Source organism: Nonomuraea sp. NPDC050783 (genome assembly GCF_040802095.1).
Lineage (GTDB): Bacteria > Actinomycetota > Actinomycetes > Streptosporangiales > Streptosporangiaceae > Nonomuraea.
The window spans coordinates 220,910-277,253 of the sequence record NZ_JBFAHK010000008.1 but is presented as its reverse complement, the minus strand read 5'-3'; the positions used below and the strand labels follow the sequence as shown (position 1 = coordinate 277,253).

Sequence of the window (56,344 nt, the reverse complement as noted above, 5' to 3'; positions counted from 1 at the left end):
GCGATGTTCCGCAGGTCGTCGCGGCTGTTCAAAGGCATGATGACGTCTCGCTCTGTGTCGTGGGGGCCGCCGCGCGAAGTCGCGACCTCATAAGTCTAGTTGATCCCTCTCGGTGGACAGGAGCGGTACCAGATGACGGCGGGCGTAGGCGCGGGCGTCCGCGGCGTCGCGCAGCGGGATCGCGCTGTCAGGAGTCAGGACGAACGACAGCGCGACGCGCACGTACGTCTCCGCCAACGCCTCCGCCTCCGCGCTCCCCGCGCCGCCCCCCGCTGGACCGGCCAGCCGCTCGGCCAGGTAGCGCCTGGCCACCGCCACGTAGGGCCCCGCCTCCACGGTGAGCTGCGGCAGGATCGTCTCGGGCTCGGTGGCCAGCAGCCGGGTGAGCAGCGGATGCGCCCGCACCAGCCGCAGCGTGAGCGCGAACCCCTCCACCACCCGCTCCGCCGTCGTCGGCAGCGGGGCCAGCTCCTGCTCGAACGCCCGCAGGAACCGGCGCAGCTCCCGCTGCAGGACCGCCTCGATCAGCTCGCCCTTCCTGGCGAAGCGCCGGTAGACGGTGACCCTGGACAGGCCCGCCCTCCTCGCCACGTCGTCCATGGTCAACCGGCGCAGGCCCTGCTCCAGCATCCCCTCGTAGGCGGCGTCGAGGACGCGCCGCAGGGAGTCGTCCCGCATGGATCAAGGGTAGGTGTGTGGGGACGTACACCACATGTATGGGTACCGGATCGCACCTACATACCGGGTTGCACATTTGTGCGCATGGCAAGCGCAGCCCCGGTACCTAGATTGACGACATGACGTGGACAGAGCTGGTTACGGCGTCGGCGCCGACGAAGGGCGATGAGCCGGCGGTGAGCGACGTCAGGACCGGCGAGGTGCTGTCGTACGCCGCGTTCGTGCGGCGGGTGACGCGGGCCGCGGCGGGGCTGCGCCGCCACGGTCTCCAGTACGGCGACCAGGTGCTCGTCGACGTGCCGCTCGGGGCGTCCCTGCCGGTCGCCGTCCACTCCGTGGCCTGGGCGGGCGGCATCGCGGTGCTCGGCAGCACCGGCAAGGCGCGCATGATGATCACCCACGGTCATCCCGGCACGGCGGCCGCCGACGTCCAGCAGGTCTTCTCCTTCCACCCGGCGCCCGGCGCCCGGCCGTTCGGCGAGCTGCTGGGCGCCGGCACCGTGGAGTTCGGGCCGCTGGCCGGGCCGGCCGTCACGCTCGACGGCGTGCGCCTGTTCGACCACATCGAGCTGGCCGGCGACCTGCGGCGGCTGGCCGCGCGGCTGGTGATCGGCAAGGAGGACGTCGTCATCAACGCCGTCAGCGAGCCCTTCCGGGGGCTGCGGGTCATCGATTTAGCCATGATGGCCGGCGCCCACGTCGTGATCGCCCACGAGCCGAGCGTCATCGGCTGCCGCGTGCTGGCCCAGGAGCGCCGGGCCACGATGGTCGTCGCTCCGTACGATCTGGCCAAGCGGCTGCTCGGCGATCCCATCCTGCGAGTCGTCGACGAGAGGGCGGTCGTGAGTTCCCTCGGCTTGTAAAAGTGCGACACTGTGGGAGAGTGTGATCCTTCCGCGACGCAGGGTGACCACATGGCAGAGCCCCCCAGGCACAACCTTCCAGCAGAGCCCAACCGGTTCGTAGGCCGCGAGCGTGACCTCGACGACCTGCGCGGGTTGTTCGGCCGCACCCGGGTCGTGACCCTCTGCGGGGTCGGCGGCATCGGCAAGACCCGGCTGGCGCTGCAGGTCGCGGCCGGGCTGCTGCCCGCCTACCCCGACGGCGTCTGGCTGGTCGAGCTGGCCAGGCTCGGCCGGGGCGAGCTGATCGTCCCGGAGATCGCCCGCGTGCTGCGGGTGCGTGAGGAGGCCAACCGGTCGCTGCTCGACACCGTGACCGCCCGGCTGCGCGAGCTGTGCTGCCTGCTGCTGCTCGACAACTGCGAGCACCTCGTGGACGACTGTGCCGAGGTGGCCGCCGGGCTGGTGGCGGCCTGCCCGCGGCTGAGCGTCCTGGCCACCAGCCGCGAGCCGCTGCGCATCGCCAGCGAGCTGATCTGGCGGGTGCCACCGCTCGACCTCCCCGACCCCGACGCCCTCACGCCCGACCACGGATGGTCCGTTCCGTCCTACGGTGGCCCGGGCTCCGGCGAGCGCCCGTACGAGACCGGAGCGGCGGGTGAGGGGGGGATCCCGCTCGGCGCGGCGCCGTCCGGGGACGCGCCGCTTCACGAGACGTTGTTCGGCGGCGCGCCGCCCGGCGAGGCGCCGGCCGGAGGGGGGCCACCTGGCGGCGTGCCGCGCCACGAGCTGCCGCCGAGCGACATGCCACCAGGTGAGCCGCCCCCTGGCGGAGGGTCTTCCGGCGAGCCGTCCGGCGGGCCGTCCTCGGACGAGATGCCGTTCGGGGAGGTGCCGCCCGGCGGGGTGGCGTTCGAAGGGGTGCCGCTTCACGAGACGCCGTACCGGGACCTGCCGCTCAGGGACCTGCCGCACCGGGACCTGCCGTACCGGGACGGGCCCTCCAGGGACGCGTCCTCCCGGGACGTGCCGCACCAGGACGCCCCGTACCGGGACGCGCCATACCGGGACGCGCCGTACCGGGACGCGTTGTCCGGGGAGGTGCCGTCCGGGGACGGGTCTCCGGGCGGGGTGCCGGGAATGTCCGGGGCGCCGGGGGTCTCCGGGCCGGAGGCGCCGGGCGAGGAGGCGCCGGGGCGCGTGCGTTGCGGGGTCGTCGAGGCCGAGTCGGTGCAGCTCTTCCTGGAGCGCGCCGTGGCGGCCGGCACCCGGCTGGGCGCCGACAGCCTGCCCGACGTGGTGCGCCTGTGCCGGGCGCTGGACGGGCTGCCGCTCGCCCTGGAGCTGGCCGCGGCCCGTACGAGCCTGCTCAGCCCCGGCCAGATCGCCGACCGCATCGACGACCGCTTCTCCCTGCTCACCACGGGCGGCCGCACCGCCCCCGCCCGCCAGCGCACGCTCCTCGCGGCCGTCGAGTGGAGCTACGACCTGCTGTCGCCGAAGGAGCAGGTGCTGCTACGGCGGCTGTCGGTGTTCGCCGGGGCCTTCGACCTCGACCTGGCCGAGCAGGTGTGCGCCGGCCGGCCCATCGCCGGCACGGAGATCGTCGACCTGCTCGGCGGCCTGGTCGACAAGTCGCTCGTGTTGTGCGACGAGGGCCGCACCCGCTACTGGCTGCTGGAGACCATCAGGCGGTACGCGCTGGAGCGGCTGCGGCAGACCGGCGAGCGCGAGGCCCTGCGCGAGCGGCACCTCGGCGTCATGTGCGCGTTGCAGCAGCGCCACTTCGCCACCGAGCTGGTCGCCCCCGGCCTGCCGTGGCCGGAGCGGCTGCGGGCGCTGGCCGCCAGCAAGAGCCTGCTCGACGACCAGCGGGCGGCGCTCGACTGGGCCGTCGAGTCCGGCAACGTCCCGCTGGGCCTGCGGCTGTGCACCATCAACACGGGCCTGCTGCCGCTGGGCGGCAACCCGGCGGAGATCGTCGGCTGGATCGAGCGGCTGCTGTCGCTCGACCTGTCGGCGGTGCCCGCGGAGCAGCTCGCGCACGCCAAGGCGTACCTCGCCTACGGGCTGGAGGCGCGCGACGAGCTGAGCCGGTCGCTGGAGGTGGCCGAGGAGAGCCTGGCGGGCATGGCGGCCGACAACGTGTTCCCGCGCTGCGTCATGCACAGCCTCATCGTCGTGGTGCTGCTGCGGATGGGCCGCGTCGACGAGGCGCTGCGGCACGCCGAGGAGGGCCTGGCCGTCGCCACGCGCTCGGGCGACGCCTGGAACCAGGCGGCGGGGCTGGCCGGGCTGTCGGCGGTGGCGCTGACCCGGGGCCGGCTGCGGGAGGCGCAGCGGCACGGCGAGGAGGCCCTGGCGCGGGCCTGCGAGCACGGCCACCGCTGGATCATGGCCCGCGCCGCCGCCCAGCTCGGCGCGGTCGCCGAGGCCCGCGGCGACCTGGTGACGGCCAAGGCCCGCTACGAGATGGCCGTCCCCTGGCTGCGCGAGCTGGGCAGCGACATCGACCTGGCCCGCTGCCTGGCGAGGATCGGCCGGGTGGCGGCGATGCTGCACGAGTTCGCCGTCGCGCGCGAGCGCCTGGCCGCCAGCCTCGCGCTGAGCCGCGACACCGGCCAGCGCCAGGGCGTGGCGCGCTGCCTGGTGGGGCTGTCGGTGCTGGCGGAGTGCGAGGGCGACCTGGAGGGCGCGGTGCTGGCGGCGGCCGCGGCGGCCGCGCTGCGCGAGTCCATCGGCCAGCACCACGCCACGACCCGCATCGAGGAGCTGCTGGGCCGGGCCCGCAACAAGCTCGGCGACGGCCGGGCCGCGGCGCTGTGGTCGCGCGGCCGGGCCATGAGCCTCGACGACGCCGTCCGCCACGTCCTGGAGGGGGAGCGGCAGTCCCGGCAGTCGCCGGTGCCGGCCGAGCCGGTGCGCCGTTCCCTGCTGACCGCCCGCGAGCAGGAGATCGCCGGTCTGCTCACCCGTGGCCTGTCCAACCGGGCCATCGCGGAGGAGCTGGTCATCAGCCCCGCCACAGTGGCCCGACATATCGCCAACATCATGGAGAAACTCGGCTATACCTCGCGTGCCCAGATCGCGGTGTGGGCGGCCGAGCAAGCCTCGGGCTCTTCTGCATAAGGATCTGCATATTCCGCCCCATGTACGCACGAGACGCCCTCCCTACGGTGGTCACCATGGATGAGCGCTACGTCATCGTGGACTCGGACACCGGTCTGAAGCTCACGGAGGAGCAGCTCGACGAGAGGTCAGCCGTCGCGATCGTCGAGCTGCGGCGGCGCGGCGTGCGGGTGGGTGACACCGTGCTCATCTGCCTGCCCGTCGGGCCCGACCTGCTGGTGGCGACCGACGCGGTGATCGCCGCCGGCGGCGTGGCCTGGCCGGTCCCGGCCGACCTCGGCGCCGACACGCTCAGGGAGCGCATCCAGGCCAGCCGGGCCCGCGTGCTGATCTCCGATTTACCGCAGGCGATCGAGGCGGCCGAGGAGTCACGGGTGCGCATCGTGATGGGCGTGGCCGACCTGAGCGCGCTGCACGTGCCCGGGGCCGATCCTGAGGCCCCGCCGGAGGGCGGGCCCGCGAACGACTGAGCCGGGCGCGGGCCGGATCCGGGGCACGCCTAGGCTCGTGTCCATGCCTTTCGCGCCCAACTACCCCGTCATGCTCAGGACCGAGGACGGGGTCCGCATCGACGCCGCCCACACGCCGTCCGCCCGCACCGACCTCGGGATCGTCGTGGCGCACGGCTTCACCGGCTCGTGGCGCGAGCGCACGGCCCGCCGCATCGTGCACGTGCTCAGCGGCTACGGCGGCGTGATCGCCTTCGACTTCCGCGGCCACGGCCGCTCGGGCGGCGAGACCACCGTGGGCGACCTGGAGATCCTGGACGTGGAGGCGGCCGTCCGGCACGCCCGCGCGATCGGCTACCGGAAGGTGGCGGTGGTCGGCTTCTCGATGGGCGCGGCGGTGGCGGTGCGCCACGCGGGCCTGCGCGGGGGCGTGGACGCCGTGGTGGCGGTGAGCGGCCCCGCCCGCTGGTACTACCGGGGCACCCGGCCGATGCGCCAGGTCCACTGGGCGATCGAGCGGCCCGTCGGGCGGCTCGCGGCGCGCGTGGCCAAGCGCACCAGGATCAGGAACGCCGAGTGGGACCCGGTCCCGATGCCGCCCCACGAGGCCGCCGCGCTCATCGCGCCCACCCCGCTGCTGATCGTCCACGGGGACGCCGACGCGTTCTTCCCCCTGGATCACGCCCACCAGCTCTACGCCGGCGCGCGCGAGCCCAAGGAGCTGTGGATCGAGCCCGGTTACGGCCACGCGGAGTCCGCCGCGACCCCCGATCTCGTCCGCCGGATCGGTAAGTGGATCTCCTCGAACTTTTCGTGAGTAATACACGTCGTACTGAGGCGTATGGAAGGAAACCGCCGGGAGAAAGTCCCTGGGGAAGGAAACCGTCTATGCGGTGGACGTGGGACATACTGCAGTAGCCAGGCGGTTGCCCAGCGTCGCGGGGGCGCGCTGGGTGGCCTTCGGCACGGCGAGGGCCCCGCACCCGCGTGCGGGGCCCTCGCGCCGGGGGCTCAGCCCAGGCGGGAGATGCTCTTGTACTCCAGGTAGCCGCTCAGGCCCTCCGGGCCCAGCTCGCGGCCGATGCCGCTGGCCTTGAACCCGCCGAAGGGCGTGTTGGCGCCCAGCATGTAGCAGTTGACGCCGTAGGTGCCGGTGCGGACCTGGCGGGCGATCTCCATGCCGCGCTCGGTGTCGGCGGTCCAGACGGTGCCGGCCAGGCCGTAGTCGCTGTCGTTGGCGATGCGGACGGCGTCGGCCTCGTCCTCGTACGGGATCACCGCCAGGACCGGCCCGAAGATCTCCTCGCGGGCGATGCGCATGTCGTTGCTGACGCCGGAGAAGACGGTGGGGGCGACGTACCAGCCGCGGTCGCGGGGCCGGTCGAGCCCGCCGACGACGACCTTGGCGCCCTCGTCCATGCCGATCCTGATGTAGCCCTCGACGCGCTCCTGCTGCCGCTTGGCGACCAGCGGGCCGATGCCGGTGGCGGGGTCGGCGGGGTCGCCGACGGGCTGGGAGGCGACCATGCCGGCGACGGCGTCCACGACCTCGTCGTAGCGGTTGCGGGAGGCCAGGATGCGGGTCTGCGCCACGCAGGCCTGGCCGTTGTTCATGAGCGAGGCCATGGACAGGAAGCCCATGCTGGAGGCGAGGTCGGCGTCGTCCAGGACGATGGCGGCGGACTTGCCGCCCAGCTCCAGGCTGACCCGCTTGAGCTGCTCGCCGCAGATGGCGGCGATGCGGCGGCCGGCGGCGGTCGAGCCGGTGAAGGCGACCTTGTCCACGCCGGGGTGGGAGACCAGGTGCTCGCCGGCCTCGCGCCCGGCGGGCACGATGTTGAGCACGCCGGCCGGCACGCCCGCCTCGGCGACCCACTCGGCCAGCAGGTACGCGTCCAGCGGCGTCTCGGGAGCCGGCTTGAGCACCACGGTGCAGCCGGCGAGCAGGGCGGGCGCCAGCTTCGTCATCGTGACGAACTGGGGCACGTTCCACGGCACGACGGCGGCCACGACGCCCACCGGCTCGCGCCGCACGACGACCGGGCCGAACAGGCCGGGCCGCTCCTCCTCCTGCTCGAACGTCCTGCCCAGCTCGGCGTAGTACTGGAGCATGCTGAGCGGCTGCGGCGCCTGCGCGAGGTTGGAGAAGGTGATGGGCGAGCCCATCTCCTCGGTGATGAGCTGGGCCATCTCGGCCTGCCGCTCGTTGTAGATGGCGGCCAGCCGGTCGATGACCGCGGCCCGCTCGGCGAAGGTCATGCGGGGCCACGGCCCGTGGTCGAACGCCTCGCGGGCGGCCGCCACCGCCCGGTCCATGTCGGCGGCGGTGCCGTCCGGCACGCGGCCCACGACCTCCTCGGTGTGCGGCGAGACGACGTCTATGGTCCCGGTGCCCGCGGGGGCCACCCATTCGCCCCCGATGAACAGCGTGTCGTGCTGGCGCATGTCGTGAGCCTCCTGCTTGACCGAATGCTTGCTTGACGTAGGTACGCCTCAAAGGCGACCGAATCATGTTCTGTCCGGTCGCGCAAGAGGGGCGCGGCCCGCGCCGCGCCCCTCCCCGAGGATGCCGCTACCTGCGCTCGCCCAGCAGGTGCCGCATGGACCGCTTGACCAGATCCGTACGCGCCGCCTGGTCGGTCACGCTCTCCACGCCGAAGCCGAGGTACACGGTGTCCCTGGTGACGATGCCGCCGCCCTCCTCGAAGACCTGGTCGGTGCGGAACCAGTTGTTGATCGAGGCCGAGGTGCCCGCGGGCGGGGCGCCCACGCTCCAGCCGCCGAGATCCGTCTCGAACGAGGTCTGCGCCGTCGTCGCGCCGTCCAGCGTCACCGCGGCGTCATCCAGGAAGACGCCCGCGCCCTGGGTGGACCAGTCGCTGATGTAGGAGATGGACAGCTCCACCCGCTTGCCCGCGTACGGGGTCAGGTCGATCCGCCACTGCTGCCAGCCGCCGGAGTTGCCCGAGGCGGCGTGCCACGCGCCCGAGGAGCCGGTCGGCTCGCAGTTCGGGCCCTGGTAGCGCTGGGTGAACGGGTGGATCTGGCGCCAGCCGCCGCTGTTCTCGGTCTTGCAGCTCTCGCCGGTGTTCTGGCTGGTGTGCCCGTTGGCGTCGGGCAGCGTGGTCCAGTCGTCACCGCCCACCGTGTGGGCCTCCACGGTCAGGAAGTCCCAGTCGGCCTCGGTGTCGTAGGAGGTCCAGAACGTCAGCTCGCCGCTGCTGCGGCCGGTGAGGTCCACGGTCGTGGTCAGCCGCTTCCACGCCACGTCGGAGATGCCGCTGTAGACGTCCCAGGAGCCGGTGTGCGGGTCGAACGGGCCGCCGGGGCGCACCCACTTGATCCGGGCCGAGGAGGCGAACAGCGGGAACTGCTCGGGCGGCAGGATCGCCGAGGTGGCCACGAAGGAGTTGGTGTGGCTCTGCGCCAGCGTGGCGCCGAATCCCTCGAACGCGCCGCCGTTGCCCGCCAGCGGGAACGGCTGCCCGGTGGCCTGGTCGGTGCCGGCGTCGTCGAAGAAGACGTAGGCGCCCAGGTAGTACTGCTGGAAGTCGTTGAACACCTGGATGCACGGCGGGTCGTTCGCCACCGCGCACTCGGGCTGGTCCGCGTCCGGCTCGTAGTAGTACGCGCCGTTGTTGTTGGCCGCGTACGACGGGTACTTGCCGGCGTGCAGCAGCTTGCCGCCCTCGTTCAGGTAGTCGCGCACCGCCAGCTCGGTCCGCACGCCGCCCCTGGACGTGGTGCCGGCCACCTGGCCTTGCGACCTCGGGATGATGTCGTCGCCGGTCTCCCACACCACCGCCTTGTAGTGGCTGAGCACGCCGAGCGCGTGCGGTGGCACCCGGCCCATCTTGTCCATGTCGTAGACGTCGGAGGAGTAGCCGGCGGCCTGGAGCGCGGCGGTGTAGGCGCCGGCGTACTTGGCCTCGGTGCCGCCCTGGGCGGGGCTGAGGCCGGTGACGTCCTCGGTGGCGAGCACCAGCACCTGGCCGCCGATGTCGGTGGCGACGGTGTAGGTGAAGTCGGCGCTCTTCTTGCCGAGCGAGGTGAACCAGACCTTGACCTTGTCGCCCGGCCTGGTTCCGGTGATCTTGCCGCGCAGCCAGTGGTAGTAGCGGTCGTAGCCCTTGCCGTAGCGCTCGCCGCCCTTCCACTCGCCCGTCAGCGCGGTCCGGGTGCGCCCGCCGTTGACCTGCCAGTTGAGCAGGACGGGGCCGAGCTTGCGCTTGGCGTTGACCTGGACGACCTGGTCGCGGCCGTAGCTGTACTGGAACGGGTCGAGCACGAAGTCGGGGGTGGTGTTGCCCAGGTGGTTGACCGGCTCGACCGGGTTGACCGCGGATTTCGCGACGTCGAGCGCGAACGGCAGGTTCTTCTCGAACTCCGCCTGCACCAGGGCCTCGTCGTCGGGGAAGACGAAGCCGCAGCCGTCGCACCCCTCCTCCAGCTCCGGCGTCCAGGCCAGCGTGCCGTAGCGCAGGTGCGCGTGGTCGGTGGTCTCGCCGTTGGTGGTGTACAGCTCGGCGCCGAGGTCGGGGTCGAAGCCGGGGACCGCGGGCTTCTCGTCGTCGCCGGTGATCGCCTCGTAGATCGGGTTGTCGGCCGTGGGCGTGGCGATCTGGAAGCCGGTGGGGTAGAGCAGCAGCGGGCCGTAGGAGTGGTAGTTGAGCTGCATCTCGAAGCCGACGCGCCGGAGCAGGCCGTCCAGGGCCCTGGTCTCCGGCTCGCTGGCCGGGCCGGCGCCGCGGTAGGTCTCGCTGCTCGGGATGCTGGAGGAGCCCTCTTCGTCGTAGTGGAAGTTGGTGGGGAAGTTGCGGTTCGGGTCAACGCCGTCGCCGACGGTGATCTGGCCGTCGCCGTTCACGTCGCGCAGGTTCTTGCGCCACAGGCGGTTGCCCTCGGTGAAGGTGAAGTCGTAGCCGTCGGGGTTGGCCACCGGGACGAACCACAGCTCGGTCCTGTTGAGCAGGTCCTTGAGCGTGCCCTTGTTGGCGAGGACGTACTTCAGCAGCCGCATGTCCACCTCGGTGGCGATCCACTCGCGGGCGTGCTGGGTGGCCGAGTACAGGGCGGCCGGCTTGAGGCCGTCGGGCAGCAGCCTGGCTCCGGTGCTCACCTTGGCGGCGAGGATGTCCTGCCCCCGCAGGGTCCTGCCGATGGACTGGAGCTTGACGACGTCCTTGTTGGCGTCGGCGAGGGCCTTGAGCTGGTCGGCGATGCCGCCGGGCTCGGAGTAGGACCTCCAGACGTTGTAGCCGCCGGCGGCCTGCGCCCTGGCGGCCTCCTGCTGGGTCTGGCCCTGCGGGTTGCGCACGGGCTCGGGCTTGTAGCCGAGCTTGGTGAGCCCGGCCAGGTCCGCCGCGGCGGCGGTCAGCTCGACGTGCTCCTTGCCGCCCTTGACCTCCTGCTGGACGACGTCGAAGCCTTTCTCCCTGAGCGCCTGGCCGGTGCCGGGTGCGCTGTCGAGCTGGTAGAGCTCGATGCGGTCGGCGGGCCCTGGCGCCGCGGCCACGGGTGCGGGGACGGCCACGAGGGCCGTGCCTAAGCCGAGAATGACGGCCGCGGCGAGGGTCGTTGATCGAGACACGCTGGTCTGCCCCCTTTGAGACGAGCCTCTTTCCTGGAACGAAGTTCGACCGCCATCTCAGACCGTTGGAGCGATCTATACAAGGCCCAACTTTTTACCTCCTCCTTAATTCCGGCAAACCTCTTGAACTTCGCCAAAGGTGCAGCAGTTCGGTCGTTCGGATGACAGGAAACAAGATCATCTTCTATAGTTTCGGACCGACTGTGTAGGGAGGGGACGGGTGTGAGAACCGGGCGCGTCGCCGTTCTGGTCGCCGTCCTCGCCGGGCTGCTCGCCCTCACCGGCACCCCACCGGCCTCGGCCGACCCCAGCCCCGCCGAGCTGCGCAGGCTCACCAGGCAGGCGGCCCAGCTCAACGAGCGCTACCGCGGCCAGATCCAGAGCCTGGAGGAGATCAGGATCCAGGCCAAGAAGGCCACCGACACCAGCGGCGACCTGGAGGCGCGGCTCAGGGCCGCCCGGGCGGAGGTGGGCCGCATCGCCCAGAACTCCTACATCCTCGGCCCGCTCGACACCTCCCAGATCTTCGGCATGCGGGCCGAGCCCCACCAGGTGCTGGGGCAGGCCGCCAACCTCGCCTACATGGCCGTCGAGCGCACCGAGCGGGTCAGGAGCATCGAGCGGCTCATCGAGAAGTCGAAAGAGGCGAAGCTCAACGCCAACGACAAGATCGAGAAGATGAAGAAGGAGATCAGGCGCCTGCAGAGCAAGCGCGACGAGATCCAGCGCCTGCTCGACAAGTACGGCTTCCAGCAGCCCGGCGGCGCCGAGGGCCTGACCCCGCGCATGATCGCCGTCCGCGCCGAGATCATGGCCAACTTCCCCATGAAGTACGGCGTCGGCTGCCTGCGCCCCGGCGACCCCGGCGAGCACGGCAAGGGCCGGGCCTGCGACTTCATGATGTCACGCGGCGGCACCATGGCCAGCGGCGCCGACGCGGCCAACGGCGACGCCCTGGCCGACTGGCTGATCAAGAACGGCGCCCGCATCGGCGTCATGTACATCATCTGGAAGCAGCGCTACTACGACATCCGCTCGGGCGGCGGCTGGGACCCGATGTCCGACCGCGGCGGCGTCACGGCCAACCACTACGACCACGTTCACGTGTCGGTGTTCTGACCCTCCAGGAAGCCGGCGAACCACCGGTAGGACGCCTTCGGGGTGCGGCGCTGCGTCGCGAAGTCCACGTGCACCAGGCCGAAGCGCTGGTGGTAGCCCTCGGCCCACTCGAAGTTGTCCAGCAGCGACCAGACGAAGTAGCCGCGCACGTCCACGCCCTCGGCCATCGCCCGCCGCATCGCCGCGATGTGGCCCTCCAGGAACGCGATGCGGCCCGGGTCCTCGACCGTGCCGCGCTCGGTGAGCACGTCCTCCTGCGAGCAGCCGTTCTCGGTGATGTACACCGGCGGCAGCGCGGCGCCGTAGCGGGCCTTGAGCCCGGTCAGCAGCTCGCGCAGGCCGTCGGGGACGACCGGCCAGCCGAAGGCCGTGGTGGGATGGCCGGTGATGCCGGCGTCGGCGAAGGGCAGGCCCGCGCCGTCCGCCGGAGCGGCGATGCGGGTGGGGTTGTAGTAGTTGATCCCGAGGGCGTCGACGGGCGTCGCGATGACGTCGAGGTCGCCGTCCGCCACGCAGTCGAGCCCCGGCGGGTACGCCGACAGGTCCGGGTACGCGCCGAGCAGCACCGGGTCGTTGAACAGGCGGTTGTGCAGGATGTCGTACGCCTCGGCCGCCCGCAGGTCGGGCTCCTCCCGCGAGGCGGGCCGCACCGGGGTGCAGTTGTTGGTGATCGCCACCTCGCGCGCGCCGGCCGCGCGCAGCGCCCGCACGGCCAGGCCGTGGCCCAGGAGCTGGTGGTGGGCGGCGGGCAGGGCTCCGGTCAGCAGCGCCCGGCCGGGGGCGTGCACGCCCATCGCGTAGCCGTAGGCCATGTGGACGAACGGCTCGTTCAGCGTGATCCACAGCGGCACCCGGTCGGCCAGGCGCCCGGCCACCACGGCCGCGTAGTCGGCGAAGCGGGCGGCGGTGTCGCGCTCCAGCCAGCCGCCGCGCTCCTCCAGCGCCTGCGGCAGGTCCCAGTGGAACAGCGTCGGCACCGGCCGGATGCCCGCCGCCAGCAGGGCGTCCACCAGGCGCTCGTAGAAGTCGAGGCCCTTGGGGTTGACCGCGCCGGCGCCCTCGGGCAGGACGCGCGGCCAGGCGACGGAGAAGCGGTAGGCGTTGACGCCGAGGCCGGACATGAGGGCGACGTCCTCGGGCCAGCGGTGGTAGTGGTCGCAGGCCACGTCGCCGGTGTGGCCGTCGCGCACCCGGCCGGGCTCGCGGGCGAAGGTGTCCCAGACGGACGGGCCGCGGCCGTCCTCGGCCGTGGCGCCCTCGATCTGGTAGGCGGCCGTGGCCGTGCCCCACAGGAACATCACCGGCTCCTCACGTTGATCCGAGCGGGGATACGAGTGGGGCTCATGTTAACCCGGGTCCGTGGGATTGCCTTTACCTGCAGGTAATGCGCGAGGATGGGGGCATGACGAGTGTCTTGCGCCGCCGTCCCGCCCAACGTCGCAGCGCGGTGCGCGTGGAGCGGATGCTCGACGAGTGCGCGCTGCTGCTCGACGAGGTCGGCTACGAAGGGCTCACCACCAAAGAGGTCGCGCGCCGCGCCGAGGTGCCGATCGGCACGTTCTACCAGTTCTTCCGCGACAAGCAGGCGCTGGTGCGGGCGCTCGCGCTGCGCAACCTCGACGCGTTCCTGCGGCGGATCGCGCAGCGCGTCGACACCGCCGACCTCGCCCACTGGACCGACCTGGTCGATCTGGCCGTGGACGAGTTCGTCGACATGAAGCGCACCACGCCCGGGTTCGCGGTGGTCGACTTCGGCGAGGTGCTCGTCGCGCCCGGGGGGCCCGCGCTGCCGGGCACCCACCGGGCGCTGGACGAGGCCAGGGAGAACAACGCGATCGTGGCCGGCCGGCTGCGCGCCCTCACCCGGGAGCTGCTGGACGCGCCCGCCGGGCCGGGGCTCGACCGCGCGCTGCTGGTGGCGGTGGAGGCCACCGACGCCGTGCTCAAGCTGGCCTTCCGCGCCGACCCCGCGGGCGATCCCGCCCTCGTCGCCGAGTGCAAGCAGCTCGTCCGCCGCTACCTCGCCGACCACCTGCCCTGATCCCCGCCGTCACCGGGGCTCGTCGAGGCGGGCCTTCAGCTCCTGGTCCAGCTTGAGGCCGGTGGCGCCGATGGCCTCCTCCAGCTGCGCCATCGTGGACACCCCGACGATCGGCACGATGCCGTCGGCCATCAGCCAGGCCAGCACCACCTGGTTGACGGTCGCGCCCAGCTCCCCGGCCACCTCGCGCAGCACGGCCAGGCGGCGCGTGGTGCCCGGGTGGTCGTAGATCTCCGGGATCGGCCGGTCGGGGCGCGTGTAGGCGCCGAACATCAGCGTGTTGTACGCCCACAGCGTCAGGTCCGGCTCGGCGGCCAGGTAGTCGAGCAGGTCGTCCGTGACCAGCCGGTGCCCGGACTCGGCGGGCCTGGCGAGCGGGCGCGGCCGCAGGTAGGTGTGGCGGAGCTGCACGTACGTGTAGGGCAGCCAGCCGCGCGCCGCCGACAGGTTGCGCGCCCGCTCCAGCCGCCAGGCGGCGAGGTTGCTGGCCCCGATCGCCCCGACCTTGCCGGCCCGCGCCAGCTCGTCGAAGGCGCCCAGGGTCTCCTCCAGCGGCACCGTGTGGTCCTCGATGTGCGCCCAGTACAGGTCGATGCGGTCGGTGCCGAGCCTGCGCAGGCTGCCCTCCGCCGCCCGGGCGACGGCGGCCGCCGACAGGCCCTCGGCGGAGTCGAGCGTGAGGTCGCCGGGCACGGTGGGCCGCGCGCCGCCCTTGGTGCTGATGAACATCTGGTCGCGGTTGCCGCGGGCGGCCAGCCAGGCCCCGATCGCCTGCTCGCTCTCGTCCCCCGTGCGGCCCTCGACCCAGAACGGGTAGTTGTTGGCGGTGTCGAGCATCGTGCCGCCGGCCTCCTGGAAGCGGTCCAGGATGGCGAAGGTGTCCGCCAGGCCGACGCTGGTGCCGAAGGGGATCGTGCCGAGTGCGAAATTCATGGCCACGACTGTGCGGGCTGGAGCGCACTCCATGTCAAGCGGTTGACCTGGAGCCCGCTCCAGGTGAGATCCTTGGAGCGTGAGCGTCTACACACCAGCGGAGGCCGTCGAGGAGACCGGCTTCTCCCTCGACACCCTGAGGTACTACGAGAAGATCGGGTTGCTGGAGCGCGTGGACCGGAACGCCGCGGGCCAGCGCAGGTTCAGCGAGGAGGACATCGGCTGGCTCGGCATGCTGCGCTGCCTGCGTGACACGGGCATGCCCATCGCCACGATGCTGCGCTTCGCCGAGCTCGTCCGCGCCGGCGATCACACCGTCCCCGACCGCATCAGGCTGCTGGAGGAGCACGACCGGCAGGTGCAGGCGCAGATCGCGAACCTGGCCGAGCGCCAGGGCTACATCCACCGCAAGATCTCCTACTACCGCAGCATGCTCTAGCCTCCCCTTTGCGTCCCGGCTGCTAGACCGAGATCCATGGCCGGAGCGCGGAGCGGGCGGATCAACGTGTCGGCGGGACGGGTCGCCCTGCTCTGCGGCGGCATGCTGTTCGCGCTGCTGGCGCACGTCACGCTGGTGCAGGCGTTCGGCTCGCACACGCTGAACGCCGACCGCAGGAACGAGCGGCCGCTGATCGAGCGCTACGGCCATCCGCGCGGCACCATCCGCACCTACGACGGGACGGCCGTCGCCGAGAGTCGCCCGTCCGGCGGCGGCCCGTACCGCTACCGGCGCGTCTACCCGCACGGCGAGGTCTACGCGCCGGTCACCGGCCACCTCGCGCTGCACCGGGCGACCGGCATCGAGCGGGCCCAGGACGGGGTGCTGTCCGGCGACGACGCCCGGGTCAAGGTGCGCTCCCTGGTCAGGGCGGGCCAGAGCGAGGGGGCCGACGTCCGGCTGACGATCAGGGACCGCGCGCAGCGGGCGGCCTACGAGGGGCTGCGGGCGGCCGGCGTGCCGGGGGCGGTGGTGGCGCTGGACCCGGCGACGGGGGCGGTGCTGGCGCTGGCGTCGTACCCGTCGTACGACCCGAACGCCTTCACCACCTTCGACCGGGCGCGGCTGGCCGAGGCCGGCCGACGGCTGCACCGGGACCCCGGGCGGCCCCTGCTGAACCGGGCGCTGAACGGCGCCTACCCGCCGGGCGCCACGTTCAAGCTGGTCACCACGGCGGCGGCGCTGGCCTCCGGCGAGTACACGCCCGCCAGCCTGCTCGACGCGCCCGCGCTGCTGCCCCTGCCGGGCGGCCGGGAGAGCGTGCGCAACAACCCCGGCTGCCGCGACCCGCGCCCCACGCTCATGTACGCCTTCCAGGTCTCCTGCGAGACGGCCTTCGCCGGGCTCGGGCTGCGGCTCGGGCAGGACCTGCTGCGGGACCAGGCGGAGGCGTTCGGGTTCAACGCGGGGCCGCCGGCGATCCCGCTGCCCGTCACCCCCAGCCGCTACCCGGCGGGCCTGGACCGGGCGCAGACCGCGCTGGCCGCCATCGGCCGCCACGACGACCGGGCCACGCCGCTGATGATCGCCATGCTGTCGGCGGCCGTGGCCAACGGCGGCGTGCTCATGCGGCCGTACCTGGTGCAGGAGGTGCGGCTGCCGGGCGGCTCGGTGATCAACCAGGCCGCGCCGGCCCCCTGGCGGACCGCCGTGCCGCCCACGCTGGCCAAGCACCTGGCGGCGCTGATGACGACGGTGACGCACGCGGGCGGCACCGGCACCGGCGCGGCCCTGCCCGGCGTGGAGGTGGCCGCCAAGACCGGCGAGGCCGCGGCCGGGCCGGGCGCGGAGGAGCACGCGCTGGTCACGGCGTTCGCGCCGGCGGACCGGCCGGAGGTCGCGGTGGGCGTGGTGCTGGAACGCCCGGGAGCGCGGGCGCGGGCGGTGGCGCCCATCGCCCGCGCCGTCATCCAGGCCGCCCTCTCGTGAGCGCCGACGGCCGGCCGCGTACACAGTTCGTCGCACGGGCGGCCGGGAGCCGCCGGGCGGGCCGACTCTCTACACATTGCCGGGGTGGGCCGGTTACATCGTCGAATGGCCAGGTCGGCCCATGTGCCGGGGTCTGCCGCTCGCCTACCGTTTCCTTGTGCGCGTGGGGAGGAGGGAGCCCCGCGCGGCGCGGACGTCACGCGTCCGCCAGGGGGCCGGGCCTCTTCGGAGGGGTGGGGGCCCGGCCCCGGCGCGTGACAGCGGGCCCGGGTCGCGCAGGACCCGGGCCCGTCCGTGCGCCCGGAGGCGGCCCGCGAGGGCGGCCCCCGAGGGCGGTTCCGGCGGCGGGCCCAGATGCACATCGGCCTACATACATCGGCGGATGCCCGGTTCGCGGCGGCGGTCGTAGCTTGGCGGGCATGAAGCCCACGGCCTCGGCCACCGTGATCAACGAGGTCTTCCGCCGGGCGTACGAGCGCGGCGAGCGGCCGGCCCTCGTCGATCTGCGCGGCGGCCACGTCCACGGCTACCGGCGGCTGGTGACCGAGGTGACCAGGGCGGCCTCCGGGCTGGTACGCGCGGGCGCCCGGCGCGGCCAGGTGGTGGGCGTGCACGTCTCCACGGCGGGCGCGCAGACCCTGGCGGTGCACACCGTGCTGGCCGCCGGAGGCGTGGCCGCGCCGCTCGACCCCGAGCTGGACACCGGCCGCCTGGCCGCCCGGCTGCGCGAGTGCGGCGCGCGTGCCCTCATCACCACCCCCGACCTGGCCGCGACGGCGGCGCGGGCGGCGGAGGCGGCGCGGGTGCGGCAGCTCGTCTCGTTCGGCGCGGCGCCCGGCGCGCTCGACTTCCGCGCCCTGCTCACGCTGGAGCCCACCGCGCTGCCCCCGGTGCACGCCCGGCACCAGACCGCCCTGCTGCTGGCCGGCGGCGCCCCGCCCGCGCGGCGGCTGTCGCACGCCGAGCTGCTGGCCACGATGGCCGAGCTGGACCGGCCGGTCCGCCTGCGCGAGTCCGACGTGGTGCTGATCACGCGGCGGCCCGGCGGCGACGCCGATCTCGTCGCGCTGATCGGCCTGATCCTGTGGAGAGGCGCGCTGGTGGTGGCCTCCGGCGGCCTCGAACTGCCCGACACCCGCCGTGACTTCGGGGTCACCGTGGCCGAGGCCCCCGGCGGCGGCCTCGAACGCGTCGGGTGACTATGCGGAGCTGTTACCCCCCATCCCTTGACGGCCCCTGGCGGAAGATGGGTTGATAGCCCCGTTGACAACGTTGTCAAGAATCACCTACTTCGGGGGACTTCGAAGGGATGGTGTGCGATGCGACGGTGGTTAGCGACTGCCTCGATCATGATGGCCGGCGTCCTGAGCCTCGCCGCGTGCGGCGGCGGAGGCGGTGGCGGTGGCGGGAGCACGCAGCAGCCCGCCGCGAGCGGCGGCAAGCAGCAGGTCGAGGTCTTCTCCTGGTGGACCGGGCCCGGCGAGGCCGACGGCCTGGCGGCGATGCGGAAGATCTTCGAGCAGCAGAACTCCGCTTACTCCTTCTTCGACGCCGCCGTGGCGGGCGGCTCCGGTGACAAGGCCAAGGCGTTGCTGGAGTCCAAGCTCCAGGCGCAGCAGCCGCCGGACACCTTCCAGGGCCACGCCGGCGCCGAGCTGCAGGGCTACATCAAGGCCGGCTACCTGGAGGACCTGACCTTCCTCTACGACGAGCTGAAGCTCAAGGACATCTTCCCCGCGCAGCTCGTGGACCAGATCAGCGTGGAGGGCAAGATCTACTCGGTGCCGGTGAACATCCACCGCTCCAACGTCCTCTGGTACAACCCGTCGGTGCTCAAGGAGGCGGGCGTGAGCGCCGCGCCGAAGACGATCGACGAGTTCGTCGCGGCGCTGGAGAAGGTCAAGGCCAAGGGCAAGGTCCCGCTGTCCATCGGGTCGGAGTGGACCGTCACCCACCTGCTGGAGAACGTGCTGCTCGGCAGCCTCGGCACCGACGCCTACAACGCGCTGTTCAAGCCGGGCGCCAACTGGAACAGCCCCGAGGTCACCAAGGCCCTGGAGAGCTTCGCCAAGATCTACTCGTACGCGGGCGACCCGCAGGACGACTGGCAGCCCGCCGCCAAGCAGGTGGCCGACGGCCAGGCCGCGTTCAACATCATGGGCGACTGGGCCTACGGCTACTTCCACAACCCGCCCGAGGGCGGCCTCGGCAAGACCTCCAAGACCGACTTCGACTGGGCGCCGGCCCCCGGCACCGAGGGCACCTACCTCTGGCTGTCCGACAGCTTCACCCTGCCCAAGGGCGCCAAGCACCGTGACGGGGCCGTCGCCTGGCTCAAGGTCGCGGCGAGCAAGGAGGGCCAGGACGCCTTCAACCCGAAGAAGGGCTCCATCCCGGCCCGCACCGACGCCGACAAGTCGCTCTACACCGACTACCTGGCCGACGCGCTGAAGGACTGGTCGAGCAACAAGCTCGCCGGCTCCATCCAGCACGGCGTCTCGGTGAACCAGCCGTGGCTGGCCGCCATCAACGAGGCGGTCGGGCTGTTCGTCGGCAGCAAGGACGTCAAGGCCCTGCAGAAGGGGCTGGCCGACGCGGCCGCCGCGAACGCCCAGTGACGCATCGAGCGGGACGCGGCGGCGCCGCCCGCCGCGTCCCCGGGAGGGAATGGCCGTGAGGCGGGTACGCGCGTGGCTGCCCGGGCTCCTCCTCGTCGCCCCGTCGATCATCGCGATCGGCGTCTTCGTGTACGGCATGCTGGGCTGGAACTTCCAGCTCGCCATGACCGACAAGCACAGCGAGGTGGCGGAGGGGACGTTCGTCGGGCCGCGGAACTTCATCGACATCTGGGACCAGCCGCGCTGGCACCTCTCGGTGAACCACACGATCGTGTTCACGATCGTGTTCGTGCTGGGGGCGTTGCTGCTGGGCTGGCTGCTGGCGTTCCTCATGGAGAAGGGGATCAGGGGCGAGGGCACGTTCCGGGCGGTCTACCTGTTCCCGATGGCGATCTCGTTCGTGGCCACCGGCATCGTGTGGCGGTGGCTGATGAACTCGGGGACGGGGGAGCGGGCGGTCGGGCTCAACCGGCTGCTCGGCTACCTGGGGCTGCCGGAGTGGCACTGGTTCCGGGACCAGGACTGGGGCATGGCGGCGATGGCGCTGCCCGCCATCTGGCAGATGTCCGGATACATCATGGCGTTGTTCCTGGCGGGCTTCCGCGGCGTGCCGGAGGAGCTGCGCGAGGCGGCGCGGGTGGACGGCTGCGGCGAGTGGCGCGTCTACCGGTACGTCGTCCTGCCCATGCTGCGGCCGGTGCTGCTGTCGGCGCTGATCATCCTGGGGCACATCTCGCTCAAGGTCTTCGACCTGATCGTGGCGGTGTCCGGCAAGCAGATCATCACCGACGTGCCGGCGGTGTTCATGTGGGTGGCGGTGTTCGACTCCCACGACCCGGCGAAGGGGGCCACGATCGCCTCCTACATCGTGGTGAGCGTGGCGATCTTCGTGATCCCGTACCTCATCTGGTCCGTGCGCAAGGAGAGGCGGTCATGACGGCGGTGGCCGGGCGGCACGGAGCCGCGTTCCGGTGGACGCGGTTCGGGGTGCTGGTCCTGTTCGTGGTGGTCTTCCTCGTCCCGATCTACGTGTTGCTGGTCACCAGCTTCAAGCCGCTCACCGAGGCCGACCCCGGCCAGGCGTGGAACCTGCCGCGCACGTGGACGGTCGAGGCGTGGCGGGTGGCGTGGGAGAAGCTGGCCCCGGGGTTGTGGAACAGCGTGCTGCTGGCCGTGCCCGGCTCGCTGCTGTCGTGCGCGCTGGGCTCCATGAACGGCTACGTGCTGTCCAAGTGGCGCTTCCCCGGGGCGGACGTGTTGTTCACGCTGTTCCTGTTCGGGATGTTCATCCCGTACCAGGGGGTGATGATCCCGCTGGTGCAGCTCCTGGTGCGGCTCAACGAGCTGACCGGGCTGGACGGCGTCTTCTACGGCGGCATCCCCGGCCTGGTGCTGGCCCACGTCGTCTACGGCATCCCGATCTGCACGCTGATCTTCCGCAACTACTACGTCACGATCCCCGACCAGCTCATCGAGGCCGCCCGGGTGGACGGGGCCGGGATGTTGCGGGCGTACCGGTCGGTCGTGCTGCCGGTGTCCGGGCCGGCCATCGCGGTGGTCATCATCTGGCAGTTCACCTCGTTGTGGAACGACTTCCTGTTCGCCGTCTTCCTCACCGGGCCGACGAGCTGGCCGGCGACCGTGATGCTCAACAACATCGCCGGCGCGCAGGCCACCCCGTACAGCCAGCAGATGGCGGCGGCGGTCCTGGCCTCGATCCCCACGATGGTCATCTACGTCCTGCTGGGCCGGTTCTTCATGCGCGGGCTCATGGCGGGGGCGCTCAAGGGATAGCGCTCAGGGGGTCGCCACGTGCAGCAGGGGCTCGCCGCGGACGTAGCGGGCCACGTCGGCGGCCACGATCGCGGCGGCCCGCCTCGCCGTCTCCTTGCTCGCCCCGGCCAGGTGCGGGGTCATGACCAGGTTCGGCGCCGTGAGCAGGCGCGAGCCCGGCGGGATCGGCTCCTCGGGGAAGACGTCCAGCGCGGCGCCGAACAGGTGGCCCGACTCCAGCGCGTCGCACAGCGCGTCGTGGTCGAGCAGCGCCCCGCGGGCGCAGTTGACCAGCACCGAGCCGGGCGGCATGGCGGCGATCTCGGCCGCGCCGATCAGGCCGGCCGTCTCCGCGGTGGCGCGGGCGTGCAGGGAGACGAAGCGCGAGCGGCGCAGCAGCTCCGGCAGCTCCACCTTGCCGGGCGCGTCCACGTACGGGTCGTGCACCAGCACCTCGGCGCCGAAGCCTGCGAGCATGCGGGCCACCCGGCGGCCGATCGCGCCGTAGCCGACCAGGCCGGCCGTGCCGCCGTCGAGCTCGGGGCCGACGCGGTCGTACCTGTAGTAGTCGCCGCGCCACACGCCCGCGGCCAGGTCGGCGTGGGTCGGCGGGATGCGGCGGGTGGCGGCCAGCAGCATGGCGAGCGTGTGCTCGGCGGTGGCCACGGCGTTGCGGCCCGGCGCGAACGTCACCGCCACCCCGGCCCGCGCCGCCGCCTCCAGGTTGGCGTTGACCGGGCCGCCCCGGCTGACGCAGAACAGCCGCAGCTCGGGGCAGGCGTCCAGGACCCGCTCGGTCAGCGGGGCCATCTGGGTCACGCAGACCTCGACGCCGCGCAGCGCCTCGATCAGCTCGTCCTCCACGTCCGAGGCCTCGTCCACCTCGCCCACCCGGCCGAACGGCTCCACCGGCCACGGCAGGGTCAGCTCGCGGATGTCCACCTCGCCGGGCACCTCGCGCCGGAGCGCGTCGATCAGCAGGCTGTTCTTGACGAAGTGATCGCCCGCGGCGAGGACTCGGATGGTCAACGGACGGCTCCGATCGGGGAGTTGTAACGCAGCAGCGCGGCCCGGCCGCCGTCGCGCAGGCGCAGCTCGGTCAGGGCGCAGTTGTCCAGGCGCGGGAACAGCCGCCGGTACTCGCCGAGCGGCACCCCGATCAGCCGGCACAGCGCCAGCCTGATCGCGGTCGTGTGCGCCACGACCAGCACGCGCCCGCCGGAGCCGTCGGCGGCGGCCTCCCGCAGCGCGGCGACGAACCGGTCGGCGGCGCGGTGCGGGTCCTCGCCGCCCGGCAGCGGGTGCGCGGCCGGGTCGGCCTCGAAGGCGGCGCGGGCCTCGGGGAAGCGGGCCCGCATCTCCGCCGCGGTCAGGCCCTCGCCCCGGCCGAAGTCCAGCTCGCGCAGGCGGGGGTCGGTCCGCGGGCCCAGCCCGGCCGCGGCGGCCGCCGCCTCGGCGGTGACCACGGCGCGGCCCAGCGTGGAGGCCAGGACGGCCGTCAGGCCCGCGCCGGCCGCCCAGCCGGCGAGCCGGGCCGCCTGCTCGTGGCCGCGCGGGGTCAGCTCGACGTCGCTGACGCCGGCGTAGCGGTTCTCGGCGTGCCAGACGGTCTCGCCGTGGCGGGCGAGCACGAGGTCGGTCATCGGGCGATCCTCTCGCGGGCGTGCGCGGCGACGGCCGGATCCAGCCAGCCGCGCCGCTCCAGTTCGGCGACGAAGCGCGAGTACGCCTCGCGCGGGGCGGGGCCGGCGGGCTCGACCACGGCGCGGGTCCTGATCATGCGGGCGGGATCGCCGCCGGCCAGGACCGCCATGCCGAGGGCCGGCTCGGCGTTCTCGCGCAGCGTCACGGGACGTCCCAGGACGTCCGCGCGCAGCCGGGTCCAGTAGGCGCTCCTCGTGGCGCCGCCGGTGAGGATGATCTCGCCGTCCACGGGCGCGCCGAGCAGGTCCAGGTAGTCGAAGCACAGGCGCTCCACGAACGCGGCGCCGAGCAGGATCGCGGCGTAGCGCTCGACGTCGTCGGCCGGCTCGCCGAGCGTGAAGCCCTCGGCGTCCGGGGCGGCGAACGGGAAGCGCTCCCCGCGCGAGACCAGCGGGTAGGTGACGGCGGGCGGGTGGGAGGTGTAGCGGGCGCGGGCCTCGGCGGCGAGCAGGTCGAGGTCGGCGCCCGGCAGGTCGCGGGAGAGCGCGCCCGCGCCCGTGCCGGACGCGCCGCCCGGCAGCCAGGAGCCGTCGGGCGCGCGGTGGGAGTAGACGACGCCGAGCGGGTCGTGGATCAGCTCCTCGGTCACGCCCTTCAGCACCAGCGTGGTGCCGAGCACCGAGTTCCAGCTCCCGGCCCGGGTCGCGCCCGCGCCGAGCTGGGCCGCGCAGCCGTCGGTGGTGCCGGCGAGCACCGGCGTGCCCGCCGGGATGCCGGTCTGCCCGGCGGCCTCGGGGCAGACCGTCCCGAGCCGCGCGCCGGGCCGGACGACCCCGGGCAGCGCGCCCGGGGGCAGCAGCTCCAGCACCTCCTCCGGCCAGCGCTCGGCGACGAGGTCCACGCCGGTCTTGAGCGCGTTGCCCAGGTCGGTGGCGACCTCGTGGCCGACCAGCCGCCGGTTGACGAAGTCGCTCTGGTGGGCGGCCCGCGCCCCCGCCGGGGCGTCGCGGAACAGCCACAGCAGCTTCGGCAGCGCCCAGGTGGGCTGCATGCGCCGGTAGCCCAGGCGCTCCCACACGGCCGCGCCCGCCTCGTTGGCCCGGTCGGCGGAGGCGCGGCGGTCGTCGTACATGAGGGCGGGGGTGAGCGGACGCCCGCCCCGGTCGGTGAGCAGGACCGTGCCCGAGGTCGCCGCCACGGAGACGCCCCGCACCCGGTCCGGGGCCACGTCGCGCAGCGCCTCGCGGGTGGCGGCGGCCAGCTCGCGCCACCACTGCTCGGGGTCCTGCTCGTGGCGGGGCCCGTCGCGGTGGCTGGTCAGGGGGCGGGCCGCGGCGCCGGCCACCTCGCCGTCCTCGCCCACCGCGAGCGCGCGCACGCTCTGGGTGCCGAGGTCGATGCCGATCCACACGCTCACGCCCGGCCCCGCATCTCCGCCAGCAGCGGCCAGGTGCCCGCGCTGCTCGCCCGCAACGTGGTGAAGTCGGCGAACAGCCGGTCGTAGAACGCCCGGCGCGCCGGGTCCGGCTCGACCGCGTCGCGCAGACGTACGTGCTCGTCGGCCGCCGCGGCGACCGACGGCGCCGCGCCCGTGGCCGCCAGCCCCGCCAGGTACGCCCCCCGCGCCCCCACCTCGGCGTCGGCCGGCCGCCGTACGGGCAGGCCCGTGACGTCGGCGATCAGCCCGAGCCAGGCCGCGCTCGCCGCGCCGCCGCCGCACACCCGCAGCTCGCCGGGCACGGCGCCGGTGGCCTCCAGGCAGTCGCGGATGACCATGCTGAGCCCTTCGAGCGCGGCCCGCGCGACCTGCTCGCGCCCGTGCTCGAACGACAACCCCAGCAGCGCGCCCCTGGCCAGCGGGTCGGAGAACGGCGCCCGCTCGCCGGCCGGCGACAGGTAGGGCAGGAACGCCAGCCCGCCCGCGCCCGGCCGGCTCCGCAGCGCCAGCTCGCCCAGCTCCTCCGGGCCGCGCAGCCCCAGCAGGCCGCACGTCCACCGCACCACCTCGGTGCCCGCGAACGTGGGGAAGGCCCGCAGGTAGCCGCCGGGCGTCGTGACCGTGATCCCGGCCGGCTCGCCCCCGAGCGCGGGCGCCTCGACGATCACCTCGGTGCACAGGGTGGTGCCGAGGATGCCGCACGCCTGCCCGGCCGTCACCGCGCCCGCGCCGAGCGCGGTCGTCACGATGTCGTAGGGCGCCATCACGACGGGGACGCCGGCGGGCAGGCCGAGGGCTTCGGCGGCGCGCGGCGCCAGCCCGGCGACCGGGCAGGAGCGCACCGGGGGCAGCAGCCGCCCGGCCCACTCCATCCCGTACAGGCTCAGCAGCTCGGGCGAGTACGCCCGCGTCCGCAGGTCCATGAAGGGCGCGGAGGCGTCGGACTCCTCGGCCGCCCTCTCGCCGGTCAGCCGCAGGTAGATCCACCCGCCGCAGGTCAGCATCGTGGCCGACCGGTCGAGCCGGTCGGGGTCGTGCGCCCGCAGCCAGGACAGGATCGCATGCGGCAGCCCGGACGCGGCCGAGGAACCGTTGATCCGGAAGGCCGCGGCGGCCAGGCCCTCGCGGGTCCAGGCGTCCACGGTGGCGGCGGCGCGGGCGTCGTTCCAGAGGACGGCGGGGCCGGTCGGCGCGCCGGCCGCGTCCACCAGCCAGCAGCCGTCGCCCTGGGCGGTCACCGCCAGCAGCTCGACCGGGCCGGACGAGCGGGCGGCGACCTCGCCGACCGTGGCGGCGACCGCGTCCCAGACCGCCTCCATGTCCTGCTCGGCGTGGCCGGGAGCGGGCCTGGAGACCACGGTCTGGCGGCGGGCCAGCGCCGACTCCGCGCCGGCGGCGTCGTACGCGACCGCCTTGATGACCGTGGTCCCGGCGTCCACGCAGATGATCGTCATCAGGCCCTTCCGCGGGAGGTCCTGGACCGCCGCGACACGGAGTCCGCGATCACCGCGAGCAGCGGCGCGCCGGACGCGAGAGTCCGCATATGACGCTCCTTCGGATTTCTGAAAGCTCGCTGGCGCGGCTCACGTTAGCGCGCGGTCGGAAACTTTGTCCAGCACATATGTTCAGGACGGATCTGGGTGGGTTCAGAGCTGGCGGGCGGCGGCCACCAGGCCCTCCGCCGTCGGGGTGTCGGTGACGAGCTGGTTGAAGTAGCCGCCCCTCGCCCCGGCCACGATGGACAGCACCTTCTCGGCGCCCACCGCGACCGCGATGACGGCCGGTACGCGGCGCAGCTCCTCCGGCCTGGCGGCCACCAGCCGCTCACTGCCCGGATAGGTCACCGGGGCGCCGTCGCGGTCGTAGACCCGCATGCACACGTCGCCCACGGCCTGGCGCAGGCTCTCGGCGTCGCGCGGCATGAGCGAGGGCACCACCTGCCGCATCAGCGGCGCCGAGCCGACGCCGACGAGCGCGCACCTGGCCTGCGCCCAGAGGTCCATGACGCGGCGCACGGACGGCTCGTGCTGGAGCGAGTAGAACAGCTCGGGGCCGGGCAGCGCGGGCGCGTACAGGTAGGCGGGCACGCCGCCGAGGCGTTCGGCCAGGATGCGGGTGGTCTCGTTGGTCTGGAACCAGGGCTGCGGCTCCTGCTGGCCGCCGACGGCGGGGGCGACGGTGACGCCGGGGAAGCGGCCGAGGTCCTCGCGGGCGCACTCGTACACGGTGGTGCCGGAGGAGACCAGCACGACGTCGCCCGACTCCAGGCCCACGCCGGCCAGGGCGCGCGCCACCCCGGGCGCCAGCCACGGGCCGAGCGCCGGGCCGCTGACCCTGGGCACCAGGTGCACGTGCCGCAGGCCGAGCGCCCGCGCCACCTCCTCGGCCAGCGGGCCGTCGGACAGCGTGGCCGGGCGGTGCACCCTGATCTCCACGATGCCCTGCCGGCGGGCCTCGGTGAGCAGCCGGCTCACGGTCGCCCGGGAGACGCCGAGCCGCTGGGCGACGTCGCCCTGGGTGGCGTCCTCCAGGTAGTACTGCTGCGCCGCCGCGTACATCAGCTCCTGCGGGAACCTGGCCGGCTGCGCTTCGGGGGCGACGTCGGCGGCATCCATGCGCGCGCTCCTTGAACAGATGTGCAGAAGTGATGTGCGACGACTATACCTTCGGGCCTCAGGCTAGCCGTTGATCAACGCGTCGCCGAGCGGCGTGCGGGTGTAGAGGACGCCGCGTCCCACGCGGGTGCCGGTGATCAGCCCGGTACGCCGCAGCGCCGCGACGTGCTCGCCCGTCGTGCCGGGGCTCTGGCCCAGCAGGGCGGCGAGCTGGGTGGTCGTGGCGGGCTCGGCCAGCTCGGCCAGGATGCGGGCGCGGCTGCGGCCGATCAGCAGCGACAGGTCGGCGTCCGGGCGCGGCGGGGCGGCCGCGAGGCCGCGGGCGGGGTAGAGCAGCGCGTACGGCCAGGGCTCCTCCAGGTAGGTCGCGATCGTCGTCATGAAGGCCGACGGCAGGAAGAGCAGGCCCCTGCCGCCGAGCCGGGCCGACTCCTCCCGCCCCGAGAGCATCCGCAGCTCGATGTGGCCGCCGCGGCGCCAGCGGACGCGCGGGCTCAGGTCCTCCAGCGCCGCCCGCCAGCCGTAGGCCGCCAGCCGGCCCGCCCGGTGGGCGACGTCCCGCTGGAGGATCGCGCGCAGGCGCGGCCAGTCGTGGACCAGGATCTGCGACCACAGCGCCTCGTACGCCTCGGCGAACCGCTCCACCACCTCCGGGCCGAGCAGCAGGTCGCGTACCCAGCCGGTGACCGGCGGCCGCAGGGCCAGCACCCGCTCGACGTCGGCGTGCGCCTGCGCGAGCGGCGTCGCGCGCATCGCGGCCAGCTCCTCCTCGAAGGTCACGTCCACGGTGGTCGGGGGAGGGGCGATGAAGTTGACGTTGCCCGCTCCCAGGTTGCCGCTGACCGCGGCGGCGGCGCGCAGCATGGGGTGGCGGCGGACCAGCCTCTCGTACGTGCCGCGCCACCGCTCCACCCAGCCGCCGTGGGGTCCCGGCCGCACGCGCCCGGCCAGCATCCACTGGGCGTGCATGGTCTCGATCAGCGGGGAGATCGCGAACCTGCTGGCCATCAGGTCCTGCGGGGTGACCTCGATCCTTACCGGCACCTTTCGGTTATATCCGAAGAAGTCGCGGATCGCGGAGGCCGTCCGCACCATCGGTCGGGTGAAGGGCGCGACGTTCGGCGAGGTGTTCGCCGTCAGGGAGTTCCGGGTGCTGTTCGGCAGCTTCGTGCTGCTCATCGCCGGGGACGTCATCAAGATGCTGGCGCTGTCCGTGCTGGTCTACGCCAGGACCGGCTCGGCCGGGCTGTCGGCGGCGGCCTACATGGCGGGGTGGCTGCCGTTCATCGTGGGCGGGCTGTTCCTGCTGTCGCTCGCCGACCGGCTGGCGCCGCGGGCGCTGATGATCGCCGGCGAGCTGGTGCGGGCGGTGACCTGCCTGGTGGTGGCGTACGCGGGGCTGCCGGTGTGGGGGCTGCTGGCGCTCGTGCTGGTCACCGGGCTGTTCTCGCCGGTGTTCTTCGCGGCGCGGGCGGCGATGCTGCCCGAGGTGCTGCCCGGGGACGCGTTCGTGCTCGGGCGGTCGGTGCTGAACGTGGCCTCGGCGAGCGCCCAGATCGTCGGGCTGGCCGCCGGAGGCGCGTTCCTGGCCGTCACCGGGCCGTCGGGGGCGCTGGCCGTCACCGCGGCGCTGTCCGTCGTGGCGGCCGTCGTGCTCCGGGTGGGCCTGCCCTACCGCCCCGGCCGCACCGGCGGGCCGGACGCCCCGGGATGGGGCGGAGCGGTACGGGAGACGCTGCGGGTCAACCGGCGGCTGATCGGCGACCGGCCGGTACGCGGGCTGCTGCTCGCCGGCTGGCTGCCGTGCGTGTGCCTGGCCGGGGCCGAGGCCATGGTCGTGCCCTACCTGGGCGGGCAGGGCCGGGCCGGGGTGGTGCTGGCGGCGGCCGCGGCCGGCATGGCGGTGGGGGAGTTCGTGGTCGGCCGCTTCGCCCCGCCGAACCTGCGCGAGCGGCTGTCGCTGCCGCTGGCGGTGCTGCTCGGGGTGCCGTGGGTGGGGTTCGCGCTCGCGCCCGGCGTCGGGTGGGCCGCGGTGCTGGCGGGGCTGGGGGCGGCCGGGCTGGCGTACCAGCTCGGGTTGCAGCGGCGGTTCGTGGACGCGGTGCCGGAGGAGGTGCGCGGGCAGGCGTTCGGGCTCCAGTCGGCGGGGCTGATGAGCGGGCAGGCCGCGGGGGCGGCGCTGATCGGCGCGGTCGGCGAGGTGACGGGGCCGGGGACGGCGATCGCGGCCGCGGGGGTGGGGGGCGTCCTGGTGGCGCTGGCGCTGACCGGCGTCCTGCGCCCGTCCCCCACCCCCACCCCCACCCCCTGACCCGCCCCGTGCCTCCGCCCTGCCGACCGACCGGCCGGGCCGGGGGTTTCCGTCAGGGGGCGCGAGGGGGGAGTTCGCCCGAGCCGCGGGGGATCAGGCGGACCGGGAGCTGGATGTGCTCGGGCGGCCCGCCGTCGCCGCGCAGGCGGCGGAAGAGCAGCTCCGCCGCGACGCGTCCCATCCAGGCCGGGTCCTGCGCCACGACCGTCACCCCCGGCCGCAGCAGGTCGGCCAGCTCGAAGTCGTCGAAGCCCACCAGCGCGACCTCGCGCCCGCCGAGGGCCCGCAGGGCGGCCACCGTGCAGCGCCCGTTGCCGGTGAAGAGCGCGGTGGGCGGCCGGTCCAGGGCGAACATGCGCTCCAGGTCCGCCCGCGCCGTCCCCGGCGCCGGCGGGCGCATCGCCACCAGGCGCGGGTCGTACAGGCCGCCCAGGGCGTCGCGGTAGCCGCGGTGCCGCTCGGCGGCGGTGTAGATGGCCGGGTCGTCGCCGAGGAAGGCGATGCGGTGGTGGCCGTGCCCCAGCAGGTGCCGGACGGCCTGCTCGGCCCCGCCGGCGTTGTCGGCCAGCACGGTGTCGGCGTCGAACCCCGCCCCAGGCGGCCGGTCGGCGAAGGCGACCTTCGTGCCCGCCGCCAGCTCCGGCCGCAGGTAGCCGTGGTCGTCCCCGGCCGGGACGATGACCAGCCCGTCCACCCGCCGGGCGCAGAACGTCTCGACCAGCTCCCGCTCCCTGCCCGGCTGCTCCCCGGACGAGCCGCTGAGCAGCAGGCAGCCGTGGCCGATCACCACGTCCTCGACGGCCCGGCTGAGCCCCGCGTAGAAGGGGTCGGCGACGTCCTCGATGACCAGCCCGATCGTGGCCGTCCTGCCCCTGCGCAGCACCCGCGCGCTCTCGTTGCGGCTGTAGCCCAGCCGCTCGATGGCCGCGCGGACGCGCTCGGCGGTGGCCGGACGGACGCCCGGCTCGCCGTTCACCACGCGCGAGACGGTCTTCAGCGCCACGCCCGCCGCCGTGGCGACGTCCTTCATCGTCGGTCTCACGCCAGTCGGTTCCACGCCAGGATGATGTCTTACCAGGCAGGGGCCGGACAACGTTGTCAAGCCGGTGTGCCAGAGTGGGGCCCTATGTCCTTGCGCTCCGCCGTGCTCGTGGCCGGATTCGTCCTGGCCGCGCTCAACCTGCGCCCGGCCATCGCGGGCGTCTCCCCCCTCCTCGACGAGATCATGAACGACGTGCGGCTGTCGCCCGCGGGCGGCGGCGCGATCACCACGGTCATGGTGCTCTGCCTGGGCGTGTTCGGCCCGCTCGCGCCCCTGCTGGCGCGGCGCGTCGGGCTCGACCGCACGCTGCTGGCCGGCCTGCTCGTCATCGCCTGCGGCGTGGCGCTGCGCGGCCTCGACGGCGCGCCGGTGCTCTACCTCGGCTCGGCCCTGGCCGCCACCGCGATCGCGGTCATGAACGTGTGCATGCCCGGCATCGTCAAGCAGCACTTCCCGTCCAGGATCAACCTGATGACCGGCGTCTACGTCGCGGCCGTGGCCGGCGGGGCGGCCGCCGCCTCGGCCGCGGTGGTGCCCGTCGAGCACGTGACCGGGTTCGGCTGGCGCGGGGTCACGGGGCTGCTGGCCGTGCCCGCCCTGCTGGCGGCGCTGCTCTGGCTGCCGCAGGCCCTCGGCAGGCAGGACGTCCCGCGCAACGGCCCCCGGCCCTTCGGCACCGTGCTGCGCACCCGCGTCACCTGGTACATCACCGCCCTGATGGGCCTGCAGTCGCTGACCTTCTACGTCGTCCTGGCCTGGCTGCCGACGATCTTCCTGGAGCGCGGGGTGCCCGCCGACCAGGCCGGCTACCTGCTCAGCCTGACGAACCTGGTGCAGGTCGCCGCCTCGCTCGCGGTGCCGGTGCTGGCCGGGCGGCGGGCCTCGCAGGTGCCGTACGTGGTCGGCGCGGGCCTGCTGACCGCCCTCGGCTACCTCGGCGTGCTGCTGGCCCCGACCACCGTCCCGTGGGTGTGGATGGTGGTGCTCGGCGTCGGGCAGGGCGCGTCGTTCGCGCTGGTGCTGCTCATCATCGCGCTGCGCCCGGCGGACCCGGCCACGGTGACCGCGCTGTCGGCCGTGGCCCAGTCGGCCGGCTACGTCATCGCCGCGCTCGGCCCGCTGCTGTTCGGCTTCCTGCGCGAGCTGTCGGGCGGCTGGTCGGTGCCGCTGGTCGTGGGCCTGGGGGTGCTGGCGTTGCAGATCCTGGCCGGCTGGCTCGCGGGCCGCCCTGCTACGTTCGGGTGAGCATGACCTTGGGAGGAAGGGGTCCCCGCGTGCTGACCGAGACGCTCCGGCGCATCGCCGGCGAGCGCGGCGGTGTCATCGGCGTCGAGCCGGCCCTCGTCATCGAGCCGGACGAGAGCTGGACGCCGGTCACGGAGCTGATGCGGGAGCCGTACACCCTGCTGGACGAGCTGATCGAGGAGACGGCCGCCCGCTGGAACGCGCCGCGGCACGTCGGCGCGGCGCTGTTCTGGAAGACCTTCGGCTACTGGCACACGCTGCCCATGGTGCTCGGCTGGGCGCTCGACGGGCGGGTGCCGGTGATGCCGCTGCCGGAGACGTACTTCAGGACCTCCGGCGCCGGGGTGACGATCGCCGCCACGAGCGTGAGCTGGCACGAGGGCGCCGGTGCCATCGCCGGGTCGCTGGCCGAGACGCAGCAGCCGCTGGTCACCGCGGTCAGCACCCTGGCCAAGGTGGGCGAGCGCACGTTGTGGGGCTCGACGGCCGAGGCGTTCGCCCACCCGCTGACCTCCATCGTGCGCGGCGACTACATGGCGCTGCTCAGGCAGGTCGGCCGGCCGGTCGACGGGCTGGTCGAGCCGGCCGGCGACGGCTACTTCCGCAGGACCTGCTGCCTGTGGATCGCGCTCCCCGACGTGGAGCCCTGCGGAAGCTGCTGCGTGCTGCGGCCGCGCTGAGGCGCCCGCCCTCAGGCCACGTCGAGGGGCCGCAGCTCGTCGGCGTAGCTGACCGACACGCGGCGCATCACGCCGGTGTCGTCGATCGAGTACTGCCCGAGCCGCCACAGGGGCGGCGAGTAGGCGTGGATGGAGACGCTGTGCTCCACCGCGCCGCTCAGCCGGTGGATGTGGTCCGGCCCGAACGAGAACGACTGCCCCTCCGCGACCACCGTCTCCAGGTGCTCGCCGCCGATGCGCGGGTTGCACTCCAGCAGCGCGCCCTGCACCACGTGCACCGCGCCCGAGGAGATGTCGTGGTCGTGCCAGCCGGTGTCGTCGCCGGGGCGCCAGCACAGCACCCACACGTCCACGTACGCGTCGCGGTGCAGGGAGGCGTAGTGCCGCCCGCCGTCCTCGGGGAAGTCCACCAGCCCGCGCCACTCCTGCGGGCGCTCGGCCAGCCGGTCCACCAGCCGGCGCAGCTCGCGCCGGTCGAGGGTGCGCTCGGGCAGGGCGGCACAGGTCTCCACGTCCTGCTGGATCTGGTCGGTGCTCACGTACGGATCTCCTTCCTTGCTGTGGGATCGGTCGCCCTGTGCCGCGCGCCCAGCAGGCGGCGGGGGTTGGTCACCCGGATGGCGTGGGTGGCGGCGGCCCCGAGTCCGGGGTCCGGCGCGGTGGCGTAGGGAGCGTCGGAGCCGTTGACGACGACGTCGATCCCGAGCTCGCGGACGACCGCGTCGATCGCGCGCGGGCCGTAGGAGGAGGTCTCCACGAAGAAGCCGGGGTCGACCAGGCCGCGGCCGGAGCCGCCCCTCGCGATCAGGCGTTCGGTGTGCAGCGGCGCGAGGCCGGCCAGCAGCGCGAAGCACACCCGCAGCCGCGGGTGCCGGGGCCGGACGACGGCCCGGAAGCGGTACCACGCGGCGTGCATCTGCTGCACGTACGGCACCACCGCGGGCCACCAGGCGGGCGCCCCCGCCGGGACGCGCGCCGGGCCGGGGTGCACGAACAGCGGCAGGTCCCGGTCGGTCAGCACCTCCAGCAGCCGGTCGTCCGGCTCGGCCGTCGCCGGGATCTGCAGGCCGGCGCAGCCGCGGTCGAGGTCCTTAGCCAGCCGGTCGGGGTCGGGCTCGCTGTGGCAGGTGGCCGCCCAGACGCCGAACGGCTCGCCGAGCGCCAGCGCGCCCTCGTGGTAGGCGTCGAGCAGCGGCCAGGACTCCTCGGGCGGCAAGAACTCGGCGCCGAGCGGGCTCGACAGCGACACCAGCGCCAGGTCCAGGCCGGTGGTGTCGCGGTGCTCGTGGTGGGCCGGGTCCACCTCGTACGGCGGCTCGCCGTCGAGGAGCAGCGTCCAGCCGTCGAGGCGGGGCGGCGCGGTCCTGGCCCGCAGCGCCGCGACGAACGAGCTGGTCCACAGATGCTGGTGCACATCGACGGCACCGTCCACGATCACACCTCCCTGCATTCCCTACTAGTATTACATGCAAAGACTCTACACTGCGGAATCGAAGATGTGAAACGCTTCAGTGATACGGTTCAGTGAACCGTTTCACCTCCGTCCTGTCAACGGCTCGCGCCTCCCGCGCGCAAGGCCGGCGGAGCCACCCGCGGGCACTTCTTTGTCAGTGGCAGGCAATAAGCTGACGGAATGCCTCGCAAGAGAGCGACGATCCGTGAGGTGGCCCAGGCCACCGGCCTGTCGCCGGCGGCCGTCTCCTACGCGCTGCGCGGCCTCCAGGTGTCGGAGGAGACCATGGAGCGCGTGCGCGCCGCGGCCGCCGAGCTGGGTTACGAGGCCGACCCCATCGCCAGGGCCCTGGCCAGCGGGCGCACCGGCATGATCGGCCTGCTCTGCGGCTCCCTGGAAGACCTCTGGCAGCAGTCGCTGGCGGTCGGCATCAGCAGGGGCCTGCGGGAGAAGGACCGCTACGCCCTGATCCTCGACGCGGTGGGCGATCCGGCCCGGGAGCGGGTCCTCGCCCAGCAGCTCCGCGACCAGCGGGTGGACGGCATGATCGTCCAGCCGCTCGACCCGGCGGCCGCGTTCTGGACCGAGCTGTGCGCGTCGCTGCCGGTGGTCGCCATCGGCGACTCGCTGCCGGGCACCGCCGGAGAGGTCATCTTCGACAACCGGCGCGGCGTCACCCTCGCCCTGGAGCACCTGCGCGACCTCGGCCACCGCCGCATCGCCGTCCTCACCCCCACCCGCGCCAGCACCCCCGACCGGCCCGCCGACGTCCACGTCACGGCCGAGGCCGACCGGCTGGGGCTGGACATCGAGGTCGCCCCCGCCCAGCACGGGCCCGCCGGGGCCACCGCGGCCGCCCGCGAGATCCTGCTCGCCAGGAAGCCCAGCGCCGTCTTCTGCTTCGCCGACTCCATCGCCTACGGGGTGTACGCGGCGGCGCAGGAGCTGGGGCTGTCGATCCCCGATGACGTGTCGGTCATGGGCTACGACGACCACCCGATGTCGGGGCTGCTGACGCCGGGGCTCACGACGGTCGACTGGGACATCGACGGGATCGTCCGGGCGGCCGTCCGCCTCGTCGCGGCCGCCGCCGACGGGCCCGTCCGCCGCCGGCGTGTCACCCAGTCCCCGACCCTGCGCGAGCGCGGCTCCGTCGCCCGCCTCCTCCCCTGACCCGCCCGCGTCGCCCCGGTGCGCGGCGACGGCTCCCGGCCCCGTCCGTGTCCCTCCCGGGCGTGAGGGGGAGAGGGCGGGCGCTCACCAGCGGTGCGACAGGGCCGTGGCGATGGCGACCTGGGCGGGTTCCAGTGCCGTCCTGCCGTCCTCGACGTCCCACAGGGCGTTCTGCAGCACGCGGCCGAGCGTCCAGCCGACGGCTCGCTTCCGGTCCAGGCCGAGGGCCTCGGTCAGCAGGTCGAAGCGCCGGAGCACCGCGCGGGTCACGTCACCGGTGGCCTCCACCTCGTCCCACCGGTTGTCCAGGGCCGGCAGCAGCTCGAACCCCGGGTCGCCGGCCAGCGGTTCGGGATCGATCGCCAGCCAGGGCTCCCGCTCTCCGGCCAGGACGTTGTCGTAGTGCAGGTCCCAGTGCAGCAGCCGGTCGCCGGCTTCGCCGGCCAGCTCGGCCACGGCGGCCGCGCAGGTGCGCACCAGCCGCTGTTCGGCGGGGTCGCGCAGGGCCGGCACCGCCCGCGGGGCCTGGTCGAGCATGGCGGCGGCGAGGTCGGCCAGCCTCCGCAGGCCCTGCGGGGCGGGCACCGAGGTCAGCCGTGCCATCAGCTCGGCCAGGATCCGCAGGGCCGTGGTGTCGTCGGGGACCGAGGACAGGGGCCGGGTCGCGTCCAGCCGCTCCAGCAACTGCGTGGCGCTGCTCTCGTCATGGTCGAGCAGGCGCACGATGCCGTCGCCGTTCCACGCCCGCAGGCCGGTGGCCGTGCCTGCGGTCTCCTCCCGGAGCTGCTGAAGCTTCAGGACGGCGGGAGTGCCGTCGGACCGGAGCACGGGCAGGACCAGCGACGCCATGCCGTAGGCGGGCGGGCCGTCAGGCCGCAGCTCCCACCGGTCGAGGAACTCGCCGCCCAGCCGGGGCAGCTCGGCGATCCATGCCCGCGCCTCGGCGCCGTGCGCGCCGTAGGACGCGGCGAACGCGTCCGGAACGTCGATGGAGATCGACTTGGTCATGGAAAAGTCTCCTTCGTCAGCTCAAGGTCAGGTGCGAGGAACGAAGGAGACGGCGGGGGTGCCCGAGTGCCGGGCAGGCGTCAAAGCATGCCCTCACCCTACCCGGGAGTGATCATGACTCGCCGGCCGGCGCGCTCAGAGGGGTGGGTGGGGAGTGAGGGCGCGCAGGGAGGCGGTGAGGTCGGCGGTCAGGGGGTGGCCGGGGGGCTGCGGGTGCAGGGCGCGGGTGGCGGCGGCGTGCTCGCAGGCCAGGACGATCGCCAGCGGTTCGAGGCAGCGCAGGGCGTGGCGGGCGGCCTGGGTGGCGAAGCCCGCGTGGTCCTCGACGCCCAGTGAGATGACCGCGGTGCCCGTCGTGACCGGGTTCGCCAGGTGGCGCAGCTCGGCCAGGGCGTCCTGGGCCACGTACTCCAGGATCAGCGCCCCCGACGCCCCCGGCCGCTCGGCGAGGAAGCGGTGGCGGCCGGTGTAGGCCGGGTCCATGAGGGTGGCCAGGCGGGCCGTGCTGAGCTGGGCGGTCTGGGCGACCGCGGCGCGCAGGGCGTCCAGGGCGAGGGCGATCGGGGCGGTGTGGAAGTTGCCGTTGTGCCAGGCCAGGGAGCCGGCGAAGAGCGGGTTCTCGGCGGCGGCGTTGAGGTCGGTCTCGACGGCGGCGGCGGCGCGGCCGAGCGCGTCCACGGCGGCGCCGTGCACCTGGGCGAAGGCGCGGAAGCCGTACGGGTCCTGGACGCGGGCGGCCGAGGCGCGGGCGAGCAGGCCGCGCAGGCGGTCGGCGACGGCGGCCTGGCCGGGATGGGGGCGGGCCTCCTGCACGGCGGCGGCCAGCGGCTCGGCCGAGGCGTCCACGGCGGTGAACGACAGGGCGGCGACGTCGACGGCGGCGTCGAGGAGCGTCCGCAGGCGGTGGCAGGCGAGCGCGGCGTCGGCCAGGGTGGCGGCGTTCGAGCTGATGAACGGCAGCGCGTCGCCCGAGGCGAGCGGGAACCGGGGCTCCGGCGCGGCGGCGGTCGCGGGGTCGTGCCGCCAGGGCAGCTCGCCCAGCAGGCACAGGGCCGTGGTGGCGAGGGCGGCGAGGTCGCCGGTGCCGATGGCGCCGTACGTCCGGACCGGCGGGGTGAAACCGTCGTTGACGGCCCGCGCCAGGACGGGCAGGACGGCCGGGTCGAGCCCCGAGCCGCCGGCGAGCAACTGGTTGAGCCGGACCGCGAGCATCGCCCGCCCGCGGGCGGCCGGGATCTCCGGCCCGGCTCCGACGGCGTGGCTGCGCAGCAGGTCGAGGCCCGGCTCCTGGAGCGGGACGTCCCGGTTGGCGCCCAGGCCGGTGCTGCGCCCGTACACCGGGCTGGTCAGCTCCTGGGCGGTGACCCACGCGGCACGGGCCCGGTCGAGGGAGGCGATCGCGACCCGGGCCCCGCCGTGGGCGATGTCGTGGACCTGCGCGCAGGTCAGTCCGGTGCCGTCGAGCGGCACCACGTCCGGCACGGGAGGGATGTCAGTCGCCGTCAGGGATGATCAGCCCCAGCAGCCAGCTCACGACGCTCACGATGATCGCGCCCCAGAACGCCGCCGGATAGAAGTTGTCCACGTGGAAGGGGATGTCGAACTGGCCGGAGATCCAGCTGGTCAGCAGGAGCATGGCCGCGTTGATCACGAGCAGGAACAGGCCCAGGGTCAGGACGATGATCGCGCAGCCGAGCGCCTTGACGATGGGCCGCACGATCGCGTTCACGATGCCGAAGATCAGCGCCACGAGCACCAGGACTCCCCAGTACCTGGCCGAGTTCGTGGGGGCGTTGACGTCGATGCCGGGCACGAACTGGATGGCCACCCAGAGAGCCACGGCCGCCGCGAGGGTTCTGATGATGAATCTCACGCTGATTGATCCTCCCACTTGTGATCGGCGCTGCGATAGGGCCGTCGGTCACTACGTGCCCGGTCGTCACTCTTCGTAGTCACCGGTTATCGCCGCCCCGGCGGGGGGAAGAGGCGTGCGGGGAAGGGAGCGACATGAATGTGAACGAGCTGGAGGCTCTGCCGGCGCACGAGTTGCACGATCGGGCGGTGCGGTACGCCGTGCGCCACGGCGACCTGGGCTTCCTGTGGGATCTGCTGAAGGTCATCCCGGCCGCCGAGGCGGCCGCCGGGCACGAGACCGACGCCGACCTGACGAAGGTGTCGGCGCTGCTGTCCGACGCCATCGCGGCCGGCGAGGGCGAGCTGGGCGAGGCACTGCGCCCGGTGTACCTCGAATACCTCCGCGAGCACCCCGAAGCCTGACCTCCGGCGCCTGACCCCGACACCCGAGCGCCGGGTCCCGTCCGGCCGGTCGTTCAGCCGGCCAGGCGGGACTCGGCGCCGTAGTGGGCGGCGAAGCCCGGCGTGGTGAACTCCTGGCCGTCGCGGCTGACGATCAGCGTCTCGTACGGCTCCCGCGCGGCGAGCCCGGCGGCGAAGCGGCGCCCGAGGACCGGGCCCATGGCGTACAGGGCGGTGGCGTAGGCGTCGGCCTGCCCGAGGTCGGGGCCGAGCACCGTGACGAAGCCGACCCCCTCCTGGGCCTCGCCGGTGCGCGGGTCGAGCACCCGGGTGCCGCCCGAGGTGGCGATGCCCAGGTTGTTGGCGAGGACGACCTTGCGGACGACGTCCCTGCGCGGGTCGCGGATGCCGACGCGCCAGGGCTCGCCGGGGGCCGCCGAGCCGCGTACCCGGATGTCGTTGCCCGCCGTGATGCGGTGATCGACGGCACCGGCCGTGACCAGGGCGCGGGACAGCCGCTCCAGCGCCCAGCCCTTGATGTAGCCGGAGGGGTCGATCACGCCCTTGATGCGGGCCTCGAACCAGCCGCCGGTGGCCTCGCTCAGCTCGTCGCAGCGGTGCAGGACCTCGACGAGCTCCGGGATCTGCCGGATCGTGCGCCCGTGGTTGAGCCGGTCGATCTGGCTGCCCGGCCTGCCGGGGTCGAAGGTGTCGGCCACCCAGGTCAGCCAGGCGAACGCGTCGTCCAGCAGGGGCGTCAGCTCGCGGGCCGGCAGCGCCGTACGGATGTCCACGCTCACCGGCAGGCCGGAGATCACCTCGACACGAGCGGTTCCGGGGAAAGTCGTCACCTTGCCTCCTTGTCCACCGACCACAGTGGCAGGTGGTACGTATGGTGGGACTAAACCCGCTGCCCCGAGGTGAAGTGGATCCGCGCCTTCGGGACGGCCAGGCGCGACAGGGCGCCGCCCACGTACCTCTGGAACCGCCGCGGGCCGGCCACCACCACCGCGCGCTCGCCGATGTCGGGGATCTCACGGCTCAGCCCGGAGGCGCTGACCCGCTCCTTGGCCCGCGGGTCGTGCTCCGCGCCCTCGACGAGGATGAGCCGGTGCCGGGCCGCGAGGTCGCGCAGCTCGTCGGTGACCCGGTCGGTACGGTAGATCGCGACCGTGTCGGCGGCGGCGCCCGCCAGCCGGGCGCGCAGGGCGGCCGGGTCGAGGCCGGTGGCGATCAGCAGGGTGCCCTTGGCGGCGGGCGGCACCTTATGGCTCCGGACCGCCATCGCCGCGGCCATGACGTACAGCAGGAACGAGCCGACCCGGCTCAGGCCGGTGACGTACGCGGGCGAGGCGAACTGATGGGCGACCAGCAGCGCCCCGGCGAGGTAACCGCCGAGCCGCAGCCGCTGCCTCGCCTCCTCCGTACGCAGGCGGCCGGCGACCTTGACGGTGAGCAGGCCGAGCGCGACCAGCAGCGCGGCGGCGGCGTAGGCCGTGGGCCGCCAGGGGTAGCCGAACCCCGGCTGGATCGCGCCGAACTCGGCTACCGCGACACCGCACCAGAACAGAACGGGACCGTGATGAGCATGCGCCTCGCTTGCCATGCCTCCACGATCCTGAACGAACATGAGAGGTTTCTGAGTAGGGTCTGAAACATGGCTAACGTACGTGTCGAGCGGACTGAGGACGGCGGATTCCGGGCCACCAACGCCCGAGGGGCCGAGGTGCGGATCGGCGGGGGCGACGACGAGGGCGCCTTCACGCCGGTGGAGCTGCTGCTGGCCGCGGTGGGCGGCTGCAACATCGTCACCGTCGAGCCGCTCACCGCTCAGCGGGGGCACCGGCTGGTCCGGCTGGCGATGACGGTGGAGTCGCAGAAGGTCGAGTCCAACAAGCTGGGCCCGGTGACGGTCACGTACGACGTGGAGCTGCCGTCGGAGGCGGCCGACGAGGTGTTCCGCGCGGTGGCCGGGCGGGTCCACGAGAAGTACTGCACGGTGAGCAGGTCGTTGCAGGAGGGGACGGAGGTCCGGCTGGAGCTGCCCTAGCCGGGGATTTCCCTAGTCGGATTAAACAGATATTCGACCCCGTTATGACGCGACCGTTGCATTCGTCTCGGTAGCGTTGTAGCAGGTCAGGAGCACAGCACTGGGTTGCTGACCGTACGACCTTCACCGAAGCGGACGCGGAGGGGGACCGCGAGCCGCAAGTGCGGGACCGCCGGTGTTTTTGGGGGAAAGCGCCGGCCTGGACCGCCGACGATCGGGCCGGGCAGATTTGGGGGAACTGCCCGGCCCGATCCATACCCCCGGCCGGGCGTCGTGCCGGGCAACGGTGCGTATCCTCCGTTCCCGTGAAGAAAGTTCTCATCGACTGCGACCCCGGCATCGACGACGCCCTCGCCCTCGCCCTGGCCGCCGGCTCCCGCGACGCCCTCGACCTGGTCGGCGTCACCACGGTCGGCGGCAACGTGGACCTCCCGCTGACCACGGCGAACGCGCTGGCCCTGCGGGAGTTCCTGGACCTCGGGGACGTGCCGGTCACCCCTGGCAGCGCCGGCGCGCTGCTGCGGCACACCGTGCGCGCCGACCACGTGCACGGCGCGAGCGGGCTCGGCGCCGTCGTGCTGCCCGCGCCGGTGCGCGAGCCGTCCGAGGGGCACGCGGTCGACTTCATCGTGGACGCGCTGCGGGCCGCGCCCGGCGAGATCACGCTGGTGGCCGTGGGACCGCTGACCAACCTCGCCCTCGCCGTACGCCGCGAGCCCAGGATCGTCGAGTGGGCCCGCGACCTGGTCATCATGGGCGGCTCCTACACGCGCGGCAACCACAACCCGGCCGCCGAGTTCAACATGCTCGCCGACCCGGAGGCCGCCGCGATCGTCTTCGGCGCCGGCTGGACGGTCACGATGATCGGCCTGGACGTGACCCTGACCGCCGTGGTGAACGCCGCCGTGCTGGACCGGATGCGGCCGCTCGGCAGGCTGGCGGAGCTGCTGGTGACCGGGGCGCAGTCGTACATGGCGGTCACGGCCGAGGGCGGGCCGGCCATCCACGACGCGTGCGCGGTGGCGTACACGCTGGATCCGTCCCTGTTCACCTGCGTGCCCGCCGTGGTCGACGTCGAGACGGCCGGTCTCTACACCCGGGGCATGACCGTCGTCGACTTCGACCTGGCCGGCCGCGAGCCGAACGCCCTGGTGGCGACCTCGCTGGACGTGCCCGGGTTCTGGGATCTGGTGATCGGGGCGTACGAGCGGCTGGCCGCCCGCCTCCGCTGATGCGCGGGCTCCCGTCGGTGTGCGGGCACTGCTCTGCGGCTGATACAGTTACTCCTGTTGCGCCGCTAGCTCAGTTGGTCAGAGCAGCTGACTCTTAATCAGCGGGTCCGGGGTTCGAGTCCCTGGCGGCGCACCCGATCAGAAAGCCGCCGGTCCGCGATTCCCGCAGGCCGGCGGCTTTCGGCGTTCCCGGGGCCCTGCGGCGTTCCTGGGGCCGTTTGGGGCGGTGGGCAGGCGGACCTCCGCCAGGAGGCGCGCGTACCGGCCGCCGCCCGTCCTGGCGCTCGGCACCGCCCCCGGACCCGGCGGACGATCTCTCGGTGGTCACGAGAAGGCAAGCCGACAAAGGGACGGGCTGATCACCCGGTTTTCACCGGATCGCCCGCGGACGATCGACGCAACCCGATCGTCCGCCGCTCGTTACCGGGTTCACCCCGAAAGAGCGCCGTACGTCACCTCTGATGTCGTAGCCTTCCGCAATGCTCGATCATTTCACCGATGAACTCCGCCGCGCCGTGGACGACCGGGACCCCGCACGCCTCCTCGACACGCTGCCGCGCCTGTACGGCGCCGCCCGCTCCGCCGACGGCCAGGCGCTGACGGCCACCCTGGCGCGGCTCGGGGACCTGTTCGAGCGGGTCCCCGTCCGGATCGGGGCCCGGCTGGGCGTGCTCTGCGGGGCGCTGGCCGAGCTGGGCGGGGATCCGGAGCCGGTGGCCGGGCCGCTGGTGGCCGAGCTGAGCGACTGCCTGGAGCTGGCCGGCGCGTTCGCCGCGCACTGGCGCTCGGCCACCGGCGGGGAGCCGCCCGAGCCGGTGGACGACGACCACGAGTGGACCGAGGCGGTCGCCGACCGGCTCACGGCCGCGCCGCTCACCCGGGAGGCCGCGGTGGAGCTGACCGACGCCTGGTCGCTGGCGCACCTGCGGGCCATGCCGGTGGTGTCGATCCTCCAGCTCTCGCCGCGGCTGCGGCACGCGGTGCCGGGCCGCGAGCGGCTGATCGCCGCCCTCGGGACGGTGCTGGACGAACGCCCGGACCTGGAGTCCCTGGCCGGGCTGCTGCGGGTGCTGGACAACGAGCGCCTGGTCGTGCTGCACCGGCCGACCGGCCGCGGCTACGAGGTGGTGATCGGCGGCATCGGCGACAACTTCCAGCTCCACACGCTGCTGGCCGACGCCCTGAGCGGCCCGGACGCCGAAGGACTGCTGGAGGGGGTCCGGCCAGACCCGGAGTGGGTGCGCGGCGCGGCCGACGGGCCGGTGGACCCGGGCGCGCCGCCGGTGCGCGGCCAGTTCAACCTGGTGGACGGGTACGGCAAGTGGGTATGGAACGAGGGCCGCCCGGCCGACATCCCCCGGCTGGACGGGGTCCGCGTGCTCGTCCTGGACCCGCCCCCGTACCAGCGGTCCTGGAGTCCCGGCCGCCTCTACCCGATGATGCGCGGCTCCGTCCGGCTGCGCCGGGTCCTGCCCGCCGACGAGGCCGCGGCCTGGCTGGCGAAGGTCGCCCCGGAGGCCGGGGTCCCGGCCTGACCTGGTCTCCTTTACCGCCCCGCGAGGAAGGAGGAAGCTCGGACGAGGGAGGTGAGCGGCGTGGAGTACAAGCAATGGAACGTGCAGATCTGGATCAGCGAGACCGATGACGACGCCCTGACCACGGCCACGGCGGTGCTGTTCACGCCGGACGGCAAGGGGCACGAGAGCGTGGGGCACGCCCGCCGCAACCCGGACGACCGGCCGGTTCCCGGCATCGGGGACGAGCTGGCCGTCGGGCGGGCACTGGCCGACCTGACCGCCAAGCTCATCGAGGACGGCGCGCGGGACATCGCCCAGCTCGCCGGCCCCGCCTGACCGGCCCCCGGATCCTTCCGGCGCGATCACGTCCCGGGCGTGTCCTAGGCTGAGGGCATGGCCGAGCTCGCCGTCCCGGACGGTTCGTGGACCTTCAACGGAGAGATCCTGCGCATCGTGCCCGGCAGCGGCAAGGACGTCCACGAGCTGCGCCGGACGTTGGGCGAGGTCGTGGTGCCGCGCGACGCCGTCGCCGGGCTGACCTTCGAGCCGGCCCGCAAGGGCGGGCACCTGCGCCTGCGGCTGCGCAAGGGGGCCGACCCGCTGGCCGACGTGGTGGCCGGCACGCTCGGGCCGCCCGCCGACCCCTACCGGCTGGCGGTCCCCAAGGCCCGCACCGGCGCGGCCGAGTACTTCGCCGACGAGGTCCGCGACACGCTGGAGATCTACCAGCCGCCCACCGGGCCCTGCGAGGACTACCTGCTGCCCGGCCCCGACGTGCCGATCTCGGCCACCGCGGGCGACGGCACGGCGATCTTCGACGGCGAGCGGGTGCGGCTGGAGTGGACCGGCTTCGCCGGCTCGGAGAAGGAGAAGGCGGGGCCGCAGGAGTATCCCCTGTCGGAGCTGACGGGCGTGGAGTGGAAGCCGCAGTCCGGCATGGGCTACGGCACGCTGCGCTTCCGGATCAAGGGCGAGGGCCCGGCGCAGTCGCCGCAGAAGGACCTGCGCTGCGTGTCGTGGGGCATCCAGCGCTTCGGCGGCGCGACCGCGCTGGTCGCGGCGGCGGTGCTGGCCCGCCTGCCGCGCGAGGTGCCCGAGCTGCCGCCGGCCCCGGCGCCCGGCGACGACGCGCACGACGCCGTGCTGCGGCGGCTGGCCGAGCTGGGGGAGTTGCACCGCGCGGGCGTGCTGACCGACGAGGAGTTCGCCTCGGCCAAGCAGGCCATGATCCGCCGCCTGCACGAAACCTGACCGCGGCGTTACCCGAGCCTCCGCCGTCCGGCGGCGACGCCGGGCGAACCTGGTGCGCATGCTCCTGGTTCGCATGGTCCCGGTCCGTATGCTCCCGGTTCGCAGGGTCTCGGTTCGCAGGGTCCTGGTTCGCAGGGTCCTGGTTCGCGGGGTCCGGCGGCGTCTCGCCGGGTTCGTCCTTCTCGCCGCCGTCCTGCCGGCCCTCGGGCCCTGGACGCCCGCCCACGCGGTGACGCTGGAGCAGAAGCTCGCCGTGCTCGCCGCGCTCACCCAGGCCACGGCGCCGAGCGCCGCCGCCTGGCGGACGGTCCTGGAGCACCGGGACGCCTGGACGGACTACGCCTTCGACTGGTCGAGCGACCTGTGCTCGGGCAGCCCCGACCGGCCGCTCGGCTTCGACTTCCGCCTGCCCTGCCGGCGGCACGACTTCGGCTACCGCAACTACGCGGCCCTCGGCCGGTTCGCGGAGAACAAGGCGCGCGTGGACGCGGCCTTCCACCATGACCTGCGGCAGGTGTGCGCCGGGTACGCCGAGGCGGCGGCCAGGCGGACCTGCGCCGGGCTCGCCTGGACGTACTACCAGGCGGTCCGGCGCTTCGGCGGCCTGGCCGCGCCCGGCTCCTCAGATCGAGGGACCGTCGGAGACGACGACCTCGTGCCGGTCACCGGGAGCCAGGAACTCCAGCAGCCGCCGCGCCTCCCGCTCCACCTCTCCTCCCGCCGCGACGGGCCGCCACTGGTGCACGCCGAGGGTGGCCACGCCGCCGGCGCGGCGGAACGTCCAGTCGCCGGCGGGGAAGCCGTCCACCAGGATCACCCGTGGCTGGACGTTGGTGCCCGCGAAGCGGGCCAGCATGCCGGCGCCCAGGTCGTCGATCACCCGTGAGCGGTCGGCGTGCGACAGGAACAGGTTGTCGAAGTCGTACATCAGCCGCACCGGCGCGGGGGTGTCCTCCGGCGGCCGGGGCGCGTCCGGCAGGTCGTACAGGACGCGGCCGGACTCGTCGCGGAAGCGCACCAGGTCCAGCGTCTCCACCACCTCGGCCAGCCGGGTGAGGCCCGACCAGGTCTGCACGTCCTTGACCGAGGCGGGCCCGAACGCCGCCAGGTAGCGCCGCACCAGCTCGCCCGCCGTCATCGGCGGCACCTCGAAGCCCAGCCACGACTCGGCGCTGGTGTGGGCGACCGGCCCGCTCCTGCCCCACACGCCGCGCGGCGGCACCTGCACCAGCGGCACCAGCCAGCGCACGCCCTGGCCGAGCGCGTGCGGGTCGGCCTCCGGCCACCGCGTGGCCAGCTCACGTCCCAGCTCGGCGAAGGTCATCGGCCGTGACTCCAGCAGCTCGCGGCCGACCTTGGCCAGCTCGTCGAGGTCCACCCCCGCCAGCCGCCGGCCGAACGTGCTGCGCGTCATGCGCTCGGTCACCGGCGCCAGCAGCGGCCGCATGGCCAGGCAGTCGCGGGCGCTGACGAGGTGGATGGTGGAGCGTTGCAGCGCGATGCGGACCAGCGCGCGCGAGGACAGCAGCTCGCCGGCCGCCACCGGGTCGAAGCCCTCGATCCGGCTCCACAGGCCGGTGTACCAGGTGTGCGGGGTCTGCGCCTGCAATCCGGCCAGGTGCTCGACGACGTCCACCACGTCCCGGTCGGTGCGCCGGAGCAGGAGCTGGCGGTCGAGGGTGGCCCGGTTGAGCGCCCGGCGGCTGATGAGGGGATCCATGAGGTCAACGGTAGGGGCTATTGCGGCCGGTCCCGTGCCGCAATAGCCCCCGGAGGCACCGGCGGGTTCGCGCCGGTGCGTGGCTCCTACCGGTTGATGGTGCGCGCGTTCGCGTACTCCTGGAGGAAGTCGCCCCACTCGGTGTGCCGGGCGAGGCCCAGCTCGGCGTAGGAACGGGAGATCGTGCGATCGACCGGGAAGTACGCCGACAGGCCGCCGCAGTGCTCCACCTTCCGCCCCTGGTGCGCCTCCTGGATGACGAACCCGCCCGGATGGTGCATGGCCAGCAGCTTGTCCGCCACCGAGGCCAGCGTCGGGTCGGTCCGCGAGTCGGCGACCAGCGCGAGGCACACCGTACGCAGGTCCACCAGCGACCGGTCGCCGGCGAACCGGACGGCGACCGACTGGACGCTGTCCACGACCGACCGGTTCAGGCGCACCTGCTGCCGCAGCGCGCCGGCCAGCGTGTGGAACTCCCGCATGAACTCCTCGATGCGGCCAGCGTCCATCGCGCACTGCGTGACCGTGTGCCGCGTGCCGCGGTAGTGGCCGGCGTACCGCTCGACGGCGACCCGGCCGAGGTCGCGGGCGTCCATGTGCGGCTCGGCGGCGAGCGCCGGGACGATCTCGGCGTACGGCCAGCCCCCGTGGGGCTCGGACTCCTCCGAGCCCACCACCACGGCGGCGTGGTCGCGTACCTCGTAGCAGACCTCCAGGGTGCCGGCCGGGCAGGCGTCCAGGCCCAGCAGGTCGAGCGGCCGGCCGAGGTCCTGCTGGAGGTGGGCCGCGAGCTTGCCCAGCTCGATCGTGTCCAGGACGCGGAGCGTGCCGTCGCCGGCCGCCGCCGCGCGCTCGTCCGCGCCGGGCAGCGTCAGCAGCCGCTTCACCGACTCGCTGAACACGGCCTTGGCGACCTCGGGGTGCTCGCCCAGCCTGACCAGCTCGGAGAAGGTCGGCTCCTCGCCGGGCATGGCCATGCGCGGGGTGCGCCGCACGTAGCCGGACTCGACGTCGTGCCCGACCCGGCGGCCCCTGGTCTCCTGGTAGAGGCGGTCGAGGTCGTCGGCCCGCCGCCCGGCGCCGTGGTTCCAGAGCACCAGCGCGTACCGCTCGGCGGGCGCGCGGCCGGCCGCCCAGCGGGCGAACGTGCGTACCGTCCTCGGGTCGCCGGGGTCGGTGGCGGAGGGCAGCTCCTCGACCAGGTCGCGGTCGCGGTCCGGGCCCAGCAGCAGGTGCCTGGCCCGGCCGCCGGCCTGCCGGGGCCTGACGAAGACGGCGATCCGCACGCCGTCCCGCGCCGGCACGGCCCGCAGCTCCTCCAGGTCGCGGCCCGCAGCGTCGGACAGGTCGTTGTCGCCCATCAGGTGGACCATGAAGGTCCACCCGCCGCGCTCGCCCCGCCGTGCCTCCGGCCGCTCGCGCGTCCACGGCGCCTCGCCGAGCGCCCGCCAGGTCTCCGGCCCGGCCACGCCGTCGGCCGGGATGCCCTCGCGCTGCTGGAGGCTCAGCAGGGCGCCGTACGTCGAGCCGCCGAAGTACCCGTCGGCCCGCAGCCGGTAGCCGCGCGAGCGCAGCAGCTCCTGCAACCGCCGGACCTCGTCGCCTGTGCTGCCGAGCCGCAGCGTGGGCCCGGTCATCAGTCCGCCGCCCAGTGGAAGGTCAGGCACTTGGCGTCCGGCGACAGCTCGCCGATCGGGATGACGTACATCGGCGTGCGGACGCCGAACATCTGGGCCTTCCACAGCACGACGTTCCCGCCGGACCGCACGGACCTGGAGTCGAAGCGCGCGTGCGGCTCGGCGTCGGTCGCGGTGAAGCAGATCTCCTGGTCGCCCTCGCCGGTGACCTGCACGCCCTTCCACCACAGCGCGTGCGGGGCCGTGCTGATCCGCACCTCGGTGGTGCCGGGCGGGGCGGCGCTCTCGATCAGGTGGACGACGTCGCCGTCGGGCAGCCGGTGGGCGTGGACGAGGTCGTTCCTGTCGATCCTGGCGAGGTCGAGCATGCCGTGACCGGGCACCCGCTCGTGGCGGACCGGGGCGCGCTGGTCGCCGTGCACGATGGCCAGCAGGTCGGGCAGCCTGGTGATGACGGCGGGCAGCATGGCCTGCAGGAGCGGGCCGAGGTAGCGCTGGTTCAGCTCGCGGTCGGTGACGCGTACCGGGTGGCCGGCGCGTACGCCGTGCACGCTCTGGAGCAGGCCCGGCAGGACCTGCGTGACGATGGGCGTGATCGTGCCGACGAGCTGCGGCACGAACTGGGCGAAGCGGTCCTCCTCGTTCTGGTCGATCTCCGGCTTCGGCGGGCCGAACGACAGCAGCTGCTCCACCAGCGGCGGCGTGACGGCCTGCACGACCGGCATGAGCACGGCCGCGACGTCCATGAAGGAGCGGTCGGCCAGCATCCGGGCGTAGGACTCGGGATCGGGGTGCCGCTGCCGCACCGGGTGCTGGTACTCCATGTGCCGGTGCTCCATCCGCGGCCCCGCAGGCAGCCGGCGCGGCTGGGCGCCGAACTCGTCCGCCGCCTGGTGGGTCAGCTGGAGGCCCTGGAGGATCACGGGGAACAGCGCGTCGAGGATCCGCGCCTCCGTACCCCGCTGCTCCTCTGCGATGTAGGACGGCATGATGTTCTCCCGGCTCTTGGGGCTTTCGTCCACGTTGGACGGTATGAACGCGCCCTGCCGGGAGCATCAGGAATCGCCCTGGGGATTACCCCGGGGCGACGCCCTGATGACGGCGGGACCTGACTCGGGTCAACGCGGGCACTGGACGGTCGCCGGACCAAGGAACACGATGAATCGGTCAGGGGAGGAGTCCATGACAGCCCGCGCCCTCCGCAACGGACCCGAGCGCTCCCGGGACGAGCAGTTCGTCGGCCGCAGCCGGGAGCTGGCGGTTCTCCACGCCCAGCTCGTCCGCGCCGGCGAGGGCCGCTCCGGCCTGGTGGTGCTGGAAGGGCCGGCGGGGATCGGGAAGACGGCGCTGGCCGGGGAGTTCCTGTCGGCCATCGAGAACGCGCTCGTCCTGGACGTGAGCGGGGAGGAAGGGGAGGCGGAGCTGCCGTACGGGGTGCTGGGCCAGCTCGCCCCCCAGGTGGACCCCTTGCCCGAACCACTGGCCCGCCTGGCCGCCCCGGGCGCCGGGTGCCCGGACCCGCTCGCGGTGGGAGCCGCGCTGCTGGAGCTGCTCGGGCGGGTGCAGCGCGGCACGCCGGTCGTCATGGCCGTGGACGGGGCCGGATGGGCGGACCTGCCGTCGCTGCACGCGCTGACGTTCGCGTTGCGGCGGCTGCGTACCGATCGGGTGCTGGCGCTGCTGATCGTCAGGGAGAGCGACGACCCGCGGCTGCCCGAGGGGCTGCGGCGGCTGCTGCGCAGCAGCGCCGCGCTCCGGCTGCCGCTCGGCGGGCTGAGCGCGCGCGAGCTCCAGGCGCTCAGCGCCCGCATCGGCCCGGTCCGGCTGACGCCGCGGGCCGCCGAGCGCCTGCACGAGCACACCAGGGGCGTGCCGCTGCACGCCCGCGCGCTGCTCCAGCAGGTACGCGCCGAGACCCTGGCCGACGTGGACGCCCCGCTGCCCGCCCCCCGCGCCTACACCACGCTCGTCCTCGACCGGCTCGGCCGGTGCGGCCCCTCGGCGCAGCGGCTGCTCACCGCCGCCGCCGTGCTCGGCACCCCCGCGCCGCTGCACCTCGTGGCCGGCGTCGCCGAGCTGGCCGAGCCGCTGCCCGCGCTGGAGCGGGCGACCGGCGCGGAGCTGCTGGTGGAGTGGCGGACCGGGGCCGGTGTCTCGGTCGGCTTCCCCAACCCGCTGGTCCGGGCGGCCATCTACCACGACCTCGGCCCCGCCACCCGGCGCGGCCTGCACCTGCGGGCCGCCGACCTGGTGGACGACGTCGTCCAGCGCCTGCACCACCGGCTCGCCGCCGCCGACCAGGTGGACGCGGAGCTGGTACGGGAGGTCGCCAGGACGGGGCGGCGGCAGGCGGCCGCCGGGCACTGGCCCAGCGCGTGCGGCTGCCTGACCCGGGCCGTCCAGCTCACCGGCGAGGGCCCGGACCGCGACCGGCTGATCGCCGAGGCGGTCGCCGCGCTGCTCGCCGCCGGCCGCCCCGCGGACGCGGCCGCCCTCGCCGCGCAGCTCGCCCCGGCCGCCGACCCCGCGGTACGCGGCTACGCGCTGGGGTCGGTGGCCCTGGTGGCGGGGCGGCTGGAGGAGGCCGCCCGGCGGCTGGACGACGCCTGGGCGCACGCGGGCGACCCGTCCTGGTCGGCGGGGATCGCCGCCCGCCAGGCCCTGGCCTCCCTGCTGCGCGGCGACGCCCCCGCCGCCGTCCTGTGGTCCGACCGGGCGGACCGGGTTGTACCTGACGCCGCTCTCCCCGAGGGCGGGGCGGGCGCGGGGGACGGCGGGCTGGTGCGCTTCGCCCGGCTGCTGGGGCTCGGATGGGCCGGGCGGCTGGAGGAGGCGTACGCGCTGTGCGCGGGACTCGGGACGCCGGGGCAGGCCGAGCCCGGGGAGCTGGACGCGCTGCTCGGGCGGGGTGTGCTGCGGCTGGCGACCGACGAGCTCGGCGGCGCCCACGGCGACCTCGGCGGGGCGCTGGCCGCCGGAGCCGGCGCCTCCGCGGCGTTCCAGCTCCTGGCCGCGACCGGGGTGGCGCAGGTGGAGTACCGGCTCGGGCGCTGGGACGAGGCCGCCGCGCACGCCGAGCTGGCCGCGTCCACCGCCGACGACCTCGGCCAGGTCTGGCTGGCGAGCTACGCCCACGCCGTGGCCGCGCTGGTCCCGGCCGCCCGGGGCGAGTGGGACCGGGCGGCGGCGCACGTCCGGGCCGCCCGCGCCGCCTGCCTGCCCGGCAACGTCCCCGCCCTGATCGCCGCGGCGGTCGCCGACGCCGTGACCGCCGCGGCCCGGGGCGACCACGAGGCGGTCGTCACCGCCCTCACGCCGCTCACCGGCGCCCGCCTGCCCGGCGGGACCGCCGTCGCCCTGTGGCGCACGCTGCTCGCCGACGCCCTGGTCAGCGCCGGGCGGCTGGAGGAGGCCGAGAAGGCGCTCCTGCCGTGCGAGCCGCCGGCCCTGGACGGTGAGCGCCGCGGCGTCCTGGCCGCCGCCGCCCGCGCCCGCGCCGGCCTGCTGGCCGCCCGGCACGAGCCGGCCGAGGCCGAGACCCTGTACCAGGTCGCGCTCGGCCACTCCGCCAAGCTCGACCGGCCGTTCGAGGAGGCCAGGATCCAGCTCGCGTACGGGACGTTCCTGCGCCGCAGGGGCCGCCGGGCGGCCGCCGCCGAGCAACTGGAGGCGGCCCAGCTCACGCTGTCGAGGCTGGGCGCGCTGCCGTACCTGGAGCAGTGCGACCTGGAGCTGGCCGCCAGCGGCCGCGCGGTGCTGCGCCCCCAGGACACCGCCAGGCTCGGCCTGACGCCGCAGGAGCACACGGTGGCCGTACTGATCAGCAAGGGGCTGACCAACCGGCAGGCGGCCCGCAAGCTGGTGCTGAGCGTCAAGACGGTCGAGTACCACCTGAGCCACATCTACACCAAGCTCGGGATCACCTCGCGCACCGCGCTCATCGGCCGGCTGAGCGAGCTGGGCGAATGACCGGCGCCGATCATCCCGGATGACGGGAGCGGCGCCCCGGCCCTACGCTGCTCTGCATGCACAATCGGGTGATCGACGGCCGTTTCGAGCTCCTGGAGCGGCTCGGCGGCGGTGGCATGGGCCTGGTGTGGCGTGCCCGGGACGTGGCGCTCCACCGCGAGGTCGCGCTCAAGGAGGTCCGGCCGCCCGACCCCGCCTTCGACGAGGCCCGCGACCCGGCGGCCGCGCGCGAGCTGCGCGCCCGCGTCCTGCGCGAGGCGCGGGCGCTGGCCCGGCTCAACCACCCGCACGTGGTCACCATCCACCACATCGTCGATCCCGGCGAGCACGACTACCCGTGGCTGGTGATGGAGCTGGTCACCGGCGGCTCGCTGCAGGACCGCCTCCAGCGCGGCCCCATGACGCCCGCCGAGACCGCCCGGCTCGGCCGCGAGCTGCTGTCCGCCCTGCGGGCCGCGCACGCCGTCGGCATCCAGCACCGTGACGTCAAGCCCGCCAACGTCCTGCTGCGCGAGGACGGCCGCTCGGTGCTGACCGACTTCGGCATCGCCGCGGTACGCGAGTCCACCAGCCTCACGGCGACCGGGTCGTTCATCGGCTCGCCCGAGTACATCGCGCCCGAGCGCATCAACGGGCAGGAAGGCGACCCGGCCTCCGACCTGTGGTCGCTCGGCATGCTCCTGTACGTGGCCGTCGAGGGGCGGCACCCGCTGCGCCGCAGCACCACCCTGGCGACGCTGGCCGCCGTGCTCAACCAGGAGGTGCCGCCGGCGGAGCGGGCCGGGGGGCTCGGCCCGGTGCTCCAGGCGCTGCTGCGGCGCGACCCGGCCGCCCGCCCGGACGCCGAGACCCTGGACCACATGCTCGCCACCGCCGCCACCGCCCCACCACCCCCCACCCCGCCAGGCGCCCCCACCCCCGGCCCCTTCCCCGGCCCCGCCCCGAGCCTGGCCTCCAGCCCCTTCCCCGGCCCCGCATCGGGCCCCCATTCCGGCCCCGCATCGGGCCCCCATTCCGGCCCCGCGTCAGGTCCTCATTCCGGCCCCGCGTCAGGTCCTCATTCCGGCCCCGCGTCAGGTCCTCATTCCGGTTCCGCCCCGGGTCCCCACTCCGGACCCGCCTCCAGCCCCCTCTCCGGGCCCGCGCCGGGCTCCGTGCCCGTTCCCACCGGGGCCGGGCACGGGCAGGGCATGGCGCACGGGCCGATGGGGCACGGCCCTGTGCCGCACGGATCCGGGCCGCACGGATCCGGGCCGCACGGATCCGGGCCGCGCGGTTACGGGCAGCCGGTCGCGTCGCCGCCCCCGTACGGCGGGACGCCCCCGTACGGCGGGACGCCGGTGTCGCAGCTCGGCACCGTCCGCTCCCGGCGCTCCGGCGGCGGCGGCGCCCGGGCCGCGATCGGCGCGGTGTCCCTGGCGGCCGTGGTCGTGGCCGGCGTGCTGGCGTGGCGGCTGCTCCCCTTCGGCGGCACCGGCACACACGTGATCGACGAGCCGACCGCGCTGCGCGGCACCCCGGCGGCGAGCGCCGGACCGGAGGAGAGCGCGAGCGAGGACGCCGACCCCCCGAAGCAGGAGAACCTGCTGACCCCGGCCGGCATCAAGGCCATGATCGCCAAGGTCAAGCCCGCGATCGGCGGCACCAAGGTCGCCAGGATGACGGTGTACCCGACGTACGCCTCCATCGAGGCCCCCAAGAAGGGCGACCCCGAGGTCTACGACCGCTACGACTACCGCAACGGCCGGGTCTCCAAGCTGTCCGGCTTCGGCGGCACCATCGACGGCCCCACGGCGGATCTCGACAGCTACAACTGGGACGCCCTCCCCACCCTGGTCAAGAAGGCGGACAAGGACCTGGGCGTGCCGAAGCCCACCACCCGTTACGTGATCGTGGAGCCCGACTGGGCCTTCGCCACCCCCGGCCAGGTCCTGCTCGTGTACGTCAGCGACAGCTACCGCCGCACCGGCTACCTGGCCGCCGACCGGAACGGCAAGGTCATCAAGACCTACCCGCACGACTGACGGGCCCGCACGACTGACCGGCCCGCACGGCTGGCGGTGACGCCTCAGCACACGTCCCGGTAACCGCTCTCCGGGATCAGCCGCGACCATTCCGCCCGGCTCAGCGGCCCGCCCGCCCTGGCGCACACCTCCCGCGCCGTGAGCGCCGGATCGACCGGGCTCTCACGGACGCTGCCGTCCAGCGCCACGCCGCGCAGCCGCTTGCCGTCCGCGCTGAAGGCGAGCGCGGACGCCGGCGGGGTGACCTGGCCGACCTCGCGCAGCGTGCGCACGTCCCAGAGCGACGTGCGGGCCGCGTCCACGGCCAGCAGGTCGCCCTTGGGGGAGAAGCGCAGCGCCTCCACCGCCGTGGTGCCGGACTCGATCGTGCCGATCCGCTCGCGCTCGCGCGTGTCCCACAGCAGCACCCGGCCGCCGTCCAGGCCGAACGCCAGCGTGCGGCCGTCGGGGGAGAAGGCGAGCGCGGTCGGCACGGGGGCGTCGGCCGTGGCCGCGCCGGGCGTGCCGGTCCGCAGGTCCAGCGGGGTCACCCGGCCGGTACGCAGGTCGAGCAGGGTGGAGCCGGCGGCCAGCGTCGCGCCGTCCGGGCTGAACGCCAGGGCCAGGTCGCCCGCGCCCTCGTACACCCGCACGCGGCGGCCGGTGCGCACGTCCCACGTCTCCAGGGTGCCGCCGCGCGCCGTGGCCAGCAGGTCGCCCTCGGGGGAGAGCGCCACGGCCAGCGCGTCGCCGGCCGCGTCGATGGAGCTCACCAGCTCGCCGCCGGGCACCCGCCACACGGTCACCGGGTCGCCGGCCACGGCCAGCAGGCCGCCGTCCGCGTCGAACGCCAGGTCGCCGGCCGCCGCGATGCGGCCGAGCGCGCGGCCCTCCTCGGTGTCGGTGACCTCGATGGCGTCGCCGTCGGCCTTGGCGGCCACCCGGCCGTTGCCCGAGAAGGCCGCCGCCTCGCGCTCGCCGGCCGGGACCGGCAGCCCGGACACCTCCAGCGAGATCACCGAGCCGGTGCCGCTCAGGTAGCGCAGGCAGTGGCCGTCGGCGGAGAACGTCAGGCCGGGCTGGGGGTCGCGCAGCGGGTAGGCGCCGGTCAGGCGGCGCTCCGTCACGTTCCAGACCCGGACCTCGCCGGCGCCGGGGAGGGCGAGCAGGCGGCCGTCGGAGCTGAAGACCGGCGCGCCCAGGGGCCCGCCGTGCGCCGGACCGGCCGGGCTCCCCGCGAACCCACCGCTCCACCCGCCCCACCCGCTCCGCACGACCCGGCCACCCCCGGCACCCGCACCCGCACCCGTGCTCGTTCCTGCGCCCGCGTCTGCGCCCGCGCCCGCGTCTGCGCCCGCGCCCGCGTCTGCGCCCGCGCCCGTGCTCGCGCCCGTGCTCGTGCTCGTGCTCGCGCCCGTGCTCGTGCTCGTGCTCGTGCCCGTGCTCGTGCTCGTGCCCGTGCCCGTGCTCGTGCCCGTGCCCGTGCTCGCGCCCGTGCTCGCGTCCGGGTCGCCGGTACGGGATTTCGGGTCGCGGTCGCGGGGGGCCGGGGCGGGGTCGTGCGGGTCCAGGGGGCCGGTGGCGGCGCCGGCGGGGTCGATCAGTGTGACGCCGTCCTCGCCCGCCACGGCCAGCACCCCGCCGTCCGGGCTGAACGCCATCGGCGGCGCCGCCGGGACGGGCGTGTGCGGCGGCCGGACGGAGACGGTGGCCGTCCTGGCCCGCCCCGCGAGCCCCCACAGCTCGACCCGCCCGTCCGCCCGGGCCACCGCCGCCCGCGTCCCGTCCGGGGACAGCGCCACCTCGCGGTCGGTGACCTCCAGCAGCACCCGCCCGCCCCGGTACACCCGGGTGCGGTTGCCGCGGCTGATGGTGTACACGGCGGTGTCCTGCGGCGTGCGGCCGGTGGCCACCTCGAACGGCCGCCCGTCCACGCCCTCGGCGAATCGCCCGTCGTCGCTCAGCACCGGGTTGCCCGGCGGCAGCGCGTGGCGGGCGACCTGCTGCCCGGTGGTGACGTCCCACGCGGTGACCCCGCCGGTGTCCCACCTGAGCAGTTCGTCCCCGCGCAGCAGGTAGCGGGCCCGCGAGTCGGGCGCGGGGTCGGTGAAGACGCCCAGCTCCGGCTGCGCGAGCGAGGCCTGCAACGCGGCGCGCGCCTCGAACACCGGCGACAGCCGCCAGGCGGCCACGCTCAGCCGCATCGCGGTGCGCGGGTCGGACGAGCGCAGCGCCTCCGCCCGCGCCGCCACCGCCCGCGCGTTGGCCTCCACGAGCTGCGCGCGCAGGTCGTTCTGCCCCCGTACGGACACCACCGACATCGACACCGCGACCGCCAGCACCGCGCCGAGCGTCGCGAGCGCCGGCACCCGCAGCCGCCTGCGCTGCTTGGACAGGCTCACGCTGTCGTTGATGAAGTCCCGTTCGAGCTGGCTCAGCCGCAGGTGGCGGCGCTTGGTGGCGGCCCAGCCGAGCGCGGTGTCGAGCTCCTCGCCGCGCAGCAGGTGGCCGCGCCCGCGCCGGTGCGCCGACCACCGCCCGGCGGCCTCGCGGATGCGCCGCAGCACCTGAAGGCTCTCGCGCTCGTCGGCCACCCAGCCGCGCAGCCGTGGCCAGGCCCGGTAGAGCGCGGCGCTGGCGGGGGCCACCCGGCCGTCGCCGACCGCCACCAGCTTGCCGACGGCGGTCTCGGCGGGCGGCACCCGCACGCTGCGGCGCACCAGCAGCCCGGCCTCCAGGAGTGGGCCCAGCACGTCCCCCTCGTCGTGCGGGCTGTCGCCGTCCAGCAGGCGCAGCAGCAGGCCGGGGACCTGCTCCTGCTGGGCGGGCGTGAGCGCCTGGTATGCCCGCTCGGCGATCTCGCCGAGCGAGGGCGGCCCGGTGTGCCCGGCGGGCGGGCGCAGCGTCACGGGGCCGTCCGGCAGGAGCCGGGACGTCGCCTCCCGCAGGCAGGGCGCCTCGGGCCGCGCGGCGGGATCCTTGGCCAGCGCGGCCGCGACCA

The 56,344-nt window shown here is 74.3% G+C and carries 48 protein-coding genes, 1 tRNA gene and 1 pseudogene (2 of these 50 cut by a window edge); 26 read left to right on the top strand and 24 right to left on the bottom strand.

Translation table 11 applies throughout. The features are described from left to right. Together typA and AB0H75_RS23915 are read right to left on the bottom strand one after the other, a co-directional pair. On the bottom strand, positions 1 to 38 hold the 5' end (the start) of the coding sequence (gene typA, locus AB0H75_RS23920) for a translational GTPase TypA (RefSeq protein ID WP_367799529.1). Its footprint begins 1,813 nt before the window's first position; only the first 38 of its 1,851 coding nucleotides appear in the window; the start codon lies at positions 36 to 38; the stop codon falls past the left edge of the window. 49 nt (positions 39 to 87) lie between these two features. Then, positions 88 to 678, bottom strand: a complete 591-nt coding sequence (locus AB0H75_RS23915; RefSeq protein WP_367799527.1) for a TetR/AcrR family transcriptional regulator — start codon at positions 676 to 678, stop codon at positions 88 to 90. Between the two features lie 119 nt (positions 679 to 797). On the opposite strand from AB0H75_RS23915, the gene AB0H75_RS23910 reads away from it, so the two are divergent. From AB0H75_RS23910 to AB0H75_RS23895, 4 genes are read left to right on the top strand one after another with little or no spacing between them, the layout of a single operon-like run. Then, positions 798 to 1,541 carry an AMP-binding protein gene (locus AB0H75_RS23910; RefSeq protein WP_367799525.1) on the top strand — a complete coding sequence of 248 codons (744 nt, stop codon included), beginning with the start codon at positions 798 to 800 and terminating at the stop codon, positions 1,539 to 1,541. 51 nt (positions 1,542 to 1,592) lie between these two features. Then, on the top strand, positions 1,593 to 4,649 hold the full coding sequence (locus AB0H75_RS23905) for a LuxR C-terminal-related transcriptional regulator (protein WP_367799523.1): 3,057 nt from the start codon (positions 1,593 to 1,595) through the stop codon (positions 4,647 to 4,649). A 56-nt stretch (positions 4,650 to 4,705) separates the two neighbouring features. Further along, positions 4,706 to 5,119: an AMP-binding protein gene (locus AB0H75_RS23900; protein ID WP_367799521.1), complete on the top strand. Its 414-nt coding sequence runs from the start codon at positions 4,706 to 4,708 to the stop codon at positions 5,117 to 5,119. Positions 5,120 to 5,162: 43 nt separating this feature from the next. Beyond that, positions 5,163 to 5,915 (top strand): alpha/beta hydrolase, encoded by a 753-nt coding sequence (locus AB0H75_RS23895; protein ID WP_367799519.1) that lies wholly within the window; start codon positions 5,163 to 5,165, stop codon positions 5,913 to 5,915. 194 nt (positions 5,916 to 6,109) lie between these two features. Here the strand turns inward: AB0H75_RS23895 and AB0H75_RS23890 are convergent, their stop codons facing one another. Next, a complete protein-coding gene (locus tag AB0H75_RS23890; RefSeq protein WP_367799517.1) occupies positions 6,110 to 7,543 on the bottom strand; it encodes an aldehyde dehydrogenase in 1,434 nt (477 codons plus the stop codon). Between the two features lie 127 nt (positions 7,544 to 7,670). Continuing rightward, the gene (locus AB0H75_RS23885) at positions 7,671 to 10,688 is read right to left on the bottom strand and encodes a M14 family zinc carboxypeptidase (RefSeq protein ID WP_367799515.1); all 3,018 of its coding nucleotides are present in this window, start codon (positions 10,686 to 10,688) and stop codon (positions 7,671 to 7,673) included. Between the two features lie 222 nt (positions 10,689 to 10,910). Here AB0H75_RS23885 and AB0H75_RS23880 point away from each other — a divergent pair, with 222 nt between their 5' ends. After that, entirely contained in the window at positions 10,911 to 11,807 is an 897-nt protein-coding gene (locus tag AB0H75_RS23880) for a coiled-coil domain-containing protein (RefSeq protein WP_367799513.1), read from the top strand. On the opposite strand, the gene AB0H75_RS23875 is transcribed toward AB0H75_RS23880, so the two are convergent. After that, complete coding sequence (locus tag AB0H75_RS23875) at positions 11,789 to 13,105, bottom strand: GH1 family beta-glucosidase (RefSeq protein WP_367799511.1); 1,317 nt, start codon at positions 13,103 to 13,105, stop codon at positions 11,789 to 11,791. The two genes, AB0H75_RS23880 and AB0H75_RS23875, sit on opposite strands and share 19 nt — an antisense overlap. Before the next feature lie 104 nt (positions 13,106 to 13,209). Between AB0H75_RS23875 and AB0H75_RS23870 the strand changes: the two genes are divergently transcribed. After that, positions 13,210 to 13,848: a TetR family transcriptional regulator gene (locus AB0H75_RS23870; protein WP_367799509.1), complete on the top strand. Its 639-nt coding sequence runs from the start codon at positions 13,210 to 13,212 to the stop codon at positions 13,846 to 13,848. A gap of 9 nt (positions 13,849 to 13,857) precedes the next feature. Here the strand turns inward: AB0H75_RS23870 and AB0H75_RS23865 are convergent, their stop codons facing one another. Further along, positions 13,858 to 14,781 carry an aldo/keto reductase gene (locus tag AB0H75_RS23865; protein ID WP_367799507.1) on the bottom strand — a complete coding sequence of 308 codons (924 nt, stop codon included), beginning with the start codon at positions 14,779 to 14,781 and terminating at the stop codon, positions 13,858 to 13,860. Positions 14,782 to 14,860: 79 nt separating this feature from the next. Between AB0H75_RS23865 and AB0H75_RS23860 the strand changes: the two genes are divergently transcribed. From AB0H75_RS23860 to AB0H75_RS23835, 6 genes are all read left to right on the top strand, one after another. Further along, on the top strand, positions 14,861 to 15,220 hold the full coding sequence (locus AB0H75_RS23860; protein ID WP_367799505.1) for a MerR family transcriptional regulator: 360 nt from the start codon (positions 14,861 to 14,863) through the stop codon (positions 15,218 to 15,220). Positions 15,221 to 15,256: 36 nt separating this feature from the next. Continuing rightward, a complete protein-coding gene (locus tag AB0H75_RS23855; protein ID WP_367799503.1) occupies positions 15,257 to 16,708 on the top strand; it encodes a penicillin-binding transpeptidase domain-containing protein in 1,452 nt (483 codons plus the stop codon). 419 nt (positions 16,709 to 17,127) lie between these two features. After that, complete coding sequence (locus tag AB0H75_RS23850; RefSeq protein WP_367799501.1) at positions 17,128 to 17,907, top strand: AMP-binding protein; 780 nt, start codon at positions 17,128 to 17,130, stop codon at positions 17,905 to 17,907. A gap of 120 nt (positions 17,908 to 18,027) precedes the next feature. Beyond that, a complete protein-coding gene (locus AB0H75_RS23845; RefSeq protein ID WP_367799499.1) occupies positions 18,028 to 19,326 on the top strand; it encodes an ABC transporter substrate-binding protein in 1,299 nt (432 codons plus the stop codon). A gap of 49 nt (positions 19,327 to 19,375) precedes the next feature. Continuing rightward, positions 19,376 to 20,263, top strand: a complete 888-nt coding sequence (locus AB0H75_RS23840) for a carbohydrate ABC transporter permease (RefSeq protein WP_367799497.1) — start codon at positions 19,376 to 19,378, stop codon at positions 20,261 to 20,263. Further along, positions 20,260 to 21,120: a carbohydrate ABC transporter permease gene (locus AB0H75_RS23835; RefSeq protein WP_367799495.1), complete on the top strand. Its 861-nt coding sequence runs from the start codon at positions 20,260 to 20,262 to the stop codon at positions 21,118 to 21,120. The genes AB0H75_RS23840 and AB0H75_RS23835 overlap by 4 nt, the downstream gene beginning before the upstream one ends. A gap of 3 nt (positions 21,121 to 21,123) precedes the next feature. Here the strand turns inward: AB0H75_RS23835 and AB0H75_RS23830 are convergent, their stop codons facing one another. The 6 genes from AB0H75_RS23830 to AB0H75_RS23805 form a co-directional block, all read right to left on the bottom strand. Then, positions 21,124 to 22,128 carry a 2-hydroxyacid dehydrogenase gene (locus AB0H75_RS23830; protein WP_367799493.1) on the bottom strand — a complete coding sequence of 335 codons (1,005 nt, stop codon included), beginning with the start codon at positions 22,126 to 22,128 and terminating at the stop codon, positions 21,124 to 21,126. Continuing rightward, positions 22,125 to 22,742 (bottom strand): histidine phosphatase family protein, encoded by a 618-nt coding sequence (locus AB0H75_RS23825; protein ID WP_367799491.1) that lies wholly within the window; start codon positions 22,740 to 22,742, stop codon positions 22,125 to 22,127. The genes AB0H75_RS23830 and AB0H75_RS23825 overlap by 4 nt, the downstream gene beginning before the upstream one ends. Further along, positions 22,739 to 24,160, bottom strand: coding sequence for an FGGY-family carbohydrate kinase (locus AB0H75_RS23820; protein WP_367799489.1), 1,422 nt, complete (start codon positions 24,158 to 24,160; stop codon positions 22,739 to 22,741). The genes AB0H75_RS23825 and AB0H75_RS23820 overlap by 4 nt, the downstream gene beginning before the upstream one ends. After that, positions 24,157 to 25,635 (bottom strand): FGGY family carbohydrate kinase, encoded by a 1,479-nt coding sequence (locus AB0H75_RS23815; RefSeq protein ID WP_367799487.1) that lies wholly within the window; start codon positions 25,633 to 25,635, stop codon positions 24,157 to 24,159. Before AB0H75_RS23815 ends, AB0H75_RS23820 begins: the two co-directional genes overlap by 4 nt. Before the next feature lie 192 nt (positions 25,636 to 25,827). Next, a complete protein-coding gene (locus tag AB0H75_RS23810; RefSeq protein ID WP_367799485.1) occupies positions 25,828 to 26,796 on the bottom strand; it encodes a sugar-binding transcriptional regulator in 969 nt (322 codons plus the stop codon). 63 nt (positions 26,797 to 26,859) lie between these two features. Next, the gene (locus tag AB0H75_RS23805) at positions 26,860 to 27,840 is read right to left on the bottom strand and encodes a helix-turn-helix domain-containing protein (protein WP_367799483.1); all 981 of its coding nucleotides are present in this window, start codon (positions 27,838 to 27,840) and stop codon (positions 26,860 to 26,862) included. A gap of 58 nt (positions 27,841 to 27,898) precedes the next feature. Here AB0H75_RS23805 and AB0H75_RS23800 point away from each other — a divergent pair, with 58 nt between their 5' ends. After that, positions 27,899 to 29,107, top strand: coding sequence for an MFS transporter (locus AB0H75_RS23800; protein WP_367799481.1), 1,209 nt, complete (start codon positions 27,899 to 27,901; stop codon positions 29,105 to 29,107). A gap of 52 nt (positions 29,108 to 29,159) precedes the next feature. Here the strand turns inward: AB0H75_RS23800 and AB0H75_RS23795 are convergent, their stop codons facing one another. Beyond that, a complete protein-coding gene (locus tag AB0H75_RS23795; RefSeq protein ID WP_367799479.1) occupies positions 29,160 to 30,149 on the bottom strand; it encodes a LacI family DNA-binding transcriptional regulator in 990 nt (329 codons plus the stop codon). An 84-nt stretch (positions 30,150 to 30,233) separates the two neighbouring features. Here AB0H75_RS23795 and AB0H75_RS23790 point away from each other — a divergent pair, with 84 nt between their 5' ends. Continuing rightward, positions 30,234 to 31,394, top strand: coding sequence for a CynX/NimT family MFS transporter (locus tag AB0H75_RS23790; protein ID WP_367799477.1), 1,161 nt, complete (start codon positions 30,234 to 30,236; stop codon positions 31,392 to 31,394). A 29-nt stretch (positions 31,395 to 31,423) separates the two neighbouring features. Beyond that, positions 31,424 to 32,074 carry a hypothetical protein gene (locus AB0H75_RS23785; RefSeq protein WP_367799475.1) on the top strand — a complete coding sequence of 217 codons (651 nt, stop codon included), beginning with the start codon at positions 31,424 to 31,426 and terminating at the stop codon, positions 32,072 to 32,074. A gap of 11 nt (positions 32,075 to 32,085) precedes the next feature. Here AB0H75_RS23785 and AB0H75_RS23780 read toward each other — a convergent pair whose 3' ends face one another. Continuing rightward, the gene (locus AB0H75_RS23780; protein ID WP_367799473.1) at positions 32,086 to 32,613 is read right to left on the bottom strand and encodes a cysteine dioxygenase family protein; all 528 of its coding nucleotides are present in this window, start codon (positions 32,611 to 32,613) and stop codon (positions 32,086 to 32,088) included. Continuing rightward, positions 32,610 to 33,506, bottom strand: a complete 897-nt coding sequence (locus AB0H75_RS23775; protein WP_367799471.1) for an amidohydrolase family protein — start codon at positions 33,504 to 33,506, stop codon at positions 32,610 to 32,612. Before AB0H75_RS23775 ends, AB0H75_RS23780 begins: the two co-directional genes overlap by 4 nt. Before the next feature lie 201 nt (positions 33,507 to 33,707). Here AB0H75_RS23775 and AB0H75_RS23770 point away from each other — a divergent pair, with 201 nt between their 5' ends. Then, positions 33,708 to 34,700, top strand: a complete 993-nt coding sequence (locus AB0H75_RS23770) for a LacI family DNA-binding transcriptional regulator (protein WP_367799469.1) — start codon at positions 33,708 to 33,710, stop codon at positions 34,698 to 34,700. A gap of 84 nt (positions 34,701 to 34,784) precedes the next feature. Here the strand turns inward: AB0H75_RS23770 and AB0H75_RS23765 are convergent, their stop codons facing one another. The 3 genes from AB0H75_RS23765 to AB0H75_RS23755 form a co-directional block, all read right to left on the bottom strand. Further along, a complete protein-coding gene (locus tag AB0H75_RS23765; protein ID WP_367799467.1) occupies positions 34,785 to 35,708 on the bottom strand; it encodes an aminoglycoside phosphotransferase family protein in 924 nt (307 codons plus the stop codon). A 135-nt stretch (positions 35,709 to 35,843) separates the two neighbouring features. Then, positions 35,844 to 37,190, bottom strand: a complete 1,347-nt coding sequence (locus AB0H75_RS23760) for an aromatic amino acid ammonia-lyase (RefSeq protein WP_367799465.1) — start codon at positions 37,188 to 37,190, stop codon at positions 35,844 to 35,846. Positions 37,191 to 37,200: 10 nt separating this feature from the next. After that, a complete protein-coding gene (locus AB0H75_RS23755; RefSeq protein WP_367799463.1) occupies positions 37,201 to 37,581 on the bottom strand; it encodes a phage holin family protein in 381 nt (126 codons plus the stop codon). A 134-nt stretch (positions 37,582 to 37,715) separates the two neighbouring features. Here AB0H75_RS23755 and AB0H75_RS23750 point away from each other — a divergent pair, with 134 nt between their 5' ends. Continuing rightward, a complete protein-coding gene (locus AB0H75_RS23750; protein ID WP_367799461.1) occupies positions 37,716 to 37,985 on the top strand; it encodes a hypothetical protein in 270 nt (89 codons plus the stop codon). 53 nt (positions 37,986 to 38,038) lie between these two features. On the opposite strand, the gene AB0H75_RS23745 is transcribed toward AB0H75_RS23750, so the two are convergent. Beyond that, on the bottom strand, positions 38,039 to 38,815 hold the full coding sequence (locus AB0H75_RS23745) for an FAD:protein FMN transferase (protein WP_367799459.1): 777 nt from the start codon (positions 38,813 to 38,815) through the stop codon (positions 38,039 to 38,041). Positions 38,816 to 38,865: 50 nt separating this feature from the next. After that, on the bottom strand, positions 38,866 to 39,570 hold the full coding sequence (locus AB0H75_RS23740) for a hypothetical protein (protein WP_367799458.1): 705 nt from the start codon (positions 39,568 to 39,570) through the stop codon (positions 38,866 to 38,868). 51 nt (positions 39,571 to 39,621) lie between these two features. Here AB0H75_RS23740 and AB0H75_RS23735 point away from each other — a divergent pair, with 51 nt between their 5' ends. The 7 genes and pseudogenes from AB0H75_RS23735 to AB0H75_RS23705 all read left to right on the top strand — a co-directional run. After that, positions 39,622 to 40,014: an OsmC family protein gene (locus AB0H75_RS23735; protein WP_367799456.1), complete on the top strand. Its 393-nt coding sequence runs from the start codon at positions 39,622 to 39,624 to the stop codon at positions 40,012 to 40,014. A gap of 305 nt (positions 40,015 to 40,319) precedes the next feature. Beyond that, positions 40,320 to 41,246: a nucleoside hydrolase gene (locus AB0H75_RS23730; protein WP_367799454.1), complete on the top strand. Its 927-nt coding sequence runs from the start codon at positions 40,320 to 40,322 to the stop codon at positions 41,244 to 41,246. A gap of 59 nt (positions 41,247 to 41,305) precedes the next feature. Next, positions 41,306 to 41,379: transfer RNA gene (locus AB0H75_RS23725), tRNA-Lys, on the top strand. A 346-nt stretch (positions 41,380 to 41,725) separates the two neighbouring features. Continuing rightward, positions 41,726 to 42,781 carry a hypothetical protein gene (locus AB0H75_RS23720; RefSeq protein ID WP_367799452.1) on the top strand — a complete coding sequence of 352 codons (1,056 nt, stop codon included), beginning with the start codon at positions 41,726 to 41,728 and terminating at the stop codon, positions 42,779 to 42,781. 60 nt (positions 42,782 to 42,841) lie between these two features. Then, entirely contained in the window at positions 42,842 to 43,099 is a 258-nt protein-coding gene (locus AB0H75_RS23715) for a DUF1876 domain-containing protein (protein ID WP_367799450.1), read from the top strand. Positions 43,100 to 43,156: 57 nt separating this feature from the next. Then, positions 43,157 to 44,014, top strand: coding sequence for a DUF4429 domain-containing protein (locus AB0H75_RS23710; RefSeq protein ID WP_367799448.1), 858 nt, complete (start codon positions 43,157 to 43,159; stop codon positions 44,012 to 44,014). A 58-nt stretch (positions 44,015 to 44,072) separates the two neighbouring features. Further along, positions 44,073 to 44,603, top strand: a pseudogene (locus tag AB0H75_RS23705) (phospholipase); the annotation flags it as partial. Positions 44,604 to 44,636: 33 nt separating this feature from the next. Here the strand turns inward: AB0H75_RS23705 and AB0H75_RS23700 are convergent. The 3 genes from AB0H75_RS23700 to AB0H75_RS23690 form a co-directional block, all read right to left on the bottom strand. Continuing rightward, positions 44,637 to 45,734, bottom strand: coding sequence for a winged helix DNA-binding domain-containing protein (locus AB0H75_RS23700; protein ID WP_367799446.1), 1,098 nt, complete (start codon positions 45,732 to 45,734; stop codon positions 44,637 to 44,639). Between the two features lie 86 nt (positions 45,735 to 45,820). Beyond that, complete coding sequence (locus AB0H75_RS23695) at positions 45,821 to 47,371, bottom strand: clostripain-related cysteine peptidase (protein WP_367799444.1); 1,551 nt, start codon at positions 47,369 to 47,371, stop codon at positions 45,821 to 45,823. Then, positions 47,371 to 48,393, bottom strand: coding sequence for a hypothetical protein (locus tag AB0H75_RS23690; protein ID WP_367799442.1), 1,023 nt, complete (start codon positions 48,391 to 48,393; stop codon positions 47,371 to 47,373). The genes AB0H75_RS23695 and AB0H75_RS23690 overlap by 1 nt, the downstream gene beginning before the upstream one ends. 160 nt (positions 48,394 to 48,553) lie before the next feature. Between AB0H75_RS23690 and AB0H75_RS23685 the strand changes: the two genes are divergently transcribed. Both AB0H75_RS23685 and AB0H75_RS23680 read left to right on the top strand, forming a co-directional pair. Beyond that, complete coding sequence (locus AB0H75_RS23685) at positions 48,554 to 51,340, top strand: AAA family ATPase (RefSeq protein WP_367799440.1); 2,787 nt, start codon at positions 48,554 to 48,556, stop codon at positions 51,338 to 51,340. 56 nt (positions 51,341 to 51,396) lie between these two features. Next, positions 51,397 to 53,364: a protein kinase gene (locus tag AB0H75_RS23680; protein ID WP_367799438.1), complete on the top strand. Its 1,968-nt coding sequence runs from the start codon at positions 51,397 to 51,399 to the stop codon at positions 53,362 to 53,364. A gap of 44 nt (positions 53,365 to 53,408) precedes the next feature. Here the strand turns inward: AB0H75_RS23680 and AB0H75_RS23675 are convergent, their stop codons facing one another. Beyond that, positions 53,409 to 56,344, bottom strand: the 3' portion of a protein-coding gene (locus AB0H75_RS23675; RefSeq protein WP_367799436.1) for a hypothetical protein. Its footprint extends 655 nt past the window's final position; only the last 2,936 of its 3,591 coding nucleotides appear in the window; the start codon falls outside the window, past its right edge — the gene reads right to left on this strand; it ends in the stop codon at positions 53,409 to 53,411.

What these genes read in the sequence shown, in the direction of transcription:
- AB0H75_RS23915 (WP_367799527.1), bottom strand. Translation starts at nt 678, where the DNA reads ATGCGGGACGACTCCCTGCGGCGCGTCCTCGACGCCGCCTACGAGGGG.
- AB0H75_RS23910 (WP_367799525.1), top strand. Translation starts at nt 798, where the DNA reads ATGACGTGGACAGAGCTGGTTACGGCGTCGGCGCCGACGAAGGGCGAT.
- AB0H75_RS23905 (WP_367799523.1), top strand. Translation starts at nt 1,593, where the DNA reads ATGGCAGAGCCCCCCAGGCACAACCTTCCAGCAGAGCCCAACCGGTTC.
- AB0H75_RS23900 (WP_367799521.1), top strand. Translation starts at nt 4,706, where the DNA reads ATGGATGAGCGCTACGTCATCGTGGACTCGGACACCGGTCTGAAGCTC.
- AB0H75_RS23895 (WP_367799519.1), top strand. Translation starts at nt 5,163, where the DNA reads ATGCCTTTCGCGCCCAACTACCCCGTCATGCTCAGGACCGAGGACGGG.
- AB0H75_RS23890 (WP_367799517.1), bottom strand. Translation starts at nt 7,543, where the DNA reads ATGCGCCAGCACGACACGCTGTTCATCGGGGGCGAATGGGTGGCCCCC.
- AB0H75_RS23875 (WP_367799511.1), bottom strand. Translation starts at nt 13,105, where the DNA reads ATGTTCCTGTGGGGCACGGCCACGGCCGCCTACCAGATCGAGGGCGCC.
- AB0H75_RS23870 (WP_367799509.1), top strand. Translation starts at nt 13,210, where the DNA reads ATGACGAGTGTCTTGCGCCGCCGTCCCGCCCAACGTCGCAGCGCGGTG.
- AB0H75_RS23865 (WP_367799507.1), bottom strand. Translation starts at nt 14,781, where the DNA reads ATGAATTTCGCACTCGGCACGATCCCCTTCGGCACCAGCGTCGGCCTG.
- AB0H75_RS23855 (WP_367799503.1), top strand. Translation starts at nt 15,257, where the DNA reads ATGGCCGGAGCGCGGAGCGGGCGGATCAACGTGTCGGCGGGACGGGTC.
- AB0H75_RS23850 (WP_367799501.1), top strand. Translation starts at nt 17,128, where the DNA reads ATGAAGCCCACGGCCTCGGCCACCGTGATCAACGAGGTCTTCCGCCGG.
- AB0H75_RS23845 (WP_367799499.1), top strand. Translation starts at nt 18,028, where the DNA reads ATGCGACGGTGGTTAGCGACTGCCTCGATCATGATGGCCGGCGTCCTG.
- AB0H75_RS23840 (WP_367799497.1), top strand. Translation starts at nt 19,376, where the DNA reads ATGGCCGTGAGGCGGGTACGCGCGTGGCTGCCCGGGCTCCTCCTCGTC.
- AB0H75_RS23835 (WP_367799495.1), top strand. Translation starts at nt 20,260, where the DNA reads ATGACGGCGGTGGCCGGGCGGCACGGAGCCGCGTTCCGGTGGACGCGG.
- AB0H75_RS23825 (WP_367799491.1), bottom strand. Translation starts at nt 22,742, where the DNA reads ATGACCGACCTCGTGCTCGCCCGCCACGGCGAGACCGTCTGGCACGCC.
- AB0H75_RS23815 (WP_367799487.1), bottom strand. Translation starts at nt 25,635, where the DNA reads ATGACGATCATCTGCGTGGACGCCGGGACCACGGTCATCAAGGCGGTC.
- AB0H75_RS23810 (WP_367799485.1), bottom strand. Translation starts at nt 26,796, where the DNA reads ATGGATGCCGCCGACGTCGCCCCCGAAGCGCAGCCGGCCAGGTTCCCG.
- AB0H75_RS23790 (WP_367799477.1), top strand. Translation starts at nt 30,234, where the DNA reads ATGTCCTTGCGCTCCGCCGTGCTCGTGGCCGGATTCGTCCTGGCCGCG.
- AB0H75_RS23770 (WP_367799469.1), top strand. Translation starts at nt 33,708, where the DNA reads ATGCCTCGCAAGAGAGCGACGATCCGTGAGGTGGCCCAGGCCACCGGC.
- AB0H75_RS23765 (WP_367799467.1), bottom strand. Translation starts at nt 35,708, where the DNA reads ATGACCAAGTCGATCTCCATCGACGTTCCGGACGCGTTCGCCGCGTCC.
- AB0H75_RS23750 (WP_367799461.1), top strand. Translation starts at nt 37,716, where the DNA reads ATGAATGTGAACGAGCTGGAGGCTCTGCCGGCGCACGAGTTGCACGAT.
- AB0H75_RS23740 (WP_367799458.1), bottom strand. Translation starts at nt 39,570, where the DNA reads ATGGCAAGCGAGGCGCATGCTCATCACGGTCCCGTTCTGTTCTGGTGC.
- AB0H75_RS23735 (WP_367799456.1), top strand. Translation starts at nt 39,622, where the DNA reads ATGGCTAACGTACGTGTCGAGCGGACTGAGGACGGCGGATTCCGGGCC.
- AB0H75_RS23720 (WP_367799452.1), top strand. Translation starts at nt 41,726, where the DNA reads ATGCTCGATCATTTCACCGATGAACTCCGCCGCGCCGTGGACGACCGG.
- AB0H75_RS23710 (WP_367799448.1), top strand. Translation starts at nt 43,157, where the DNA reads ATGGCCGAGCTCGCCGTCCCGGACGGTTCGTGGACCTTCAACGGAGAG.
- AB0H75_RS23700 (WP_367799446.1), bottom strand. Translation starts at nt 45,734, where the DNA reads ATGGATCCCCTCATCAGCCGCCGGGCGCTCAACCGGGCCACCCTCGAC.
- AB0H75_RS23695 (WP_367799444.1), bottom strand. Translation starts at nt 47,371, where the DNA reads ATGACCGGGCCCACGCTGCGGCTCGGCAGCACAGGCGACGAGGTCCGG.
- AB0H75_RS23685 (WP_367799440.1), top strand. Translation starts at nt 48,554, where the DNA reads ATGACAGCCCGCGCCCTCCGCAACGGACCCGAGCGCTCCCGGGACGAG.
- AB0H75_RS23680 (WP_367799438.1), top strand. Translation starts at nt 51,397, where the DNA reads ATGCACAATCGGGTGATCGACGGCCGTTTCGAGCTCCTGGAGCGGCTC.